At 63.0% G+C, this 56,115-nt stretch carries 58 protein-coding genes (1 of these 58 only partly in view); 39 read left to right on the top strand and 19 right to left on the bottom strand.

Going from position 1 to position 56,115, the window contains the following annotated elements; all coding sequences use genetic code 11:
- The 7 genes from X730_RS0134190 to X730_RS143340 form a co-directional block, all read left to right on the top strand.
- On the top strand, window positions 1–226 hold the 3' portion of the coding sequence (locus X730_RS0134190; protein WP_023684673.1) for a metal-dependent hydrolase. 482 nt of this gene lie to the left of the window's left edge; only the last 226 of its 708 coding nucleotides appear in the window; its start codon lies beyond the left edge, outside the window; it ends in the stop codon at window positions 224–226.
- A 44-nt stretch (window positions 227–270) separates the two neighbouring features.
- Window positions 271–687 carry a hypothetical protein gene (locus X730_RS143315; protein WP_023696540.1) on the top strand — a complete coding sequence of 139 codons (417 nt, stop codon included), beginning with the start codon at window positions 271–273 and terminating at the stop codon, window positions 685–687.
- Between the two features lie 110 nt (window positions 688–797).
- Window positions 798–1,085, top strand: coding sequence for an Asp-tRNA(Asn)/Glu-tRNA(Gln) amidotransferase subunit GatC (gatC, locus tag X730_RS143320; protein ID WP_023670999.1), 288 nt, complete (start codon window positions 798–800; stop codon window positions 1,083–1,085).
- A 7-nt stretch (window positions 1,086–1,092) separates the two neighbouring features.
- Window positions 1,093–1,548, top strand: coding sequence for a GNAT family N-acetyltransferase (locus tag X730_RS143325; protein ID WP_023671000.1), 456 nt, complete (start codon window positions 1,093–1,095; stop codon window positions 1,546–1,548).
- The gene (locus X730_RS143330) at window positions 1,548–3,113 is read left to right on the top strand and encodes an amidase family protein (protein ID WP_023826976.1); all 1,566 of its coding nucleotides are present in this window, start codon (window positions 1,548–1,550) and stop codon (window positions 3,111–3,113) included. The genes X730_RS143325 and X730_RS143330 overlap by 1 nt, the downstream gene beginning before the upstream one ends.
- Before the next feature lie 55 nt (window positions 3,114–3,168).
- On the top strand, window positions 3,169–3,645 hold the full coding sequence (locus X730_RS143335; protein ID WP_245261400.1) for a hypothetical protein: 477 nt from the start codon (window positions 3,169–3,171) through the stop codon (window positions 3,643–3,645).
- Between the two features lie 7 nt (window positions 3,646–3,652).
- Complete coding sequence (locus X730_RS143340; protein WP_023826975.1) at window positions 3,653–4,450, top strand: YdcF family protein; 798 nt, start codon at window positions 3,653–3,655, stop codon at window positions 4,448–4,450.
- Here the strand turns inward: X730_RS143340 and X730_RS143345 are convergent.
- Window positions 4,399–5,142 carry a DUF599 domain-containing protein gene (locus X730_RS143345; RefSeq protein WP_023671004.1) on the bottom strand — a complete coding sequence of 248 codons (744 nt, stop codon included), beginning with the start codon at window positions 5,140–5,142 and terminating at the stop codon, window positions 4,399–4,401. The two genes, X730_RS143340 and X730_RS143345, sit on opposite strands and share 52 nt — an antisense overlap.
- A gap of 272 nt (window positions 5,143–5,414) precedes the next feature.
- On the opposite strand from X730_RS143345, the gene X730_RS143350 reads away from it, so the two are divergent.
- From X730_RS143350 to X730_RS143365, 4 genes are all read left to right on the top strand, one after another.
- A complete protein-coding gene (locus tag X730_RS143350; protein ID WP_023826974.1) occupies window positions 5,415–6,818 on the top strand; it encodes an L-serine ammonia-lyase in 1,404 nt (467 codons plus the stop codon).
- Window positions 6,819–6,896: 78 nt separating this feature from the next.
- On the top strand, window positions 6,897–7,334 hold the full coding sequence (locus X730_RS143355; RefSeq protein WP_023671006.1) for a DUF1489 family protein: 438 nt from the start codon (window positions 6,897–6,899) through the stop codon (window positions 7,332–7,334).
- A gap of 102 nt (window positions 7,335–7,436) precedes the next feature.
- A complete protein-coding gene (locus X730_RS143360; RefSeq protein ID WP_023826973.1) occupies window positions 7,437–8,168 on the top strand; it encodes a hypothetical protein in 732 nt (243 codons plus the stop codon).
- Complete coding sequence (locus X730_RS143365) at window positions 8,168–8,866, top strand: DnaJ domain-containing protein (protein WP_023826972.1); 699 nt, start codon at window positions 8,168–8,170, stop codon at window positions 8,864–8,866. The genes X730_RS143360 and X730_RS143365 overlap by 1 nt, the downstream gene beginning before the upstream one ends.
- 46 nt (window positions 8,867–8,912) lie before the next feature.
- On the opposite strand, the gene X730_RS143370 is transcribed toward X730_RS143365, so the two are convergent.
- Window positions 8,913–10,364, bottom strand: coding sequence for a D-alanyl-D-alanine carboxypeptidase (locus X730_RS143370; RefSeq protein WP_023706224.1), 1,452 nt, complete (start codon window positions 10,362–10,364; stop codon window positions 8,913–8,915).
- A gap of 11 nt (window positions 10,365–10,375) precedes the next feature.
- Between X730_RS143370 and X730_RS1000000167630 the strand changes: the two genes are divergently transcribed.
- From X730_RS1000000167630 to clpA, 4 genes are all read left to right on the top strand, one after another.
- A complete protein-coding gene (locus X730_RS1000000167630; protein ID WP_155922483.1) occupies window positions 10,376–10,651 on the top strand; it encodes a hypothetical protein in 276 nt (91 codons plus the stop codon).
- Window positions 10,648–10,977 (top strand): phasin family protein, encoded by a 330-nt coding sequence (locus X730_RS143375; protein WP_023671011.1) that lies wholly within the window; start codon window positions 10,648–10,650, stop codon window positions 10,975–10,977. Before X730_RS1000000167630 ends, X730_RS143375 begins: the two co-directional genes overlap by 4 nt.
- Before the next feature lie 277 nt (window positions 10,978–11,254).
- A complete protein-coding gene (gene clpS / locus X730_RS143380; protein ID WP_023671012.1) occupies window positions 11,255–11,581 on the top strand; it encodes an ATP-dependent Clp protease adapter ClpS in 327 nt (108 codons plus the stop codon).
- 6 nt (window positions 11,582–11,587) lie between these two features.
- Entirely contained in the window at window positions 11,588–14,077 is a 2,490-nt protein-coding gene (gene clpA, locus X730_RS143385; protein WP_023826971.1) for an ATP-dependent Clp protease ATP-binding subunit ClpA, read from the top strand.
- A 102-nt stretch (window positions 14,078–14,179) separates the two neighbouring features.
- Here clpA and X730_RS1000000165415 read toward each other — a convergent pair whose 3' ends face one another.
- The 5 genes from X730_RS1000000165415 to X730_RS143405 all read right to left on the bottom strand — a co-directional run bounded on the left by X730_RS1000000165415 (window position 14,180) and on the right by X730_RS143405 (window position 17,856).
- Window positions 14,180–14,629 carry a phosphatase PAP2 family protein gene (locus X730_RS1000000165415; RefSeq protein ID WP_023826970.1) on the bottom strand — a complete coding sequence of 150 codons (450 nt, stop codon included), beginning with the start codon at window positions 14,627–14,629 and terminating at the stop codon, window positions 14,180–14,182.
- Window positions 14,630–14,853: 224 nt separating this feature from the next.
- Window positions 14,854–15,282: an HIT family protein gene (locus X730_RS143390; RefSeq protein WP_023671015.1), complete on the bottom strand. Its 429-nt coding sequence runs from the start codon at window positions 15,280–15,282 to the stop codon at window positions 14,854–14,856.
- Between the two features lie 96 nt (window positions 15,283–15,378).
- Entirely contained in the window at window positions 15,379–16,593 is a 1,215-nt protein-coding gene (locus X730_RS143395) for a GNAT family N-acetyltransferase (RefSeq protein ID WP_023826969.1), read from the bottom strand.
- Window positions 16,594–16,648: 55 nt separating this feature from the next.
- Window positions 16,649–17,377, bottom strand: a complete 729-nt coding sequence (locus tag X730_RS143400; RefSeq protein ID WP_023826968.1) for a glycerophosphodiester phosphodiesterase — start codon at window positions 17,375–17,377, stop codon at window positions 16,649–16,651.
- Window positions 17,378–17,391: 14 nt separating this feature from the next.
- Complete coding sequence (locus X730_RS143405) at window positions 17,392–17,856, bottom strand: RidA family protein (RefSeq protein WP_023826967.1); 465 nt, start codon at window positions 17,854–17,856, stop codon at window positions 17,392–17,394.
- A gap of 138 nt (window positions 17,857–17,994) precedes the next feature.
- On the opposite strand from X730_RS143405, the gene X730_RS143410 reads away from it, so the two are divergent.
- The 5 genes from X730_RS143410 to tsf all read left to right on the top strand — a co-directional run bounded on the left by X730_RS143410 (window position 17,995) and on the right by tsf (window position 21,750).
- A complete protein-coding gene (locus tag X730_RS143410; protein WP_023688583.1) occupies window positions 17,995–18,825 on the top strand; it encodes a cell envelope integrity EipB family protein in 831 nt (276 codons plus the stop codon).
- A 43-nt stretch (window positions 18,826–18,868) separates the two neighbouring features.
- Complete coding sequence (locus tag X730_RS143415) at window positions 18,869–19,147, top strand: DUF4031 domain-containing protein (RefSeq protein ID WP_023826966.1); 279 nt, start codon at window positions 18,869–18,871, stop codon at window positions 19,145–19,147.
- On the top strand, window positions 19,144–19,755 hold the full coding sequence (locus X730_RS143420; protein WP_023688582.1) for a LysE family translocator: 612 nt from the start codon (window positions 19,144–19,146) through the stop codon (window positions 19,753–19,755). Before X730_RS143415 ends, X730_RS143420 begins: the two co-directional genes overlap by 4 nt.
- A gap of 177 nt (window positions 19,756–19,932) precedes the next feature.
- A complete protein-coding gene (rpsB, locus tag X730_RS143425) occupies window positions 19,933–20,721 on the top strand; it encodes a 30S ribosomal protein S2 (RefSeq protein WP_023671022.1) in 789 nt (262 codons plus the stop codon).
- Window positions 20,722–20,829: 108 nt separating this feature from the next.
- Entirely contained in the window at window positions 20,830–21,750 is a 921-nt protein-coding gene (gene tsf / locus X730_RS143430) for a translation elongation factor Ts (protein WP_023826965.1), read from the top strand.
- A 33-nt stretch (window positions 21,751–21,783) separates the two neighbouring features.
- Here tsf and X730_RS143435 read toward each other — a convergent pair whose 3' ends face one another.
- Entirely contained in the window at window positions 21,784–22,710 is a 927-nt protein-coding gene (locus X730_RS143435) for a LysR family transcriptional regulator (protein ID WP_023826964.1), read from the bottom strand.
- 98 nt (window positions 22,711–22,808) lie between these two features.
- Between X730_RS143435 and X730_RS143440 the strand changes: the two genes are divergently transcribed.
- From X730_RS143440 to lpxB, 13 genes are all read left to right on the top strand, one after another.
- On the top strand, window positions 22,809–23,336 hold the full coding sequence (locus tag X730_RS143440; RefSeq protein WP_023826963.1) for a nuclear transport factor 2 family protein: 528 nt from the start codon (window positions 22,809–22,811) through the stop codon (window positions 23,334–23,336).
- 34 nt (window positions 23,337–23,370) lie between these two features.
- Complete coding sequence (locus tag X730_RS143445) at window positions 23,371–24,480, top strand: aldo/keto reductase (RefSeq protein WP_023730118.1); 1,110 nt, start codon at window positions 23,371–23,373, stop codon at window positions 24,478–24,480.
- Between the two features lie 150 nt (window positions 24,481–24,630).
- A complete protein-coding gene (gene pyrH / locus X730_RS143450) occupies window positions 24,631–25,353 on the top strand; it encodes a UMP kinase (protein WP_023671026.1) in 723 nt (240 codons plus the stop codon).
- Between the two features lie 101 nt (window positions 25,354–25,454).
- The gene (gene frr / locus X730_RS143455) at window positions 25,455–26,009 is read left to right on the top strand and encodes a ribosome recycling factor (protein ID WP_023671027.1); all 555 of its coding nucleotides are present in this window, start codon (window positions 25,455–25,457) and stop codon (window positions 26,007–26,009) included.
- Window positions 25,990–26,763 carry an isoprenyl transferase gene (locus X730_RS0134185; protein WP_280815924.1) on the top strand — a complete coding sequence of 258 codons (774 nt, stop codon included), beginning with the start codon at window positions 25,990–25,992 and terminating at the stop codon, window positions 26,761–26,763. Before frr ends, X730_RS0134185 begins: the two co-directional genes overlap by 20 nt.
- Before the next feature lie 11 nt (window positions 26,764–26,774).
- Window positions 26,775–27,590, top strand: coding sequence for a phosphatidate cytidylyltransferase (locus X730_RS143460; RefSeq protein WP_023826962.1), 816 nt, complete (start codon window positions 26,775–26,777; stop codon window positions 27,588–27,590).
- Between the two features lie 103 nt (window positions 27,591–27,693).
- Complete coding sequence (rseP, locus tag X730_RS143465; protein WP_023826961.1) at window positions 27,694–28,836, top strand: RIP metalloprotease RseP; 1,143 nt, start codon at window positions 27,694–27,696, stop codon at window positions 28,834–28,836.
- 217 nt (window positions 28,837–29,053) lie between these two features.
- The gene (gene bamA, locus X730_RS143470) at window positions 29,054–31,420 is read left to right on the top strand and encodes an outer membrane protein assembly factor BamA (protein WP_023815767.1); all 2,367 of its coding nucleotides are present in this window, start codon (window positions 29,054–29,056) and stop codon (window positions 31,418–31,420) included.
- A gap of 77 nt (window positions 31,421–31,497) precedes the next feature.
- The gene (lpxD, locus tag X730_RS143475; RefSeq protein WP_023688576.1) at window positions 31,498–32,556 is read left to right on the top strand and encodes a UDP-3-O-(3-hydroxymyristoyl)glucosamine N-acyltransferase; all 1,059 of its coding nucleotides are present in this window, start codon (window positions 31,498–31,500) and stop codon (window positions 32,554–32,556) included.
- A gap of 1 nt (window position 32,557) precedes the next feature.
- Window positions 32,558–33,010, top strand: a complete 453-nt coding sequence (gene fabZ, locus X730_RS143480; protein ID WP_023684696.1) for a 3-hydroxyacyl-ACP dehydratase FabZ — start codon at window positions 32,558–32,560, stop codon at window positions 33,008–33,010.
- Between the two features lie 15 nt (window positions 33,011–33,025).
- The gene (lpxA, locus tag X730_RS143485; RefSeq protein ID WP_023706235.1) at window positions 33,026–33,859 is read left to right on the top strand and encodes an acyl-ACP--UDP-N-acetylglucosamine O-acyltransferase; all 834 of its coding nucleotides are present in this window, start codon (window positions 33,026–33,028) and stop codon (window positions 33,857–33,859) included.
- A complete protein-coding gene (gene lpxI, locus X730_RS143490) occupies window positions 33,846–34,748 on the top strand; it encodes a UDP-2,3-diacylglucosamine diphosphatase LpxI (protein WP_023684698.1) in 903 nt (300 codons plus the stop codon). Before lpxA ends, lpxI begins: the two co-directional genes overlap by 14 nt.
- Window positions 34,738–35,916 carry a lipid-A-disaccharide synthase gene (lpxB, locus tag X730_RS143495; protein WP_023826960.1) on the top strand — a complete coding sequence of 393 codons (1,179 nt, stop codon included), beginning with the start codon at window positions 34,738–34,740 and terminating at the stop codon, window positions 35,914–35,916. The genes lpxI and lpxB overlap by 11 nt, the downstream gene beginning before the upstream one ends.
- A gap of 144 nt (window positions 35,917–36,060) precedes the next feature.
- On the opposite strand, the gene gltA is transcribed toward lpxB, so the two are convergent.
- Both gltA and gltX read right to left on the bottom strand, forming a co-directional pair.
- The gene (gene gltA / locus X730_RS143500) at window positions 36,061–37,392 is read right to left on the bottom strand and encodes a citrate synthase (RefSeq protein ID WP_023671037.1); all 1,332 of its coding nucleotides are present in this window, start codon (window positions 37,390–37,392) and stop codon (window positions 36,061–36,063) included.
- Between the two features lie 181 nt (window positions 37,393–37,573).
- Window positions 37,574–38,998, bottom strand: a complete 1,425-nt coding sequence (gltX, locus tag X730_RS143505) for a glutamate--tRNA ligase (RefSeq protein WP_023715818.1) — start codon at window positions 38,996–38,998, stop codon at window positions 37,574–37,576.
- A 461-nt stretch (window positions 38,999–39,459) separates the two neighbouring features.
- Between gltX and arr the strand changes: the two genes are divergently transcribed.
- Together arr and X730_RS143515 are read left to right on the top strand one after the other, a co-directional pair.
- Window positions 39,460–39,876 carry an NAD(+)--rifampin ADP-ribosyltransferase gene (gene arr, locus X730_RS143510; RefSeq protein WP_023671039.1) on the top strand — a complete coding sequence of 139 codons (417 nt, stop codon included), beginning with the start codon at window positions 39,460–39,462 and terminating at the stop codon, window positions 39,874–39,876.
- 111 nt (window positions 39,877–39,987) lie between these two features.
- Window positions 39,988–42,438: a ComEC/Rec2 family competence protein gene (locus X730_RS143515; protein WP_023826959.1), complete on the top strand. Its 2,451-nt coding sequence runs from the start codon at window positions 39,988–39,990 to the stop codon at window positions 42,436–42,438.
- Here X730_RS143515 and lexA read toward each other — a convergent pair.
- Window positions 42,432–43,214 carry a transcriptional repressor LexA gene (gene lexA / locus X730_RS143520; protein ID WP_023684703.1) on the bottom strand — a complete coding sequence of 261 codons (783 nt, stop codon included), beginning with the start codon at window positions 43,212–43,214 and terminating at the stop codon, window positions 42,432–42,434. The genes X730_RS143515 and lexA overlap by 7 nt on opposite strands.
- 205 nt (window positions 43,215–43,419) lie before the next feature.
- Complete coding sequence (locus X730_RS143525) at window positions 43,420–44,184, bottom strand: GntR family transcriptional regulator (protein ID WP_023688568.1); 765 nt, start codon at window positions 44,182–44,184, stop codon at window positions 43,420–43,422.
- A gap of 167 nt (window positions 44,185–44,351) precedes the next feature.
- On the opposite strand from X730_RS143525, the gene kynU reads away from it, so the two are divergent.
- A complete protein-coding gene (gene kynU, locus X730_RS143530) occupies window positions 44,352–45,599 on the top strand; it encodes a kynureninase (protein WP_023696564.1) in 1,248 nt (415 codons plus the stop codon).
- Window positions 45,600–45,705: 106 nt separating this feature from the next.
- On the opposite strand, the gene kynA is transcribed toward kynU, so the two are convergent.
- Both kynA and X730_RS143540 read right to left on the bottom strand, forming a co-directional pair.
- Complete coding sequence (kynA, locus tag X730_RS143535) at window positions 45,706–46,542, bottom strand: tryptophan 2,3-dioxygenase (RefSeq protein ID WP_031197153.1); 837 nt, start codon at window positions 46,540–46,542, stop codon at window positions 45,706–45,708.
- Window positions 46,539–48,164: an AMP-binding protein gene (locus X730_RS143540; RefSeq protein ID WP_023671045.1), complete on the bottom strand. Its 1,626-nt coding sequence runs from the start codon at window positions 48,162–48,164 to the stop codon at window positions 46,539–46,541. The genes kynA and X730_RS143540 overlap by 4 nt, the downstream gene beginning before the upstream one ends.
- 166 nt (window positions 48,165–48,330) lie before the next feature.
- On the opposite strand from X730_RS143540, the gene X730_RS143545 reads away from it, so the two are divergent.
- Window positions 48,331–49,161: an alpha/beta hydrolase gene (locus X730_RS143545; protein WP_023671046.1), complete on the top strand. Its 831-nt coding sequence runs from the start codon at window positions 48,331–48,333 to the stop codon at window positions 49,159–49,161.
- A 45-nt stretch (window positions 49,162–49,206) separates the two neighbouring features.
- Here X730_RS143545 and glp read toward each other — a convergent pair whose 3' ends face one another.
- The 5 genes from glp to X730_RS143570 are packed head-to-tail and all read right to left on the bottom strand — an operon-like array spanning window position 49,207 to window position 54,651.
- Window positions 49,207–50,412: a gephyrin-like molybdotransferase Glp gene (gene glp / locus X730_RS143550; RefSeq protein ID WP_023671047.1), complete on the bottom strand. Its 1,206-nt coding sequence runs from the start codon at window positions 50,410–50,412 to the stop codon at window positions 49,207–49,209.
- Entirely contained in the window at window positions 50,413–50,895 is a 483-nt protein-coding gene (gene moaC, locus X730_RS143555) for a cyclic pyranopterin monophosphate synthase MoaC (RefSeq protein WP_023671048.1), read from the bottom strand. It lies immediately after the preceding gene.
- A 2-nt stretch (window positions 50,896–50,897) separates the two neighbouring features.
- Window positions 50,898–51,710 carry an indole-3-glycerol phosphate synthase TrpC gene (gene trpC, locus X730_RS143560; protein ID WP_023671049.1) on the bottom strand — a complete coding sequence of 271 codons (813 nt, stop codon included), beginning with the start codon at window positions 51,708–51,710 and terminating at the stop codon, window positions 50,898–50,900.
- A 3-nt stretch (window positions 51,711–51,713) separates the two neighbouring features.
- Window positions 51,714–52,724, bottom strand: coding sequence for an anthranilate phosphoribosyltransferase (trpD, locus tag X730_RS143565; RefSeq protein WP_023712346.1), 1,011 nt, complete (start codon window positions 52,722–52,724; stop codon window positions 51,714–51,716).
- A gap of 31 nt (window positions 52,725–52,755) precedes the next feature.
- Window positions 52,756–54,651 carry a peptidyl-prolyl cis-trans isomerase gene (locus X730_RS143570; protein WP_023712345.1) on the bottom strand — a complete coding sequence of 632 codons (1,896 nt, stop codon included), beginning with the start codon at window positions 54,649–54,651 and terminating at the stop codon, window positions 52,756–52,758.
- Window positions 54,652–54,798: 147 nt separating this feature from the next.
- On the opposite strand from X730_RS143570, the gene tpiA reads away from it, so the two are divergent.
- The gene (gene tpiA, locus X730_RS143575; RefSeq protein WP_023688559.1) at window positions 54,799–55,569 is read left to right on the top strand and encodes a triose-phosphate isomerase; all 771 of its coding nucleotides are present in this window, start codon (window positions 54,799–54,801) and stop codon (window positions 55,567–55,569) included.
- A gap of 196 nt (window positions 55,570–55,765) precedes the next feature.
- A partial coding sequence (gene secG, locus X730_RS0134175) for a preprotein translocase subunit SecG (RefSeq protein ID WP_031197158.1) occupies window positions 55,766–56,115 on the top strand: 350 nt, incomplete at its 3' end.

The following is a 56,115-nucleotide window of genomic DNA, read 5'->3' as shown; positions in this document are numbered from 1 at the left end:
GCATGAGCCGAAGATCGGCCTCGTGCCGGTCGGCGACCGCTTCACCATGGGCGGCGCGGTGGCGGCCCTGGCCTGCCGGCGCTTCTTCCACTTCGACACGGTCGTTCCCTGCCATTTCGGCACCTTCCCGATCATCGACGCGACGGCGGAGAAGTTCGTGGCCGGCCTCGAAGGGTCAGGTGTCGACGTAGCCTTGCCAGCGATCGGCCAAACGATCACACTATAAAGCGATCGTTTGAACGATCCCTTGTCGCAAAGGGGAATCAAACCATGGGCTTGAGAGTGACTCTTTGCGTGTCGATGCTGGTTGCGGCGTCGCCCGCATCCGCCGCCGAGGACTTCATCAAGGGCGTTTACCTCCAGACCCAGGAGCTTTGCGCGCAAGCCAAAAAGGACACGCTGCAGACGCTGATCGACACCGGCAATGTCATCTTGTCGGCGGACGGCCTGCAAAGCGTCGAGTATAATTGCGAGTTCGTCCAGGTCACCAAGGCGACGCGCTCGCCGAGCTGGGCGGTCACTGCCATCTGCCAGGAGCCGGGCTTTCTCTTTCCCGATATACTGTCGATCACGCAGATGAACGCGACCCAAATCGACATCGTCTCGGTGCGCCCGACCGCCGACGAAGGCGAGCAGGCCGGCAATGGCGGCAGCTATTATCTGTGCGAGGGTGTATCGCTGCCCTAGGCTGAAATGCCGCCCTGGCATGAACGGGCTCTATCCCCAAGCACGATCGATGTTGCGCGGCACGCGCCACGCCGCTATAGCGCCATCTGGTTTTCCCAAAGGCTAAAGACATGTCCGTTGATCTGCAAACTGTGAAGCGCGTCGCGCGTCTCGCCCGCATTGCGGTGAGCGAGGAGGATGCCGAGCGCATGACCGGCGAGCTGAACGCCATTCTGGGCTTTGTCGAGCAGCTGAACGAGGTCGATGTCTCCGGCGTCGAACCGATGACATCGGTGACGCCGATGGAGATGAAGAAGCGCCAAGACATCGTCACGGACGGCAACAAGGCCGCCGATATCGTCGCCAATGCGCCGGCCACTGACGAGAATTTCTTCCTCGTGCCGAAGGTCGTGGAGTAGGCGGCCGATGGCAATCGAGATCGCGATCGAAACGCCGCTGCAGGACGATGTCCGCGCTTTGGTCGAGGAGCTCAACGCGGCTCTGCTCGAACTGACGCCGCCGGAGCATTGCTACCATCTGACGGTCGAGCAGATGGCTGGCGACGACACCACCGTGTTCATCGCCCGCGACGACGGGCAAGCCATCGGCTGCGGCGCGCTGAAGCGCCATGATGCCCGCGTCGGTGAGGTCAAGCGTATGTACACGCGGCCTTCGCATCGGGGCAGGAAGATCGGCGCCAAGATCGTCGAACATGTCGAAACGCTGGCGCGCAGCGAAGGGCTGAAGCGCCTGGTGCTTGAAACCGGCGACCGCCATCCCGCCGCCTGGACCGTCTACGAACGCGCCGGCTTCTCGCGCTGCGGGCCGGTGCTGGATTATCCCGATTCCGAGTGGTCGGTGTTTTACGAAAAGAGCCTTTGATGAGCGAACTGACCCATCTGACAATTTCGCAGGCGCGCGCCAAGCTGCGCGCCAAGGAGATTTCGGCCGTCGAAATCACCGAGGCCTATCTCGGTGCCATCGAGCGCGCCAATCCGGTGCTCAATGCCTACATCGTCGTCACCGGCGACAAGGCGCGCGATATGGCCAAAGCTTCCGACGCCAGGCTCGCCAAGGGCCAGGGCGGTGCGCTGGAAGGCATCCCGCTCGGCATCAAGGACCTGTTCGGCACCGAAGGTATCCACACCCAGGCCTGCAGCCATGTGCTGGACGGCTTCAAGCCGCGCTACGAATCGACCGTCACCGCCAATCTGTGGGCAGACGGCGCCGTCATGCTGGGCAAGCTTAACATGGACGAGTTCGCCATGGGCTCGTCCAACGAGACCTCCTATTACGGCCCTGTCGTCAATCCGTGGCGGCGTTCGCGCCTCGACACGGTGGTGATGCCGACCACGCATCAGGGCGATGGCGGTTTCGTTTCGGCCGGCGGCACGAAGACCGCGCGCACGCTGGACAATGCCCAACTGGTGCCGGGGGGCTCGTCGGGCGGCTCGGCTTCGGCCGTCTCGGCTTTCCTGTGCGCCGGCGCCACCGCCACCGACACCGGCGGCTCGATCCGCCAGCCAGCCGCCTTCACCGGCACCGTCGGCATCAAGCCGACCTATGGCCGCTGCTCGCGCTGGGGCATCGTCGCCTTCGCTTCGTCGCTCGATCAGGCCGGCCCGATCGCCCGGGACGTGCGCGATGCCGCGATCATGCTGAAGTCCATGGCCTCGGTCGACGCCAAGGACACCACTTCCGTCGACCGGCCGGTGCCGGATTACGAGGCGGCGATCGGCAAACCGATCAGGGGCATGAAGGTCGGCATTCCCCGGGAATACCGCGTCGACGGCATGCCGGAAGAGATCGAGGCGCTGTGGCAGAAGGGCATTGCCTGTCTCAGGGATGCCGGCGCCGAGATCGTCGACATTTCGCTGCCGCACACCAAATATGCTTTGCCGGCTTATTATATCGTGGCGCCTGCCGAAGCATCGTCCAATCTGGCGCGCTATGACGGCGTCCGCTATGGCCTGCGCGTGCCGGGCCAGGACATTGTCGACATGTACGAAAAGACCCGAGCCGCCGGGTTCGGTCGAGAGGTCAAGCGCCGCATCATGATCGGCACCTATGTGCTGTCGGCCGGCTACTACGATGCCTATTATCTGCAGGCGCAGAAGGTGCGCAATTTGATCAAGCGCGACTTCGAGACGGTCTTTGCCGACGGCGTCGACGTCATCCTGACGCCGGCGACGCCGTCGGCCGCCTTCGGCATCGCCGACGAGGACATGGCCGCCGATCCGGTGAAAATGTACCTCAACGACATTTTCACGGTGACCGTGAACATGGCCGGACTGCCGGGCATTGCCGTGCCTGCCGGCCTCGATGCCAAGGGCCTGCCGCTCGGCCTGCAGCTGATTGGCCGTCCCTTCGACGAGGAAACCCTGTTCCAGACAGCCGCCGTCATCGAGCAGGCGGCGGGAACCTTCCAGCCGGAGAAGTGGTGGTAGCATGCCGCCTCCGTCTCGCATTTCCATCGTCGAGACGGGAAACGAACTGCTGATCATGAACCCGCCACGCACCTCGGATTTCAGGACCGTCTTTGTCCTGATCGGGGCCGCGATCGTCGCCTACACCGGCTACATGGGATTGACGGATACGTCGTCCGCAACGCTCACCAGCGGCACGCTCGGCCTGCTGTCCTTCGTGGCGGTCATTGCCCTCTTCACCTATTTCCTGGGCAAGGATTTCATCTGGCGGGTGTTCGGCAGGGAAACCCTGCGGCTGACCGACACCGCAGCCGTGCGCTCGGTGAGGGGTTCCTTGCGAAATCGGTGGTCACTGCCTTTGAAAGGGCATCTTAGGGTCGAAATCCTCGACCATACCTATCCCACGGACGAAGTGGGACTGTCGGAAGTCATCAGCTTAACCAACGCGAACGGCGTCCTTGTTTTCGGCAGGGAGTTAAGCCGCCTCGAAGCGGAAGCGGTAGCGAGTGCGGTCGAGCACTTCACCGGCCGTCACAATTTGAGCTGGAGATAGGCAGGCAATGTTCTTCTATCTCTCCAAGGTATTCTGGTTCTTCGTCCAACCACTCAACCTGGCGATCTTCCTGCTGCTTGCCGGCTTGCTCGCGGCGCTGATCGGCCGCCGGCGATTGGCGGCGACGGGCAGTGTGTTCGCCTTCCTGATTCTGGCGCTGTCGGCCTGGACGTCGCTTGGCGCCATGATGCTCAATCCGCTCGAAGAGCGCTTCCCAAAGCCGCTGCTGCCGCGGAAGGTCGACGGCATTGTCGTGCTCGGCGGCGGCTTCGAGGGCGCCATCAACTTGGCGCGCGGCGGCTATGAGCTGAATTCCGGCGGCGACCGCATGGTCGAGGCGGCGATCCTTGCCCGGCGCTTTCCCGAGGCGAAAGTGGTTATCTCGGGCGGCACCGGTGAACTGTTCATCGATGGCGAGGGGGATGCGGCCACCGCGCCGCGGCTGCTCGGTGCGCTTGGCATCGACGCCGATCGCCTGATGCTCGAGAGCAAATCCCGCAACACCTATGAGAATGCCGTCTTCACCAAGGAACTGGTAACGCCGAAATCGGGCGAAACCTGGCTGCTAGTGACCTCCGCCTTCCACATGCCGCGCGCCAAGGCGCTGTTCGACAAGGCCGGCTTTCACACGGTCCCGTGGCCGGTCGACTATCGCACCTCGGGCAAGGAAGGCTTTGGCCTGTTTCGCGACAACGCACCCGATTCGCTGCAGACCACGACCATGGCGATCCGCGAGTGGATCGGGCTCGCCGCCTATTGGCTGTCGGGCCGGATCGACCAGCTTTTCCCCGGCCCGGGCGGCTGACCGATCACGGCTTGCCTTGCGGCGGAAAAGAACTGACGCCGCACCAGCACTGCCAGTAGCAGCAGCGTCGACAGCACGAACACGATCGGGTCGACGAACCAGCCGAGATAGCCGATCGAGAAGAACACCGCGCGCAGGCCTGAATTGAAATGCTTGCCGGCCAGCATGTTCATGCGCGCCGCGCGCCACACCGCCGTTTCGCTGACCGGGTTGCGTGACGCCTCGCCATAGGGGATCGGCACCGCGCCGATCAGGATCGTGCAGTAGTTGAAGAGACGGTAGGCCCAGCCGAACTTGAAGAAGGCGAAGGCCAGGATCAGGACCAGGCCAAAGACCTTGATCTGAAAGGCGGAGCGCGATGAGGTCGCGTTCAACGGCAGGTCGTTCAGCACGGCAAGGACCTGATCCGAGGCGCCAAGCAGCGCGAAACAGCCACCGAGCGCAATCAGCGAACTGGAGGCGAAAAAGGCGGTGCCTTGCTGCAGGCCGCTCATGATGGCGGTGTCGACGATGCGGATTTCGCGCTCGGCCATGGTGCGCATCCAGGCCTCGCGCTGCACGTTCATGGCCATCGTCAACGACACCCGGCTGACCAGCCTGCCGTCGGACGCCAGCGTATGCAGCAACCATGCGAGCAGGAAAAAAGCCAGCGCCGCCAGATCAGCCGTCGACAGATGGAAGGAATCGCCCATGCCCCCTTTTACCACAGGCAAAGCGGTCAGTTCGATGCTCCAAAGCATGTCGCCCAGAAGTGAGCTGCGGTTCTGGGACAACCACATGCATTAAAACAAGAACTTAAAGCGCGTCGCATGAATCCGTTTCAGCGCGACGCGCTTTCAGCCGGGGATGTCGCTGCCGGAGCAAACAAGGTCGGCAGGTGCAGCGCCGCAATCCGCAAAACAGCACAAACATCATGGAAAGTCCTATATGTAGGTCTTGATCCCATTCCCGGAGACGGCGCAGAGTGTTTCTTTCGGTTTTCGACTTGTTCAAGATCGGCATCGGACCGTCGAGTTCGCACACGATGGGACCGATGACGGCGGCGCGGCGGTTTCTCGACGAGATCGCCGGCGATGACTGGCCGCGCCCGGCCGGCGTCAAGGTCGATCGCATTGGCGCCAGCCTGCACGGCTCGCTCGCCTATACCGGTATCGGCCATGGCTCGGATCGCGCCGTTGTCCTCGGACTTGCTGGCCTGACACCGCAGACGGTCGATCCCGATCAGGCCGAGGGAATCGCCACGCGCATCGCCGCCGAGAAGCGGATATCGCCACACGGCCATCCCTCCTATCGCTTCGACCCGGCGACGGATCTGGTGCTCGACCGCAAGACGCCGCTCACCGGCCACGCCAACGGCATGGCCTTCTACGCTTACGATGCCGGCGACCGGCTGCTGCTCAAGCGCATCTACTATTCCATCGGCGGCGGCTTCGTGGTGTCCGAGGAAGAGCTGCAGCGGATGAAGGTCAAGGGCTCGGTGACCACAGAAGGCAAGAAGGTGCCCTATCCCTTCAAGAACGCCGTCGAGATGCTGAACATGGCAGGCAAAAGCGGCCTGTCTATCGCCGACATGAAGCGCATCAATGAAGAGACGCATATGTCGCGCGAGGAGCTCGACAGCGGCCTTGATGCGATCTGGGGCGCCATGAAGGGCTGCATCGACCGCGGCCTGTCGCAGGACGGCATCATGCCGGGCGGGCTGAAAGTGCGCCGTCGTGCCCGCATGCTGCACGACAAGCTGCAGGAGCAATGGCAGCAGAACAAGCCCAACCCTTTGCTGGCCAATGACTGGCTGTCGATCTACGCCATGGCGGTGAACGAAGAGAACGCGGCCGGTGGACGCGTCGTCACCGCGCCGACCAATGGTGCGGCCGGCACATTGCCGGCGGTGCTGCGTTACTGGCTGCATTTCCACCCCGAGGCCGACCAGCCGAGCATCCGTGACTTCCTGCTCACGGCGGCCGCCGTCGGCGGCATCATCAAGACCAATGCCTCGATCTCCGGCGCCGAAGTCGGCTGCCAGGGCGAGGTCGGCTCGGCCTCGGCGATGGCTGCCGCGGGTCTCTGCGCCGTCATGGGCGGCACGCCCGAGCAGGTCGAGAACGCCGCCGAAATCGCGCTCGAACATCATCTCGGCATGACTTGCGATCCAGTCGGCGGTCTGGTCCAGGTGCCTTGCATCGAGCGCAACGCGCTCGGCGCCGTCAAGGCGGTCACCGCCGCCTCTCTGGTGATCAAAGGCGACGGCGTCCACTTCGTGCCGCTCGACGCCGCGATCGAAACAATGCGCCAGACGGGCCTCGACATGAACGAGAAGTACAAGGAAACCAGCCTTGGTGGGCTCGCCGTCAATGTCGTGGAATGCTGACCGTGCAACGCCACTGGCACTGTGGAGAAGTCGGGCAGGGCCGTTGACGCAATCGCGCGCCGGACTAAACCTTAAGCGATGGCACTCAATCTCCTAAAACTGTGCGTCGGTTGCGACAGCGTCGAGGACCTCGAAGAATGGATCGCCTTCCGCCTCGATGAGCGCCGCCGCGCCGGCGAACCCGCCGAGCACTGGCACACCACCCGCATGGTGCCGACGCGCGGCGCCGAGGTCACCGATGGCGGTTCGCTTTATTGGGTGATCAAGGGCAGCGTGCAATGCCGCCAGTTGATCACTGATATCAGGCCCTTTACCGACGACGAAGGCATCGGCCGTTGCCGCCTGATGCTCGACCTCGACGTCGTGCGCACCGACTGGCAGCCGCGCCGCGCCTTCCAGGGCTGGCGTTATCTCAAACCGTCGGATGCGCCCGCCGATATCGGCAAGGGCAAGGCCGGAATGGTCGAGATGCCGCCGAAACTGAAGCGCGAGCTCGCCGATCTGGGCTTGTTGTAAGGCCACGGCGCGGCCGCTTCTCCCAGAGCGTCGAGCGCTGGCCCTCCATCTTGTCCAAGGCTGGACTTGCAAGGGGCCCGACAACGCCACATCTTGATTCTTATGAGCGACAAGAAGCAGCGCGTGCCCGCAAGGGCCGATCCTGCGCCGGTCAAGCCTCAATCCAATGCCGGCGAGATCGACGCCTTTATGCGTCAGGCCCGGACGCTTGCCGCGTCCGCGACCGGCTCCGGGCGGCTGATCCTTGCGCTCGATGCCACGATGAGCCGCCAGCCGACCTGGGATCTCGCCACCAAGCTGCAGGGCGAAATGTTCGACGCCGTCGGCAAGGCCGGCACCCTCAGCGTCCAATTGGCCTATTTTCGCGGGCTGGGCGAGTGCCGTTCAACGGCTTTTGTCGCCGACACCAACGCCCTGAAGCAGCTGATGACGCGGATCGACTGCCGTGCCGGCCACACCCAGATCGGCAAGGTGCTGGCGCATGCGCTGAAGGAAACGGCGGCGGCCAAGGTCAACGCTCTGGTCTATATCGGCGATGCCATGGAAGAGGATATCGACGACCTGGCGCAGAAGGCCGGCAGCCTCGGTCTGCACGGCGCTCCCGTCTTCGTCTTCCAGGAAGGCCATGATCCCGGCGCAGAAAAGGCGTTCAAGGAGATTGCGCGGCTGTCCAAAGGGGCTTGGTTCCGATTTGATCGGCGGGCCGCCGCGACCTTGGCCGGGCTGCTTTCGGCGGTCGCCGTCTATGCGACGGGTGGATTGAAGGCGCTCGAGGCAAGGGACAGGCCGGGAGACCGGCTGCTGATCGAGCATCTCAGGGGCGGCGGGAATTGATGGGCGCTATCATTGCACTTGTTGCACTGTTTCTGGTGCTGCTCGGGGCGGCGACGATCTTTGTCCGCGCCGATGCGCAAAAACTGGCAAGCGGCATGCGCACGCTCGGGCCGGTGCTTCTGGCGCTGGTCGGGCTCGCCGTGCTGGTGGTCGGGCGCGAAGGCATTGCCGGCCTCATTCTGGCCGCGGCCCTTGCCTGGTACGGTTCGATGCGAATGAAGCGGCCGTCGGTCGGGCCGGCGCCCGGCAAGCGCTCGACGGTGCGGACCGCCGCACTGGAAATGGAGCTTGATCACGATACGGGCGGACTTGAAGGCCTGGTTCTGGCCGGCCGCCATGAAGGCAAGATGCTGGGCGCGATGGGCCTGGCCGAGCTGCAGCAGCTTTACGGCGAACTCCCCGGCGACCCGGAGAGCCGCCAGCTCCTAGAGACGTATCTTGACGGCCGTTTTCCCGTCTGGCGCAAAGACGCTGAGGCGAACGGTGGCGAAGGGCTGGGTGTTGCGCCAGGTGCGGGCGCCATGACTAAGGAGGAGGCCTACAAGATCCTTGGTCTTGAAGCGGGGGCCGCCGCGGCGGATGTCCGCAAGGCGCACCGCCGCCTGATGCAGCGCCTGCACCCCGACATCGGCGGCACGTCTTTCCTGGCGGCGCGGATCAACGAAGCCAAGGACGTCTTGCTCTCCAATCACAACTAGTCTCCTTCGACGCAGTAAATTTCCGGGAGATGGTTCCGACGCCGCCCTACTGTTGGACGGCGTAGCAGGCGATTTTCTTTTTCTTCAGGGCATTGCAGGCATTCCAGGCCGCGTCCTTCGAGCGGAAGCCGCCGAACCGGGCGCGGTAATAGGTCTCGCCATCCTTTTCGAAGGCGACGGTGAAACCGGAAGCAGCCCCAAGAACTTTGGGCGCCAGCTTGGCGGTCTTGTCGAGGAAAGCCTGGGCTTCGGACTGCTTGGGCGACGACGCCACCTGCACCGCCCAACCAGCCGGCACCGAGGCCGTGTTGACCGGGTCGACCGCCTGTGGGGATACAGGCGTGGGTTCGGCATAGGCAGCCACAATCTGCGCAGTTTCGACCTTCGGCGCCGTCACGATGACGGTCTTGACCTTCCTGGTCTTGACGACGGGGGCGGGCTCTTCGACCGCGGCCACCGTCTGTTCGTCGGCAGACTGGCCTTCAGCAGACTGCTCGTCAGCGGATGTCGGATCGTCATTGGACGCTACGGCATCGTCTTCAACGATCGGCTTGCCATCCGGCGTCGGCGCGTCATGCTTGGGCAGGAAGACCTTGGCCAGCGCCTTGACCGGATTGTCGCCGCCGGCCTTGGCGACCAGGGCGCCGCCGCCGCGGGTCGATGCGCGCGGCATGTAGGCGTTGATCAGGCCGGCCATCTGGTTGTCGCGGCTGCGCCCCGAAGTGCCGCCCATGACGACGGCGACGAGGCGGCGGTTGCCATCCGAAACCGACGAGACGAGGTTGAAGCCGGAGGCGCGGGTATAGCCGGTCTTGATGCCGTCGACGCCCTTGATGCGGCCGAGCAGACGGTTGTGGCCATTGATGCGCTGGCGGCCGTAAAGGAAGGAGCGCTGCGAGAAATAGCCGTAATACTGCGGATAATGTTCCCTGAGCGCTATGCCGAGCATCGCCATGTCGTGGGCGGTTGTGAACTGGCCGGGATCGGGCAGGCCGTTGGCATTGCGAAACACGGTGCCGTCCATGCCGAGCGCGCGCGCCTTGGCGGTCATCATGCGGGCGAAATTGCTTTCGCTGCCGCCGAGCAGTTCGCCGAGCGCGGTCGCCGAATCATTGGCCGACTTGGTCACCATCGACAGGATGGCGGTCTCGACCGAAACCGCTCCGCCCGCCTTGACGCCGAGCTTGGTCGGCGGTTCGGCCGCCGCTTTGGCCGAGAACGGCACGGGCGTGTTCCTGCTGATCCGGCCCTTCGCCATGGCCTCGAAGGTCAGATAGAGCGTCATCATCTTGGTCAGCGACGCCGGGTAGCGCCGGCCGTTGGCATCGGACGAATAAAGCACCTTGCCGGTCTTGGCGTCGACGACGATCGCCGAAGACCTGGCGGCCATCGAGGACGCGGCATCCGCAACGACAAATGACATCGCCAAAGCGAGGATCATGATCGTTTTGAGGGAAGATGCGGATTTTGAACCGAAGACCGACAACGCCTGACGCACTGATAGTTCCTTTGAAACTCATTGCCCTGGAGGTGGCAAAGGGATCCGACCTCACTTGTCGTCAAACTATCGCGGCCAGCGTTACCAATCCGTTTATGGTAACCGGCGCGTTCACCATTTTCCTCGGGCTTGAGCCTTTCTTTATTCGAATTTTAGCTGTTGCCGGCGCAGCGCGGCCTGATGCCGCTGAAATCTTGACTTTTGTGCAGCGCACAATATATTCTCGTGCATTGCACAACCGCGCTCAGGCAAGGGCGCTTCAAAACGCCAAGGGAAACGTCAAATGACCCAGACCTACGAGGACTTCTCGAAATACGGCAAGGAGTTTGCCGATACCGGATTGAAGAGCTTCACCTCGCTCTCCAAGGGCGCGCAGGCGATCGCCACTGAAGCTGGCGAATACACCAAGAAGAGCTTCGAAGCCGGCAGCGCCGCGGTCGAAAAGCTGTTCTCCGCCAAGTCGCTGGAAAAGGCGGTCGAGATCCAGTCCGACTTCGCCAAGCAGAGCTATGAGAGCTTCGTTGCCGAGGCGACCAAGTTCGGCGATCTCTATGCCGATCTCGCCAAGGAGGCTTACAAGCCCTTCGAATCGATTGTCGCCAAGGCGAAGTAATTTCGCTCGAGAATACCAGGCACGGCCTTTCGGGCTTGCAAAACAGACCCGGTCGCGGATGCGCGGCCGGGTTTTTTCATGCCGGTTTCAATTCCGGGGCTTTGGCGGTTCACGATTTTGAAAATCGCCTCGGTTTGCCCACCTAGCCATATTGTCAGCTAACAAGAAGGGCTTAAAATCGTCCATCGAACACCTACATATCGAACTCGCCATGGGGATTCGAAAGAGGCAGGATTACGTGACTTCAGGTTTGACTGCCACGACAAGCGTGGTGCGGATGCAAAGTGACGGCGACGGCAATGAGGCCGGTCGCGGCACAGCCGTCATTACGCGCACGAAGACCAAGACCAAGAAGCCCAGCCTTTACAGGGTCCTCATCCTCAACGACGACTATACGCCCATGGAGTTCGTGGTTCACGTCCTGGAGCGTTTTTTTCAAAAGGACCGCGAAGCCGCCACACGCATCATGCTTCATGTTCACAATCATGGGGTGGGCGAGTGCGGGGTCTATACATTCGAGGTGGCCGAGACCAAAGTGTCTCAGGTCATGGATTTCGCCCGACAGAATCAGCATCCGCTGCAATGCGTGATGGAGAAGAAGTGAGGTAACATGCCGGCTTTCTCCCAAGGCCTGGAAAAGGCGCTTCACCAGGCGCTGACGCTCGCCAATGAGCGGCACCATGAATATGCAACCCTAGAACATCTGCTGCTCGCCCTCATCGACGACACCGAGGCGGCCGCCGTTATGCGCGCCTGCAACGTCGATCTCGACGAGCTGAAGCACACCGTTCTGACCTATATCGACACCGAACTCGACAATCTGGTCACCGGTTACGATGAGGATTCCAAGCCGACCGCCGGCTTCCAGCGCGTCATCCAGCGCGCCGTGATCCATGTGCAGTCATCCGGCCGCGAGGAAGTGTCCGGCGCCAACGTGCTCGTCGCCATCTTTGCCGAGCGCGAGAGCCATGCCGCTTATTTCCTGCAGGAACAGCAGATGACCCGCTACGACGCGGTCAACTACATCTCGCACGGCATCGCCAAGCGCCCCGGCGCATCGGAGACGCGCTCGCCGCGCGGCGCCGATGACGAGCAGGGCGGCCAGAACGGCGCCGAGCCGCAGGAGGAAGGCGGCAAGAAGAAGCAGCAGCAGGATGCGCTGACGGCTTATTGCGTCAACCTCAACAACAAGGCCAAGGCCGGCAAGATCGATCCGCTGATCGGCCGCGAGAGCGAAATCAACCGCACCATCCAGGTGCTGTGCCGCCGCTCTAAGAACAACCCGCTCTATGTCGGCGATCCCGGCGTCGGGAAAACGGCGATTGCCGAAGGTCTGGCCAAGCGCATCGTCGAAGGCGACGTGCCCGAAGTGCTGCAGGACGCCACCATCTTCGCGCTCGACATGGGCACGCTTCTGGCCGGCACCCGCTACCGTGGCGATTTCGAAGAGCGGCTGAAGCAGGTTGTCAAGGAGCTAGAGGATTATCCCGGCGCCGTGCTGTTCATCGACGAGATCCACACGGTGATCGGGGCCGGCGCCACGTCAGGCGGCGCGATGGATGCGTCGAACCTGTTGAAGCCGGCGCTGTCTTCGGGTGCCATCCGCTGCATCGGCTCGACCACTTACAAGGAATTCCGCCAGTTCTTCGAGAAGGACCGCGCTCTGGTGCGGCGCTTCCAGAAGATCGACGTCAACGAGCCGACCATCGAGGACGCCATCGAGATCATGAAGGGCCTCAAGCCCTATTATGAGGAATTCCACAAGGTGAAGTTCACCAACGAGGCGATCAAGGCTTCGGTGGAACTGTCGGCCCGCTACATCAACGACCGCAAGCTGCCGGACAAGGCGATCGATGTGATCGACGAGACCGGCGCCTCGCAGATGCTGGTGCCGGAAGCCAAGCGCAAGAAGACGATCGGCATCAAGGAGATCGAAGCCACTATCGCCACGATGGCCCGCATCCCGCCGAAGACGGTTTCGGCCGACGACGAGAAGGTGCTGCAAGGCCTCGACATCGAGCTGAAGCGCGTCGTCTATGGCCAAGACACCGCCATCACCGCGCTGACCTCGGCAATCAAGCTGGCGCGTGCCGGCCTGCGCGAACCGGAAAAGCCGATCGGCTCCTACCTGTTCTCAGGCCCGACCGGCGTCGGCAAGACCGAAGTCGCCAAGCAGTTGGCTGCCTCGCTCGGCGTCGAGCTGATCCGCTTCGACATGTCGGAATATATGGAACGCCACACCGTTTCGCGGCTGATCGGCGCGCCTCCCGGCTATGTCGGTTTCGACCAAGGCGGCTTGTTGACCGACGGCGTCGACCAGCATCCGCACTGCGTGCTCTTGCTGGATGAAGTCGAGAAGGCGCATCCGGACCTGTTCAACATCCTGTTGCAGGTCATGGACCACGGCAAGCTGACCGACCACAACGGCAAGCAGATCGACTTCCGCAACGTCATCCTGATCATGACCACCAATGCGGGCGCATCCGATGCGCAGCGCGCGGCGATCGGTTTCGGATCGACCAAGCGCGAAGGCGACGATGTCGAGGCCATCAACCGGTTGTTCACGCCGGAGTTCCGCAACCGTCTCGATGCGATCATCCCGTTCGGCTCTCTGCCAGTCCCGGTCATCCACCAGGTGGTGCAGAAGTTCGTCATGCAGCTCGAGGCCCAGCTTTCCGAGCGGGGCGTCACCTTCGACCTGTCGGCGGACGCGATCGCCTGGCTGGCCGACAAGGGCTATGATGAGCGCATGGGTGCGCGGCCGCTCGGCCGGGTCATCCAGGAGCACATCAAGAAGCCGTTGGCCGACGAGGTGCTGTTCGGCAAGCTCAAGAAGGGCGGCACGGTGCGCGTCACTGTCGAGAAGAAGGAAACCGGCGAAACCGGCCTGAAGCTCGAATCGCTGGCCGACGAAGCCCCGGTGCAGCCGAAGCAGGAGCCGGAAGAGGCGCCGAAAGCCCGCAAGGCGGTGGCCAAGAAGCCCGTCGCCAAGAAGGCGGCGGCGCAGAAGCCTCAGCCCAAGGGCAAGGACGAGCCTGAGCCCAAGGGCAAGGATGGCGGCAAGCGCAGCCTGGTGCCGCAACTACCGCGCAAGAGCTAAAAAGTTCGCCTATGAAAAAAGGGCCCGGTGACGGGCCCTTTTTTCATTGGCTGGCCGGTTTGCCGACACAGGCCCCTGCTTTTCAGGTCAGATGCTGTTAGGTCAGGCGGCGACGCCCTCGGGTGCAAACTTGCCCAGGAAGTACCCGCACGCCTTCCAGATGGCGATCGAAATCAGAACGCTCGCATAGCCATCCACGGCACAATGCCAGCCAAGGACGACCGAGCCGACCATGATGATTGCGGCGAATGCCCACATCAAAAGGCCGGCCAACCGTGAGCGGCGTGTTGCATAAAGCGCGAAAAGCACCGCCATCGCCACATGCATGGACGGGAAGGCGGATATGCCGAGACTGCCTGGCGTCGCCCCGATATAGCCGCTCCACACAATGTCCTGCGCAAGGTGAAAAAAGCTGCCGAGTGCGAAGGCGCAGCCACCGATCCAGAAAGCGAAAAGAAGGTATTGGGCATAGTCTTCCAGCACGCCGAAATCCGGCATGTTTCCGGTGCGCAGGCCGACCGCGGCTGCCAAAAGCAGGGCAGCGATGGCCATCGCGTGCAGCAGGCGGTGTCGCCGGTACGCGTCCGCCAAGGTGCGCAGAAAGGCCCGCCCGGCAGCTGCTTTTACCAACGGCTCTGATGTCGCAACCGAATGTTCCACGATTTTTAAAACCCAAACGCATCCCGGTACGGCACTTTATCACGGGGTGGTTTGATATTTTCCTAACCGACGTGGTGGATTGTGGCTGAGCGCATCGCCCTGAGGCGCGCGCCACCTCAACCGTTCAGCGCTGCTCGGATCCTGGCCGCGTTCTCAGTCAGCACTTCGGGCTTCTCCATCTGCCCCGTATGCGGCTTGAGCGCGATGCCTTCGAACCGCGGGATGACATGGACATGCAGGTGGTAGACGGTCTGGCCTGAGGCCGGTTCGTTGAACTGCAGGATCGTGACCCCGTCAGCGCCGAAAGCCTTTTTGACCGCCAGCGACACCTTTTGGACCGTGGTGAACAGCCGGCCGAGCGTCGCCGGATCTGCATCGAGCAGATTGCGCGACGGTGCTTTGGGCACCACCAGCGTGTGACCGGGGCCTTGCGGCATCACATCCATGAAGGCGACCACGGCATCATCCTCGTAGACGCGGTGCGACGGGATTTCGCCGCGCAGGATCTTCGCGAAGATATTGCTGGGGTCGTAGGCCTCGGTCATGGCGGCGCTCCGGGAGTATGCTCCCGGTGTAGCGAAGCTGTCCCGGACCGGCAAGATGGTCCGGCGATATCGACAGGCGAGGGCAGGGGCGGATCGCTATTCCTCAAGATCCTTGCGGAACGGCGTATGCTCTTCCAGGATTTCGCCCATCCGCTCGACCTCGCGGCGTTCCCGCCGGAGATAGTCGGCCACAGCATTGCGCAGGCCGGGATGTGCGATGTAGTGCGCCGAATGCATGGTCACGGGACGATAGCCGCGCGCCAGCTTGTGCTCACCCTGCGCGCCGGCCTCGACCACCTTCAGCTTACGCTCGATGGCGAAGTCGATGGCCTGATGGTAGCAAACTTCGAAATGCAGGAACGGGTGGTCCTCGATGCAGCCCCAATTGCGGCCGTAGAGCGCATCGGAGCCGATGAAGTTGATGGCGCCGGCGACATAGCGGCCATTGCGCTTGGCCATTACCAACAGGATATCCTGGGACATGCGCTCGCCGATCAGCGAGAAGAACTTGCGGTTGAGATAGGGCCGGCCCCATTTGCGGCTGCCGGTGTCCATATAGAAGGCGAAGAAATCGTCCCAGGCCCTTTCGGTCAGGTCCTTGCCGGTCAGCCGGTCGATCGAGATATCGTTGGCGAGCGCCTCGCGCCGCTCCTTCTTCATCGCCTTGCGCTTGCGCGATGCCAGCGTAGCGAGGAAATCGTCATAGGTCGAAAAGCCTTCGTTGCAGAAGTGGAACTGCTGGTCGGTGCGGTGCAGGAAGCCGGCTGCTTCCAGCGTTGCAACGTCGCTTTCATTGGCGAAGGTGACATGCGCGGACGACACGCCGAGCTTTTCCGTCACCGCCTTCAGGCCCGCTGCGAGACCGGCCTTCACAATGGCGCTGTCCTCGCCTTTGCTGACCAGCAGGCGAGGGCCGGTGACCGGAGAGAACGGCACGGCGCATTGCAGTTTCGGATAGTAGTTGCCGCCGGCGCGTTCGAACGCATCGGACCAGCCGTGGTCGAAGACATATTCGCCCTGGCTGTGCGATTTGAGATAGCAGGGCACGGCGCCCAGCAATCTGCCTTGGGCATTTTCCAGTCTGAGATGATGACCTTGCCAGCCGGTACGCCGCACGGCGCAGCCGGAATCTTCAAGCGCGCTCAGAAAAGCATATGAAACGAGAGGGTTATAGCCATTTTCTGTGTCCCTGCGGGTTGTGCCGGTAAAGCCGTTCCACTCGTCGCAGGTGAAGGCATTGATGCCGGCGGCAACGCGGATGGAAAACTCCGCATTCGCCGTTTGCCCGTCACCTTCATCACCCTGATCCATGGGGCTTATTTAAGCTCTGTCGGGGCCGCTACAAGTCACGTTTCAGGCACTTCCATCAGGCGACATTGACCAGATCGGGTTCGAACCCTTCGAACGTCATCTGGTCGGCGTATTTGAAGGTGAGATCCACCGCCGGCTGGTCATGCACCGTCCAGGTGATGACAGGCATTTTAAGCCTTTCGCGCACGAAGCTGACGAACGGGTTCGGCAGATCGCCCGCGGCATATGAGGTGAAGGCGAGGTCATGTGCCAGCATGGCAAAATGCGCCTCGATCAACTGATTGTCCCTGCCGTAGGCGGTCAGCCCACCCGGAATGCCAGGCGCATCCCTGGGGAAGTCGCGGACCAGCCAATGGTCGAACGACATGATCGCCGCCTTGCCCTTGTAGCGCTCCAGCATCTTGCCGACGCTTGCCACCAAGCCCTCGTCGTAACCGGGCACACCCTTCAGTTCGACAACCATCGGCACACGGCCATCGACCAGGCCGAGCGCTTCCTGCAACGTCGGTATATGGTCCCTGGTGCCGCCGATCCTGAGCGCCGCCAGTTCCGCTGCCGTGCGCTGCCAGACGAAGCCTTCCTGGCCGGTCAACCGCCTGAGATCGCCGTCATGAATGATGACGGGGACGCGGTCGGACGACAGATGCACGTCGCATTCGATCGCATAGCCGCGCTCGGCGGCAGCCGCGAAGGCCGACAGCGTGTTTTCCCAGCGCGTCTTGTTCATGTCGTGAAAGCCGCGATGCGCCACCGGGCGGGCGGTCAGCCAGGAAAGGTCGGTCATTGTCTTGGTCCTGCTCATGCGACCTCGAAGACGCCTTCGATTTCCACTGCGGCATTAAGCGGCAGACAGGCGGTGCCGACGGCGGAGCGGGCATGCTTGCCGCGCTCGCCAAGGGCGGCGACCAGGAAATCGGAGGCGCCATTGGCGACCAGATGCTGCTCGACGAAATCCGGCACTGATGCAACAAAGACGGTGATCTTGACCAAACGCTGGATTTTTTCGAGATCGCCAAGTGCTGCTTTTGCTTGGGCCAAGACATTGATTGCGCAGTACTTTGCGCCTTCCTTGCCGGTTGCGGTGTCGAGGTCGCGGCCGAGCAGGCCGCTTGCCTGCAGCTTGCCGTCCTTGAGCGGCAACTGCCCGGCGGTGAACAAAAGATTGCCGGACCTGCAATAGGGCACATAGTTCGCGGCGGGCGCTGCGGCGGCAGGTATCGTCACGCCGAGATCGCTTAGCCGCTTTTCGATTGTTTCACTCATGGTATTTCCCTATTGCTTGGAGACGCCGCGCTGGCCGGGCCGAAATTGCTATTTTTGCCTCGCTTCCGCCACGACTTTTTTTAAGCTGGACCATCTTTACCTGCGGCCTGCCATCAGCTGCGACGATCGGAGCCCCTAATGCGCGCAACGCGCCTTGCCTTCCACGCCGTTCTCTTTCCGGTGCTGTTCTCGATGGCTCCAGCCTTTGCCGTGCCGGCGCTGCAGGCGCATCGCGCCGTCTACGATCTTACCCTCGACAAGGCGTCGGACCGCTCGGGCATCACCGGGATTTCCGGCCGCATGGTCTATGAGTTCAACGGCTCGCCCTGCGAGGGCTATACGGTAAAATTCCGTTTCGTCACCCAGATCGCCACCGGCGACAACACCAGGCTCACCGACCAGCAGACGACCACGTTCGAGGACGCCGAAGGCAAGACCTTCTCGTTCGTGACCAAATCCTTCGTCGACCAGAACCTAGACAAGGAGGTCAAAGGCACCGCCACAAAAGAGACCAAGGGCCTCAAGGTCGATATCGACAAGCCCGAGAAGAACAGCCTCGAACTCGCCGCCACCCAGTTCCCGACCCAGCATCTGGTCGAACTGATCGGCAAGGCCGAGAAGGGCGAGAATTTCTACGAAACCAGCCTGTTCGACGGTTCGGAGGATGCCAACAAGGTGATGACCACCACCGTCATCGTCGGCAAGAAGGCCGAGGGCGACAAGGCCGACCCCGAAGCGCCGGCGCTGGCCAAGCTTGCCGGCGACAAATACTGGCCGGTCGACATCGCCTATTTCGACGAGACCGACAAATCGGGCGAAGAGGTGCCGGAATACCGCATCAGCTTCAAGCTGCACGAGAACGGCATCACCCGCGACCTCACAATGGACTATGGCGAGTTCTCGATGACCGGAAAGCTGGTCAACCTGTCGCTGTTCGATCAGACCAAGCCTTGCCCGGTCTCGAAATAGCAACAATGCAGCGCTGGCACGGCAGGCTTGATGGCAGTTCCCGATGGCGGTCTATGTCGATGCGGCGATCTGGAAATGGGCCGGCCATCGCTGGTGCCACCTGATGGCCGACGATACGGACGAACTGCATCGTTTCGCCGCCGAGCTTGGTGTCAAGCGTTCGTCCTACCAGGGGCCGCCCAGGACATCGGCGCCGCACTATGACATAACCGGCTTCGAGCGCGACCGGGCGGTGCGGCTCGGCGCCATCGAATGCAGCCGCGAGGAGATCGTTGCGATCTTCAGGCGCGTACGAATACCCAACGGAAAGGGCCGATCGTGACGCTAACGGCATTCTTGGCTTATTGCCTTGCCATCACACTTGCCGCCGCCACGCCGGGTCCGGCGATGTTCACGGTGATCACCAACGGCGTGGCACGCGGCTTCCTGCGTGCGTTCGTCGCCGGAATGGGCATTGCCGCCGGTGATGCCGTGCTGGTCACCTTGGCACTGCTCGGGCTGGTGGCGCTGGCCCAGACCTTCGAATGGGTGTTTCTCCTGTTGAAATACGCCGGTGCGGCCTACCTGATTTTCCTCGGCATCAAGATGTGGCGGGCCGCGGCCGCGCAATCGGCCGCGCAAGGAATCCCCCAAACCGGATTGTCGCGTTCGTTCCTGCTTGGCGCCTCCGTGGCGCTCGGCAACCCGAAGGCGATCCTGTTCCACGCCTCGATCATGCCGCTGATCCTCAACCTCGACACCATGACGTTTGCCGACGGCCTGCTGGTGGTGGCAGTCGTCGTCGGCGCCAATATTCTCACCATGGGCATCTACGCCGCGCTGGCGGGCAGGGCATCCGGCTGGTTCAGGACGCCCGAACGCATGCGGCTGATTAACCGGTTCGCCGGCAGCGCCATGATCGGCACCGGAGCGCTGATTGCCGCACGCTGAGCGATAAAGCACCTCACCGCTTGCGTTTGCAGCACTTCCCCTCTATATGCGCGCTCATTCCACACACGGACTTTGGTGTCTGCCCGGGAGAAATCCGGCTGAAACCTCCGGTGGCGTTCGAGGACAAAGTCCAAAAATGCCTGTGTCCGTGGAGGCTAACCGGAAAAGGAACTAAGAATGGCACTGCCTGATTTCAGCATGCGCCAGCTTTTGGAAGCTGGCATTCACTTCGGCCACCAGACCCACCGCTGGAACCCGAAGATGGCGCCTTACATCTACGGCGCCCGCAACAACATCCACATCATCGACCTGTCGCAGACGGTGCCTTTGCTGCACCAGGCTCTGAAGCAGGTTTCCGACACCGTTGCCAAGGGCGGCCGCGTGCTGTTCGTCGGCACCAAGCGCCAGGCGTCCGACATCGTCGCCGACGCCGCACAGCGTTCGGCCCAATACTATGTCAACTCGCGTTGGCTCGGCGGCATGCTGACCAACTGGAAGACGATCTCGAATTCGATCCAGCGCCTGCGCAAACTCGACGAGATGCTGGCCGGTGAGGCCCAGGGCCTGACCAAGAAGGAACGCCTGAACCTCGACCGCGAGCGCGAGAAGCTCGACAAGGCGCTCGGCGGCATCAAGGACATGGGTTCGACGCCGGACCTGATGTTCGTCATCGACACCAACAAGGAAGCGATCGCCATCCTCGAGGCCAAGCGCCTCGGCATCCCGGTCGTCGCCATCATCGATTCGAACTGCGATCCGGACAAGATCGATTTCCCGATCCCCGGTAATGACGACGCGGCGCGCGCCATCCAGCTCTATTGCGACCTGATCGCCAAGGCTGCCATCGACGGCATCGCCCGCCAGCAGGGCGCGCTCGGCGTCGACATCGGCGCCTCGGTCGAAGCTCCGGTCGAACCGGCGCTTGATCCGGCTCCGGCCCCGGCTGCTGACGCTCCGGAAGCTTGACAATCGAAGGCCGGTTGCGGCCTTCATCATTCTCATATTTGGCACGCTAGACGGACGCATCACCGAGTACCGGTGGTGCGTCGGTGCATTTAAAACAAAGAGGCGACAATGAGCATTTCGGCTGCACAGGTCAAAGAACTCCGCGACTTGACCGGCGCGGGCATGATGGACTGCAAGGCGGCGTTGACCGAGACCAACGGCAACATCGAAGAGGCCGTCGACTGGCTGCGCAAGAAGGGCATTTCCAAGGCCGACAAGAAGGCTGGCCGTACTGCCGCCGAAGGCCTGATCGGCGTCGACTCCGGCGTCCGCGAGGCCGCCATCATCGAGGTTAACTCCGAGACCGATTTCGTGGCCCGCAACGAGCAGTTCCAGGAGATCGTTCGCAATGTCGCCAAGGTCGCGCTTGCTTATGGCACGACGGAGGCTGTCTCTGCCGCAAAGTATCCGGGTTCGGACAAGTCGGTCACTGACACCATCAAGGACGCCGTTGGCACCATTGGCGAGAACATGAGCTTCCGCCGTTCGGCCAAGCTCACCGTCCCGCACGGTGCTGTCGCAACCTACGTCCACAATGCGGTTGCCGATGGTCTTGGCAAGCTCGGCGTTCTGGTCGCGATCGAGACGACGGGCAATGAGCATGCCGCCAACGCCTTTGGCCGCCAGGTCGCCATGCATGTCGCCGCCACCAACCCGCTGGCGTTGACCGCCGAGCAGATCGATCCGGCAGCGGTCGAGCGCGAGAAGGCGATCTTCGCCGACCAGGCGCGCCAGTCCGGCAAGCCGGAAGCGATCATCGAAAAGATGGTCGAAGGCCGCCTGCGCAAGTTCTACGAGGAAGTCGTGCTCCTCAAGCACGCCTTCGTGCTCAATCCCGACATCACTGTCGAGCAGGCGCTGAAGGATGCCGAGAAGGACATCGGCGCTCCGGCCAAGATCTCCGCCTATCTGCGCTTTGCGCTGGGCGAAGGCATCGAAAAGGAAGAGACCGATTTCGCGGCGGAAGTCGCGGCGGCGGTGAAGAAGTAGTTTTAAAAATAGCCCCGAAAAGGGCTTCTCAGCTCAGGCAACTCGGCCGGGTGTCCGCAAGGATGCTCGGCCGATTTCTTGTGCGGTGTCGATGAAGGCCCTGAGCTTTGGCGCCGTCGACGCCCTGCGCGGGAAGTAAAGGAAGAGGCCGGGCTCCTCGATCGCCGTTTGCGGCAGGATCTGAACGAGGCGGCCGGCGGCCAATTCCGCGCGGACCAGCGGCTCGAACACATAGGTCAGCCCGACGCCGGCAAGCGCAAGGTCGATCGCGGCCAGCGAATCGGTGACGATGACCGTACCCTTCGTCTCGGCCACGACATCCTTGCCGTCCTCGGTCAGGTCCCAGCGATAGAGTGCGCCGGAGCGCACAAGCCGGTAGCCGATGCAATTGTGCTCGGAAAGATCCGCCACACCGCGCGGACGGCCATGCCGGCCGACATAGGCGGGAGAGGCAACGATCACGGCGTTGAATGGCGGCGTCAGCCGGACCGTGACCATGTCCTGTGCGATCATCTCGCCCAGCCGGATGCCGGCATCGAAACCCTCGCCGACAATGTCCACCAGCCCCTGGTCGGTGAGCAATTCGATGGTCACATCAGGATAGCGTTCAGCCATCGCGGCGACCACGGGAGTGACGGCAAGTGGAACGGCGATGTTGGGAACGTTCAACCTGAGCAAGCCGGAGGGCCGGCCCTTGATGGCTCGGATACGATCCATACGGTCGGCAATGTCCTGAAGGGCAGGGGCCGCCGTCTCCACCAGCGCCTTGCCGGCTTCCGTCAGCGAGACGCTGCGCGTCGTGCGCGCAAACAACGGCTGGCCGATCCGCTCCTCCACGAGGCGCACCGCATGGCTGACGGCGGATGGGGACATGCCCAGTTCGGCCGCGGCAAGCGCAAAGCCGCCGCGTCGGGCAACGGCGACGATGACAGGCAGATGGCTGAGCAGGTCCCGGTCCATTCATGCATGATATCGCATAGTCCTTGCGAACACTTCAATCTTCTCGATGCCGACAGGCTGACCCATATTGCCGTCACCAATGCACAAGGAGAAGAGAGATGAATGCCTTGAAACACGCTACCTTCGCCGCAGCCCTTGCTCTGGCGCCGGCTGATGCCGGCGGCGCCGAGCCGTCCGGTTGGCGCGCGCTCGCCGACGAACGCGCCGTCATCCGCATCGCCGATGCCATCGACCGTGCCGTCGATGCGCAGGACTGGAAGCTTGCCCGCTCCTATTTCGCCGACCGTGTCACCGTCGACTTCAGCAGCCTGTCAGGACAGCCTGCCGCCACCATCCCCTCCGACGATCTGATCGGTACCTGGGCCGGCAACCTCAGGGGCAGCAAGACCAGCCTGCATCTGCGCACCAATCACCAGGTGATCTTTGAGGCGGACGCGGCGACCGTCTCTTCGAACGGCTATGCCTGGAACCGGATGGAAGGCAATGGCGACCCGCTGTGGGAAGTCTGGGGCACCTACGAGCACCATCTGGTTCGCTCCGGGACCGGCTGGAAAGTCGACGGCTTCGTTTTCCGCGCCACGCATGAGCGCGGCAATCCCTGGGTCAAGATGACGCCTGGCCAGTGAGCCGGCGTCAAGAAATCAGGATAGGAAAAACACCATGACCATGAGCTATTACACACTGGGCAACAGCGGCCTGCGCGTCAGCCGGTTGGCACTGGGCACCATGACCTTTGGCACCGAATGGGGCTGGGGCGCGGACAGGGAAACCGCGCGCGCCATGGCCGACGCCTATGTCGAGGCCGGCGGCAATTTCTTCGACACCGCCGACCTCTACACCGGCGGCACAGCCGAAACCTGGCTCGGCGAATTCATCGCCGAGCGAGGCTTGCGCGACAGAGCGGTGATCGCCACGAAATTCACCTTCAACGCGGAGCCCGGCAATCCGAACGCCGGCGGCAATGGCCGCAAGAACATCTTGCGCGCCGTGGACGCTTCCCTGAAGCGGTTGGGCACTGATTATATCGACCTCTACCTCCTCCATGTCTGGGACGGGCTGACGCCGGCCGAGGAGGTCATGCGCACGATGGATGATCTCGTGCGTGCGGGCAAAATTCGCCATGTCGGCCTGTCCGATGTGCCGGCCTGGTATGCTGCCCGCGCGCAGACGATCGCCGAGTGGCGCGGCTACGAGCCGGTGTCGGCCCTGCAGCTTGAATATTCGCTGGCGGAGCGTTCGATCGAAAATGAGTTCGTGCCCTTCGGCACCCGCCATGGCGCAGGAATCATGGTGTGGAGCCCGCTGGCCAGCGGGCTACTCAGCGGCAAGTACCGGCCGACGCAGGAAGGCCATGCCGGCCGGCTCGACGGCTTTCGCAACACCACTCATCCGGGGTTCCAGAAGTTCACCGAGCGCAACTGGGCGATCGTGGCGGAGCTCGAAAAAGTTGCCGCCGAACTCGGACGCAGCATGGCGCAGGTCGCGCTCAACTGGGTGGCAACGCAACCGGGCATCGCCACCGTGATTCTTGGCGCCACCAAGCTGGCGCAGTTGCAGGACAATCTGGCGGCGTTGGATTTCACTTTACCCGCCGAGCTTCGCGCGCGGCTGGATACGGTCAGCAAGACACCGCCGCCATTCCCGTACGCCTATTTCGGTTCCGACATACAAGCCCGGGTTACCGGCGGCGCCGTGACCGGCGACAAGCCGTTGGGTTATGCGCCGCCGCTGCTGGTCGACGGCGACGCCGTCAGCATCACCAGCAACTGACGGGCCGCGACGGGAAGGCGGAATTGGGCGAGGGGCGCCGCGTGACATCGCGGCGCCCTTCGTGTATCGGAACTCGGCATCGCGCCAGCGGCGGCGCCCGCGCGAGGGCGGCCTGCCCAGGCTGCCACACGCAACAATGACGAGGTCCAGATGACGGCAAAGCCCCTCTATCGACGTGTCCTGCTGAAAGCGTCGGGCGAAGCGTTGATGGGCGAGCAGCATTTCGGCATCGATGTCTCGGTGGTCGACCGAATCGCCGCCGACATCGCCGAAGCCCGCGCACTTGGCATCGAGGTCGGCGTCGTCATTGGCGGCGGCAATATCTTTCGCGGCGTGGCGGTGGCATCCAAGGGCGGCGACCGTGTCACCGGCGACCACATGGGCATGCTGGCCACCGTCATCAACTCGCTGGCGCTGCGCACCTCGCTGAACAAGATCGGCGTCGACGCCGTCGTGCTGTCGGCCATAGCCATGCCCGAACTTTGCGAGAGTTTTTCCCAGCGCCAGGCCACCGCCTATATGAACCAGGGCAAGGTCGTCATTTTCGCCGGCGGCACCGGCAATCCGTTCTTCACCACCGATTCGGCCGCGGCCTTGCGCGCCGCCGAGATCGGCGCCGACGCGCTGTTCAAGGGCACCCAGGTCGACGGCGTCTATTCGGCCGATCCCAAGAAGGATCCGAATGCGACCCGCTTCGAGCGCATCAGCCATGCCGAAGTCATCAACAAGGGCCTTTCGATCATGGATACCGCCGCAATTGCACTTGCGCGCGAAAACAACATCCCGATAATCGTCTATTCGATCCACGAAAAAGGTGGTTTCGGCGATATTCTGCGGGGCGGCGGCCGTTGCACGATCGTCGCCGACGAGTGACCCGGAGTATACTCTCCTAAAAAGGGGATCAGTTTTCGAAAGCGGGTCCGAATATAGGCCCTAAGCACTGAACCCGGATCAAACGGGTCGAGGAGACTAAGATGAGTGGTGAGTTCGACGACCTCAAGCGGCGCATGGATGGCGCGATCGCCGCCTTCAAGCACGATCTGGCTTCGCTGCGCACCGGCCGTGCCTCCAGCAATCTGCTCGACGCCATCCAGGTCCAGGCCTACGGCACCACCATGCCCATCAACCAGGTGGCGAACGTGTCGGTGCCGGAGCCGCGCATGATCTCGGTTTCGGTCTGGGACAAGTCGATGGTCGGCGCGGTCGATCGTGCCATTAGAGAATCCAATCTGGGCTTCAATCCGATCGTCGACGGCACCAACCTCAGGATTCCGCTGCCCGAGCTCAACGAGCAGCGCCGCAAGGAACTGGTCAAGATCTCGCATGGCTACGCCGAGAACGCCCGCGTCGCGGTGCGCCATGTCCGTCGCGACGGCATGGACTTCTTGAAGAAGGCGGAAAAGGACGGCGACATCAGCGAGGACGATCAGCGGAAGCGCTCCGATCAGGTCCAGAAGCTGACCGACGAGACGATCAGCACCATCGATCACCTGCTTTCCGATAAGGAAGCTGAAATCATGCAGGTCTAGGGTCGGCCCACACCGGCCCGAAAGCGAGACAATGGCAACGCCCGCGCATGTCGCTATCATCATGGATGGAAACGGACGCTGGGCCAAGGCGCGCGGCATGCCGCGGCTTGCCGGCCATCGCGCCGGCGTCGAAGCGCTGCGCAAGACGGTGAGCGCCGCGCCCGGTCTCGGCATTTCCTTCCTGACCGTCTACGCCTTTTCGTCGGAAAACTGGTCGCGGCCCAAGGCCGAAGTCAGCGATCTGATGGGGCTTTTGAAACTGTTCATCCGCCGCGATCTGGCCGAACTGCACCAGAACGGCGTGCGCGTCAGGATCATCGGTGACAGGGCGGGGCTGCAGCCGGACATCAGGGGCCTGCTGGAAGAGGCCGAATCGCTGACTGCGCGCAATGAATCGCTGACCTTGGTCATCGCCTTCAACTATGGCGGGCGCGACGAGATCGTGCGCACGTCACGCAAGCTCGCAGCCGCAGTGGCGCGCGGCGAGATCGACGCAGAGGCGATCACGGCAGACACTTTTGCCGGCGCCCTCGACACCGCAGGCATTCCCGATCCGGAGCTGGTCATCCGCACCAGTGGCGAGCTTCGGCTGTCGAACTTCCTTCTGTGGCAGGCAGCCTACAGCGAACTGGTTTTTCTGCCTTGCTACTGGCCTGACTTCAGCCGCGAACACCTGGCCGACGCATTGCGCGATTTTGCTGGCCGCGAGCGCCGTTTTGGCGGGCTTGCCGCTCAAGATGTCGCTGCCTCGTGATCGGCGGCGGGATGAACAATCTTCAGCTTCGCATCGTCTCGGCGCTGGTGCTGGCCGCAATAGCGCTTGGCCTGACCTGGTTGGGAGGGCTGTGGTTCCGCCTGCTTTGCGCCGGGATATCGGCGGTCATCTTCTATGAATGGGCGCGCATGTCGCGCCCCTTGGCCGGTGCGACCCTCGGCTTCATTCCCGAAGCGCTGCTTCTGGTTTTCGTCGTCGCCCTGGTTGCAGGCGTGCCGGCATCGTGGCTTCTGTCTCTTGTCCTGGCCATGGTTGTGGTCGCTGCTGTCGGCGCCCGTATGCGTGGAGCGGCGCAATGGGATGCAGCCGGTCTTGCCTACGCGGCTTTGTCCGGCTTATCGCTGGCGCTGCTGCGCGGCGGCGACCATCCCGGCCTGGTCGCAATCCTGTTTCTGTTCGCCGTGGTCTGGGCGACCGACATCTTCGCCTATTTCGTCGGCCGCTCCGTCGGTGGGCCCAAGCTCGCGCCATCTATATCCCCCGGCAAGACGCAGAGCGGCGCGCTTGGCGGCGCTGTCGGCGGCGTGGCCGCCGGCGTGCTTCTGGCTGCCGCCGCCGGGGCCGGCAATCTTGGCGTCCTCGCCTTGATTGCGCTGGTGCTGTCGATTGTTGCCCAGGCTGGCGATCTCTTCGAATCCTGGGTCAAGCGCCGCCACGGCCGCAAGGATTCAAGCGCGTTGATACCCGGGCATGGCGGTGTCATGGACAGGGTGGACGGGCTTGTCGCGGCGGCTTTTGCCCTATACGTGATCGGCTGGATTTCGGCGGGCGCCGATCATCCGGCGCAGGGGCTGTTTCCGGCTTGAGTGATATTTCACGGCGAAGAAATGGCGCACGCCACGGATTCGCCTGGATTGATGTCACAGTCGCGGCGACACCTTTTGCCGCGGGTGAATTTGAGGGCATGAGTTGAACGAAATTCTTCACGCGTTTTTCAGCACGGAAGGCTTTGTCCTCGGCACGCTGGTGCCGTTTCTGTTCGTGCTGACCGTGGTCGTCTTCATTCACGAAATGGGCCATTACCTGGTCGGCCGCTGGTGCGGCATTGGCGTGAAGGCCTTTTCGATCGGCTTCGGCCCCGAACTTCTCGGCTTCAACGACAGCCACGGCACGCGCTGGAAGCTCTGCGCCATACCGCTCGGCGGTTATGTCAAATTCGTCGGCGACATGAGCGCCACGTCGAGCCAGCCGAGTTCGGAAGATCTGGAAACGCTGACTGACGCTGAACGCAAGGTCGCCTTCCACACGCAACCCATCTGGAAACGCGCCGCCACGGTGGTGGCCGGACCGCTGTTCAACTTCCTTTTGACCATTGCCGTCTTTGCCGTGCTGTTTTCCCTCTATGGCCGCCCTGTGTTTGAGCCGATGGTGGCGGCGGTCACCGCCGGCAGTCCAGCCGCAACGGCCGGCATTTTGCCAGGCGACCGATTCGTCGCCGTCGACGGCAGCAAGGTTGAGACCTTCGCCGACGTCCAGCGCCTAGTTTCGGGCCGCGGCGGCGACGCCATCACCTTCACCATGTTGCGCGACGGCAAGGAGGTCACGGTCGTCGCGACGCCGGAGCCGATGGAGCAGCTGGACGCACTGGGCAACAAGGTCAAGGTGGCCGTCATCGGCGTCGTCAACAACAAGGATGTCGGCCAGCCCAGGCTGATCACCTACAGCCCTGTCGGAGCAGTCGGCGCCGCGGTCGAGGAGACGGGGCACGTCATTCAGCGCACCGGCCAGTTCCTGCAGCGATTCGTTGTCGGCCGCGAAGACAAATGCCAGCTGGGCGGCCCGATCAAGATCGCCAAGATGTCGGGGCAGGCGGCAAAGCTGGGCTTCCTATGGCTGGTGCAACTCGTCGCCGGCCTGTCGGTCGGGATCGGAATTCTGAACCTTTTGCCGATTCCCCCCCTCGACGGCGGCCATCTCCTGTTCTACGCACTCGAAGCCGTTTTCCGGCGTCCGGTATCGGAGCGGATGATGGAAATGGGATACCGGGCCGGCCTCTTTCTGGTGCTGGGATTTATGGGCTTCGTCTTCTGGAACGATCTGTTTGGGTGCTGAAATCATGAAGAAATTTGGCTTCAGCACCGGCAATGTTGAGACGCCGTTTACCATGCACGGGGGTATGCGTGACGCGAAAGCCACGCATCAGGGTTAAGTAATTACAAATTAACCAGAAGCCTTGCGTGTAGGGAAAATCCGGTTAATACGGTAGGAGAAATTACCGCACGTCCGGTTTTCTCGCCGTGGGGACTTCGAGAAAAGGTACAAAAGCCCGATGAAGGCAGCATCCAAATTTTTGAGCGCCGCGTCCGCGGTGGCTATGTCCGCCGCTCTGGTTGTACCAGGTGCGCTCGCCGTGCAGTTCGTTGCCACATCTGCGGCGCAGGCAGCCGTTGTCTCGAGAGTCGAGGTCAGCGGCAACCAGCGTGTCGACGCCGACACCATCCGCAACTACATCACGATCAAGCCGGGCAAGGCGTTTTCCAGCGCCGATATCGACGATGCGGTCAAGGCGCTGTTCGGCACCGGGCTGTTCTCGGACGTGCAGATCAATCAGGTCGGTTCGACGCTGGTAGTCAAGGTTGCCGAATATCAGGTCGTCAACCAGGTTCTGTTCCAGGGCAACAAGAAGCTCAAGGACAACGCGCTGGCAGTCGCCGTGCAGTTGAAGCCGCGCGGGACGTTTTCGCAGGCAACGCTGGACTCCGATGTCGAGGCGGTGAAGGCTGCCTACAGGCGAATTGGCCGCGATGACGCCACTGTCACGACGCAGATCATGGATCTCGGCGACAACCGGGTGAACGTGGTCTTCAACATCAACGAAGGCGGCCGCACCAAGATCGCCGCCGTCAATTTCGTCGGCAACAGCGCCTATTCGAGCCGCCGCCTGTCTGACGTCATCGCCACCAAGCGCTCGAGCTTCCTGTCCTTCGTGCTGCGTGACGACGTCTATGACGAGGACAAGCTGCGCGCCGACCAGGAATCGCTGCGCCGCTTCTATTACAATCACGGCTATGCCGACTTCCAGGTGGTCTCAGCTGTCGGCGAGCTCGACGATACGACCAACCAGTACACGGTTACCATTACCGTCCAGGAAGGCGACCGCTATACGTTCGGCGACGTCAGCGTCGAGAGCACCATTCCCGAAGTCGACTCGAAGGCGCTGGAATCGGTGGTTCAGACCCACAAGGGCGACGTCTACAACGCCAAGGATGTCGAGGACACCATCATCGCGCTGACCGAAAAGGTCGCGGGTTCGGGCTATGCCTTCGCCCAGGTGACGCCGCGCGGCGATCGCAACTTCGAGAACCACACCATTTCGGTCGTCTATACGATCGACCAGGGCACCAAGGCCTATATCGAGCGCATCGAAATCCGCGGCAACGACCGCACACGCGACTATGTCATTCGTCGTGAGTTCGATGTCAGCGAAGGCGACGCCTTCAACCAGGTACTCATCCAGCGCGCGAAGAAGCGGCTGGAAAAGCTAGATTACTTTGAGAAAGTCGACGTTTCGACTGTCCCGGGTTCTGAGCCAGACCAGGTCGTGCTCGTGGTCGACGTGGTCGAGAAATCGACCGGCGAGTTCTCGGTTGGCGCAGGTTATTCGACAGGTGGCGACACTGCCGGTCCGTCCGTCGAAGGTTCGGTCGCGGAGCGCAACTTCCTCGGTCGCGGCCAATACATCAAGGTTTCGGCGGGTGGCGGCAAGAATTCGCGGGACTACAGCCTGTCCTTCACCGAACCCTATTTCCTGGGGCGCCGTATCGCCGCCGGCTTCGACATCTTCCAGCAGACTCGCAACTACGACCACTATGACAGCGAGACGCTGGGTGCGACGGTCCGCTTCGGCCTGCCGATCACCGACAACATCTCGACGCAGCTGGCGTACAATATCGCCCAGGAGAAGTACAAGCTCGATGACGGTTGCTTGACTGCCGGCGTTTATGACCCGGCAAAATGTGACGTCTCCAATGCGATCCTGGAGGGGATTGAGGATAGCCCGTGGATCAAGTCTTCGGTCAGCTTGGGACTGGTCTACAACACCATCGACGATATGAAGAGCCCGCATGAAGGCATCTACGCCACCACGACTGTGGAAGTGGCGGGCCTTGGTGGCGATGCCAAGTTCGTCAAGGTTACCGGTCGTGGCACTGTCTACCAGACGCTGTCAGAACAGCTGGATCTGGTCGGCCTGATTTCGGGCGGTGCTGGTCATATTGCGAGCTACGGCAATGACGGCTTGCGAATCTTCGATCAGTTCCAGAGCAGCGACCGCATGATCCGCGGCTTCGAGTATGGTGGCATTGGCCCTGTGGACCTCAACACAGGTGACCACCTCGGCGGAACCACCTATTTCAATGCGTCGGCGGAAGCTCAGTTCCCGATACCGGTCATTCCGGAAAGCTTTGGTGTGCGCGGCGCCGTGTTTGCCGATGCCGCAACGCTGTATGGCAGCAAGATTAACACTCCTTTGGTCAATCAGGGGTCAGTCGACTTGGAACTGCGCGCTTCGGTTGGTGTCGGCTTGTTGTGGTCATCGCCTTTTGGCCCGATCCGCATTGACTACGCGATGCCCGTCAAGAAGGAAAAGACCGACGACGTGCAGGAATTCAACTTCGGCATGTCGAGCCGCTTCTGATGCGCGGGTAACGATGCTTCCGGGCCGTTGGGGTCCGGAAGAGAATTGATCCGACCTAGCTGGATATTGCTTCTGGAATGACCGATCCGGTGTTCTTCGCGCCATCACGCCGGTATACGGCCGGCGAAGTCGCGAATCTGACCGGCGCATCGCTAGTCGATTCCGATCTTGCCCACATATCGATCGACGCTTTGGCGCCAGCCAATGAAGGCGGCGAGGGTGCGCTCGTCTTCGTCGACGGCAAGCGCAATTTCGCGCTGATGCAGTCGCTGAAGGCGGCGGCCGTGTTTTGTCCCGCCGAGTTCGCCGGCAAAGCGCCGGCCGGCATTGCGGTTCTGGTGCATCCGCGCCCGCAGCAGGCCTTCGCCATGATCGGCCGACTGCTGTTCCCGACGGCGGCTACGCCGGGGCCGATGACCAGCGAAACCGGGGTCTCGCCGCAAGCTCATGTCGATGCCTCGGCGCATATCGAGGCCGGGGCGATCATCGAGGCCGGAGCGGTCATCGGCCCCCGCGCTTCCATCGGCAGCGGAACGGTCATTGCCCCCCACGCCGTTATCGGCCCCTCCTGCCAGATCGGCCGTGACGGCTACATTGGGCCGGGTGTCAGTGTTCAGTATGCGCTGATCGGCAACCGCGTCATCATTCATGGCGGCGCCAGGATAGGCCAGGACGGCTTCGGCTTTGTCGGCGGCGCCAAAGGCCCTGAGCGTGTGCCGCAGGTCGGCCGCGTCATCATCCAGGACGATGTCGAAATCGGCTCGAACACGACCGTCGATCGCGGCGCCATGTCGGATACGGTCATCGGTCAGGGCACCAAGATCGACAATCTGGTGCAGATCGCCCATAACGTTCGCATCGGCCGCAATTGCATTATTGCCGGGCTCTCTGGTATTTCCGGCTCCGTCACCGTCGGCGACGGTGTCACCATGGGCGGCGGCGTTGGCCTTGCCGATCATTTGACCATCGGATCAGGGGCCAAGCTTGCTGCAAGAAGCGGGTTCATGAGCAACGTGCCGGCGGGCGAGATCTGGGGAGGCTATCCGGCGCAGCCGATGGCGGAAGCCATGCGCGAGATCGCCATGCTGAGGAAGCTCGCCAGGACGCGCAAGCAGGGCGAAGGGGGAAGTAGCTGAGATGGTGCCGGCGACGCTCGAAGCGGTCGATATATTGGGGTTGATGAAGCTTTTACCGCATCGCTATCCCTTCCTGATGATCGATCGCATCATCGAAATCGACGGCAATGATTCTGCCATCGGCATCAAGAACGTGACCATCAATGAGCCGCATTTCCAGGGCCATTTCCCGGATCAGCCGGTGATGCCGGGCGTGCTCATCGTCGAGGCTATGGCGCAGACGGCCGGCGCGATCTGCATCCGTAACCTCAACACGGAAAAGCCGTCGCTGGTCTATTTCCTGACCATCGATAACGCGAAATTCCGCAAACCGGTCGTCCCGGGCGACCAGTTGAAGATCCACGTCAAGAAAATCAAGATGCGCGGCAACCTGCTCAAATTCGCCTGCGAGGCCATGGTGGAGGGCACAAAGGCCGCCGAAGCCGAGATCTCGGCAATGATGGTTACCGGCTGACGGTTCGAAATGCTCATGAAAATACAGACTTCAATCCACCCCTCGGCCGTCATCGAGGCCGGCGCGCAGATCGGCGAAGGCGCCGCAATAGGACCTTTCTGCTATGTCGGCGCTGACGCCGTGATCGGTGACCGCGTCGAACTGGTCAGCCATGTCTCGGTGCTGGGCGCGACAACCATTGGCGCCGCGACCAAGGTCTATCCAATGGCGACACTGGGCGGACCGCCGCAGAACACCAAGCACAAGGGCGGCCGCACCACTTTGGTCATCGGCCAGAACTGCACGATCCGCGAAGGCGTGACCATGCATCTCGGCACCGATTCCAGCCGCGGCGAGACGACCGTCGGCGACAACGGCAATTTCCTTGCCTATGCCCACATTGCCCATGATTGCGTCGTCGGTAAAAACGCCACCTTCGCCAATGGCGCGACCCTGGGCGGCCATTGCGAGGTTGGTGACAGCGTTTATATCGGCGGCCTCAGCGCCGTTCATCAGTTCGTGCGTGTTGGTGACAACGCCTTTCTCGGCGGCTGCTCGGCTTTTGTCGGCGATGTCATTCCCTACGCCATTGCGGTGGGCAATCGCGCCAGCCTGCGTGGACTCAACATCATCGGCCTGAAGCGCGCCGGGTTGCCGCGCGCCGAAATCTACCTGCTGCGCAAGGCTTACAAGACCATCTTCGACCGCTCCCGCACTGTCGGCGAGAACATCGAATTCGCCAAGGCCGAGTTTGCGTCGTCGCCGACGGCCATGAAAATCATCGATTTCATCACCAGTCGCGGCAAGCGGCATTTTGCCGTCCCGTCGCTTAAGGGTGGCGACGGCGACGATGCCGATGACGAAGGCTGAGGCCACTTCAACGGGCCTCGATCTTGCGCCGGACGCCAGGGTCGGCATCATTGCCGGCGGCGGTAGCTTGCCGGTCGAAGTTGCCGCCGGCCTGGCGGAGGCCGGACATCCGCCCGTCATCATCCTGGTCGAAGGTCAGGCCGACCGTCAGTCCGACCTCACAATCTATGAGCATGAAAGCCTTGCGCTGGAAGACATCGGCTCGCTGGTTGCGTTGCTGAGGCGCCGGCGAATCACCCATCTTGTGCTTGCCGGCGAGATCAGGCGCAGGCCGCGGTTGGTCGACATGCGTCCGAACCTTGGGCTACTGGCACTTATACCCTCGCTCGCCATGGCGCTTGCCCGCGGCGATGACGGGCTGTTGAAGATATTGACCCGCGGCCTGGAGGCACGGGGCGTCAAGGTCGTCGGTGCGCATGAAGTCGTGCCCCGGCTCGTCGCGGCCGAAGGGCCGCTGACCAAAGCAGCGCCGCGAAAGTCCGACTGGCGCGATATCGAGGCGGCACACGCGGCGGCAAAGGCCATCGGCGCGCTCGACATTGGTCAGGCGGCAATTGCCATCGGTGGCCGCACTGTTGCCCTGGAAGGCGTCGAGGGCACCCACGGACTGCTCGAGCGGACGCAGCAGTTGCGCGGCCATGGCAGGCTGGCCGGCAAGACGCGCGGTGTCCTGGTCAAATGCGCCAAGCCTGGCCAGGAATTGCGTGCCGATCTGCCATCTATTGGCCCCCGGACCGTCGAGGCGGCGCATGCCGCGGGGCTGGCCGGCATTGCCGTCGAAGCCGGCCGTTCGCTCATCCTCGAAGGCCCCGCCGTTGTCGCGCGCGCCAATGCGCTCGGCCTGTTCGTGTTCGGCCTGCCGGCTGCGGAGTCTGTCCATGGCAGCTGAGAAGCCGCTGAAGATTGCCATCGTCGCCGGCGAAGAATCCGGCGACCTGCTGGGCGCCGACATCGTGCAGGCGCTGAAGCGCATGACCGGGCGCGAGGTGCAACTCGTCGGCACTGGCGGGCGGCATCTGCAGGCGCTCGGACTGGCGCCGCTGTTCGACGGCGCCGAGATCGCGCTGATGGGGCTCAGCGCCATCCTGCGTGACTTGCCGCGCCTGATGCGGCGGATCAGCCAGACGGCAAGTGCTGTCGCCGCCGAAAAACCCGACTGTCTGATCACCATCGACAGCCCCGATTTCTCGCTGCGCGTCGCCAAAAAGATCCGCGCCGCCGATCCGTCGATCCCGATCGTCCATTATGTCTGCCCGAGCGTCTGGGCGTGGCGGCCGGGTAGGGCGGCCGCGATGAAGCCGTATGTCGACCACATACTGTGCATCCTGCCTTTCGAGGTAAAGGAGCTCAGCCGTCTCGGCGGCCCGCCCGGCACTTACGTCGGACATCGCCTCACGCATGATCCAGGCGTGCAGGGCGCGGCCAGGGCGCAAGCCCAGCCACGCGATCTCTCGGCCGATCACGTCAAGACGCTGCTCGTCCTGCCAGGGTCGCGGCGCGGCGAGGTGAGCCGGCTTCTCGGTCCGTTCGGCGAGACGGTGTCGGCGCTGCGCGCGCGTGGCCACCGGCTGCGGTTGTTGCTGCCGACGGTGCCGCATGTCGCCGAACTGGTCAAAACATCGGTGGCGCGCTGGGATCAGGAGCCGGAAGTCATCCTCGATCCCGAGCGCAAGTGGCAGGCCTTCGGCAAGGCCGATGCGGCGCTGATCGCGTCTGGAACGGTGTCACTGGAACTGGCGATGTCGGGTGTCCCGATGATCTCTTGCTACAAGTTCGATCCGATCATGCTGATGGCGCAGAGCCTGATCACGGTGTGGAGCGCTGCTTTGCCCAACCTTATTGCCGACCGGCCGGTCGTGCCGGAAAGCTACAACCAGTATGTGCGGCCGCACTATCTGGCGCGGCAGCTCGAGGCACTGTTTTCAGACACCGCCTACCGCGCCTGGCAAAAGGACGGCTTTGGCGAGGTTGCCAGACGCATGGCCACCGACAGGCCCTCCGGCGACATCGCCGCCGATGTCGTTCTTCGCCACATCGGGAGAGCGAATAGGCCTTAGCGAGTGAATAGTGAATGAATAGTGAATAGCGAATAGTGAATAGTGAATAGTGATTAACGCGCTCTCGCTATAATCAAGCTGCTACTTACTACCTGCTACTTACTACCTGCTATTCACTACTTACCATTCACCATTCACTCTCTTTCACCTTTTCGCAATCGGCACGTAGTCGCGTTCCGGGGCACCGGTATAGAGCTGGCGCGGACGGCCGATCTTCTGGTGGGGATCCTCGATCATTTCCTTCCACTGCGCGATCCAGCCGACGGTGCGGGCGACCGCGAACAGTACGGTGAACATGGTGGTGGGGAAGCCCAGCGCCTTCAGCGTGATGCCGGAATAGAAATCGACGTTCGGATAGAGCTTCTTCTCGATGAAGTAGGAATCGGTCAGCGCGATCTTTTCCAGCTCCATGGCGATGTCGAGCAGCGGATCGTCCTTGATGCCGAGTTCGCCCAGCACCTCATGCGCCGTCTTCTGCATGATCTTCGCGCGAGGATCGTAGTTCTTATAGACGCGATGGCCGAAGCCCATCAGCCGGAACGGATCGTTCTTGTCCTTGGCGCGGGCGATGAATTCCGGGATGTGGTCGACGTGGCCGATCTCGCCCAGCATGTTGAGCGCCGCTTCGTTGGCGCCGCCATGCGCCGGGCCCCACAGGCAGGCGATGCCGGCGGCGATACAGGCGAACGGATTGGCGCCCGACGAGCCGGCAAGCCGCACCGTCGAGGTCGAGGCGTTCTGTTCGTGGTCGGCATGCAGGATGAAGATGCGCTCCATGGCGCGCGCCAGCACCGGATTGATCTTGTATTCCTCGCACGGCACCGCAAAGCACATGTGCAGGAAGTTGGCGGCGAAGTTCAGCTCGTTCTTCGGGTAAATGAAGGGCTGGCCGATATGGTATTTGTAGGCCATGGCCGCAATCGTCGGCATCTTGGCGATCAGCCGCATCGAGGCGACCATGCGCTGGTATGGGTCCGAAATGTCGGTGGAGTCGTGATAGAAGGCCGACAGCGCGCCGACCACACCGCACATCACAGCCATCGGATGCGCGTCGCGGCGAAAGCCGGTGAAGAAGCGCGACATCTGCTCGTGCACCATGGTGTGGCGCGTTACCCGGTAGTCGAAATCGTCCTTCTGCGCCTTGGTCGGCAGTTCGCCGTAGAGCAGGAGGTAGCAGACTTCGAGGAAGTCGCCATGCTCGGCCAGCTGGTCGATGGGGTAGCCGCGGTGAAGCAGGATGCCGGCATCGCCGTCGATGAAGGTTATCGCCGACTCGCAGCTCGCCGTCGAGGTGAAGCCGGGATCGTAGGTGAAGGCGCCGGTGGTGTTGTAGAGCGCACCGATGTCGATGACGTCGGGCCCGACCGAGCCGCTTCGCACCTTGAATTCATGCGTCTTGCCGGCCAGTTCGAGCGTGGCAGTCGACGGGTGCGTCGTCTTGCTGCCGGTTTCCAGTCTTGTCGCAGCTTCGCTCATTCTCAAACTCCTTCATGTTCCTCATGCCGGCAAGGCAATTCCTGCAAACGACACGTCGAAATCACCGGAATGCGCGAACTCGCCACCGCATTTTGGGAGGTGCGTGCCAGATTGGGCCAAGGCCTAATGTTGCACTGCGAAACCCGCCTTTCAATGCCAATCTTCTTGGGCCAGTTCGCTCCTAATCGATTTGATCCGCAATCCGCGCCAGGCTTTCCTCGCGGCCAAGCACGGCGAGCACGTCGAACACGCCGGGCGAGGTGCTGCGGCCGGTAAGGGCCGCCCGGAGCGGTTGGGCCACGGCGCCGAGCTTGTGGCCGCCTGCCGTCGCGAACTCGCGCACCGCGGCTTCAGCCGCGGCAGCCGACCAATCGCCCGAAACAGTCTGCAAAGCGGCATGTGCGCCGCGCAGGATCGCGCGCGCGTCGGCATTGAGCAGTGCTGCCGCCTTCTCGTCGATCGGCAGCGGCCGCTCGACGAACAGGAAGGCCGCGCCATCGGCCAGTTCCACCAGCGTCTTGGCGCGCTCTTTCAGGCCCGGCAAGGCGGCCAGCAGCTGCGCCTTCCTGGCATCGTCGAGACGGGCGGCGATAGCCGGTCCGCCTTCGAGGTATGGCAGAGTGGCGACGAAAATGTCGAACAGCTCGGTATCGGCCATCTTGCGCATATGCGCGCCGTTGATCGACTCGAGCTTGGCGAAGTCGAAGCGCGCCGCACCCTTGTTGACATCGCCGATGTCGAACCACGAAATCATGTCCTTGATCGACATGATCTCGTCGTCGCCATGGCTCCAGCCGAGCCGTGCCAGATAATTGAGCAGCGCCTCGGGCAGATAGCCCATGGCGCGATAAGCCTCGACGCCGAGTGCGCCGTGCCGCTTCGACAGCTTGGCGCCGTCGGCGCCGTGGATCAGCGGGATATGCGACATCGACGGGACGTCCCAGCCCATCGCGTTGTAGATCACCGTCTGGCGCGCGGCGTTGGTCAGATGGTCGTCGCCACGGATGATGTGGGTGACGCCCATGTCATGGTCGTCGACGACGACGGCATGCATGTAGGTCGGATTGCCGTCCGAGCGCAGTATGATGAAATCGTCGAGGTCCTTGTTGGGGAAGCGCACCTCGCCCTGCACACGGTCGTGCACCACGGTTTCGCCCTCGGTCGGCGCCTTGATGCGGATGGCGCCCTTGACGCCGGGAGGCGCCTCCGAGGGGGCACGATCGCGCCACTGGCCGTTGTAGCGAGGCGGCAGGCCCTTGGCGCGTGCGGCCTCGCGCATCGCCTCGAGCTCGGCAGGCGTCTCGTAGCTGTAATAGGCCTTGCCCAGGCGCACCAGCTCCTCGGCCACCTCACGGTGGCGCGGCGCGCGCTCGAACTGCGATATGGCCTCACCGTCCCAGGAAAGGCCGAGCCAGGTCAGCCCATCCAGAATGGCCTGTGTCGCCGCCTCGTTGAAGCGTTCGCGGTCGGTGTCCTCGATGCGCAGCACCATCGTGCCGCCGGTGTGCTTGGCGTACAGCCAGTTGAACAGCGCCGTGCGCGCGCCGCCGATATGCAGATAGCCGGTGGGCGAGGGGGCAAAACGGGTGACGACCGTGTCGGACATGGAACTCTCGGGAAGCTTGGAAAGCGGGGCGTGATCGCGCGGACTTTCGCGCTTTGCGCGTTCATGTAGCATAGGAGGTCTGGGGCGCAAGGGGCAGACCCGATGGCTGGACGAGGCCGGGGCACGTCGGCAATTATCGGTTGCGTCAACGGGCGCCGGAGCCTTGTAGCACAAAATCTGTTCGCACCTCCGCGCAACCTCATTTGGCAGCAGCGTCAATGTCTGGGTTTCATTCGGCTGCAGCGTCCGTCACAGTGCCTGGAACATCGCTGCGACGGTGGTAGCCCCCTCTGACGAGCGGACATTTCTTCACGAATGCGGCACTGCCCGACTACAACGCCGCCGTGACAGCGTTGGCTTGGTCACGCATATTGACCTTCTGCAATCATTATCGTGAACACAGCAACTGTGTGCGGTCCCGTCTCGCCACGAAGGAGGAATGATTGAAAGAAGGGCTCCCGATGACCAGCAACGCCGACCATACGGAGGGTGATCCGTTCTACCATGGTACCCGGGCGGATTTGAAACCCGGGGATCTGCTGAGCGTCGGCCACCCTTCCAATTTCAGAGGTAAACCACTGTCATGGATCTATTTCACCCAGACACTGGAAGCCGCCATCTGGGGAGCAGAGCTTGCAACGGGTGACGGTCGTCAAAGGATTTACATCGTAAAGCCGACAGGGTTTTTTATGGATGACCCTAACCTGACCGATAAAAAATTTCCCGGCAATCCGACGAAATCCTACCGCTCCCGTGATCCGTTGCTCATCCTGGGGGAGCTCGCTGAATGGCAGGGTCATACACCGGAACAATTGAAGGCAATGCACGATGGGCTTGCTCGCCTGAGGGCGGAGGGCCGGGATATGATTGAGGATTGAGCGTCCTTGCCAGGTGATGGTCGATTCCGGCGCGGTGGACGTGATCACGCGGACTTTCGCGCTTTGCGCGTTCATGTAGCATAGGGGTCTGGGGCGCAAGGGGCAGACCCGATGGCTGGACGTGGCCGGGGCACGAAGGAAGGCGAAGGCGCCGAGGCAAGCGTCAGCGAACGCTCGCTGTTTGCCGATAGTCCCTATGCCGAGCCGCTGCCCCTCGCGCTGCCTGAGCCGCATCCCGGCGTCGCGCCTGCGCTGCCCGGTCACGCGTTGCCGGCGCAAGTCACAGCGCCCGGATCTATCGCCCGTCTGCGCAGACGGCTTCGCCTTCCGTCATGGCCCGCGCTCCGCCGCAGCCTTGCCGTGGCCGCCAACACGGAGCTCGACCGGGGCGTCGCCTTCCTGCTGGTGCCGGTTTTCCTGGCGGCCGGCGTCATCATTTATTTCTCGCTGGCCGGCGAGCCCGGCTTTGCGCAGCCAATCGCCATTGTGGTGCTGGCGACATGTTGCGCCCTCGCCACGCGATCGCGGCCGAGGACGCATCTGTTCTGCATGGCCGCGATGCTGTGCGCGCTCGGCGTCGTCGCCGCCAAAGTCGAGACTTGGCGCGCCGGAACGCAGATGCTCGGCTCCGAGATTCAGACACGGCTGACCGGCCGCGTCGTCAGTCTCGAACAGATGGAAAGCGGCCGCATCAGGCTGACGCTCGATGTGGTTTCGACCGCTTACCCCGAGCTGCGCTACGCCCCGGAGCGGGTCAGGCTCTCGGCGCGGACCGTTCCCGCCGATATGACCGCCGGCTCCCTGATCACCGGCTATGCCAGGCTGTTGCCGCCGACCGGTCCGGTGCGGCCGGAGAGCTACGATTTCTCCTTCGACAGCTATTTCACCGGTATCGGCGGCAGCGGCTTCTTTCTCGGCAATCCGAAAACCATTGCTACGCAGGGACCGCCGCCGCTGACCGCACGGCTCTCCTCGGCAATCGAGAACGCGCGCGAAAACATTGCCGACCATATCAGGGGCAAGATCGGCGGCGCCGAAGGCGAGATTGCCGCGGCGCTGATTGTCGGCGTGCGCGCCGGCATCCCGGACGAGGTCAACGAAGCGATGCGGCGCACCGGCATCTACCACATCATCTCCATCTCCGGCCTGCACATGGCGCTGGTTGCCGGCACCATCATGGCGTTGCTGCGTGGCGCCTTTGCGCTGTTTCCCGTTTTCTCTTCGCGCCGGCCGGTGAAGAAATATGCGGCCGCGGCAGCGCTTGTCTCGATCGCCGCCTATCTCGTTATTTCAGGCGTCGTGGTTGCCGCCGAGCGCAGCTTCATCATGCTGGCGGTCATGCTTGTCGCCGTGCTGTTTGATCGCGCCGCACTCACCATGCGCAATCTGGCGATCTCCGCCATTGCCGTCATCCTGGTGTCGCCGCACGAGGTGGTCGGTCCCAGCTTCCAGATGTCGTTTGCCGCCACCGCCGCCCTTGTCGGCGCCTATGCCGGCTGGGCCGATTACCGCGCCGACAAGGTGAGAACGCCGCCGGCAAAGCGCTCCTTCGTCGGCTTCCTGTCGCGAAAATTCGCGCTGGCCATGGGCGGCCTCGCAATGACCTCGATCATCGCCGGCAGTGCAACCTTGCTGTTCGCCATCTGGCATTTTCAGCGTGTGTCGCCGCTCAGCCTGATCGCCAATCTGGCCGTGATGCCGATTGTTTCGTTGATCGTCATGCCCTTTGCCGTGCTCAGCGCACTGGCGATGCCGTTCGGCGCCGACGGGCCGTTCCTCTATGTGATGGGCAAAGGTCTGATGGCGATGATCGCTATATCGGCCTGGATTTCCGAGCGCTCCCCGGTCGACGCCGTCGGGCTGATCTCCATCCGCTCGGTGCTGTTAGTGGCGGTCGCCCTCGTCATCGCCACCATGGCCACCACCTGGCTCAGGTTGGCGGCCGTGCCTTTCGCGCTGGCCGGCCTGTTGACGGTGCCGCAGGTGCTTACGCCCGACGTGCTCATATCCGAGCATCTGGTGGCCATGCCGATCGGTGGCGGCGAACTCGCCCTCAACCGCGAACGCTCCAACGAATTCACCACGGACAATTGGAAACGGGCGCTGCGGGCCAAAACCATTATCCCACCTGAGATTTTCGAGGCAACAGATACGCGGTTCGATCTCGATCCGCTCGATCTGCCGCCCGGCTCGCCCTTCTATTGCACCGGCGATCTCTGTATCGCCCGGCACCCTTCCGGAGCCATTGTAGCGCTTGCGAAAGACCGCAAGACGGCGCGGCCGGCCTGTGCCTTCGCGAGCCTGATCGTCATCGATGACGCCACCGCCTACAATCCGTGCCGCGACCCGCTGGTGCTGGTCGTGACGAAGAAACAGCTGGCCCGCGACGGCAGCGCCGCCGTCTTCTTCGATCCGCAATCGGCAGCTGCAGCGCCAACCATCCGCTTCGCCGTCGACAAGCCGTATCGCCCCTGGCACGAGCAACGCCGCTTCTCCCGCGAAGCGCGCGGCCTGCCGCCTTACAACCAGCGTGAAAAGTACAAACCCAAGCCGGCTCAGTAGCGCCGGATCAATCCGACAAGCTTGCCCTGCACCTTCACCCTGTCCGGTCCAAAAATGCGGGTCTCGTAGGCCGGGTTGGCGGCTTCCAGGGCGATCGAGGCGCCCTTGCGGCGGAAGCGTTTCAGGGTCGCTTCCTCATCGTCGACCAACGCCACCACGATCTCGCCGGGGCTGGCTGTGTCGGCATTGCGGATGATGACCGTGTCGCCATCGAAAATGCCGGCCTCGATCATCGAATCGCCCTTGACCTCGAGCGCGTAGTGTTCGCCGCCCATGATCATATCGGGCGGCACCGAGATCGAATGGGTCTGATGCTGGATGGCGTCGATCGGCACGCCGGCGGCGATGCGTCCCATAACCGGGATTGAAATCGCGGAAACGGCATCGTCATTGCCGGCCGACATCGAACGCGACGGCGAGCCCGGCTTGATCTGGCGGCCGAGACCGCCTTGGCCCAACGCGCCTTGTCCTTGGCCGCCTTGCCCTTGGCCGGTTTGACCAAGACTGCCCTGAATGACGCTCGGCGAAAACTTCCTCGCCGCATTGAGGCCTGGTGCGATCGAGTCGGGCAGCCGCAGCACTTCCAGCGCGCGCGCCCGGTTCGGCAGCCGGCGAATGAAACCGCGCTCCTCAAGCGCCGTGATCAGGCGGTGGATGCCGGACTTGGAGGCGAGGTCGAGCGCTTCCTTCATCTCGTCGAAGGACGGCGGGATTCCGCTCTCCTTCAGGCGTTCATGGATGAACATCAGAAGCTCATGTTGTTTGCGCGTCAGCATCGCGGCCCCCAAGGGTTCTGAAACCAGAATCAGAAAAAACAAACCCAGAACAAACACTATCTGTTCCAGTTGTGTTCCGCAACCTTTTAAAGTTTAATGAATGTGTTGACGTTTTGTTCAGCGTAACGTTCGGCGCTGCGAGCGCCGCTCGTAGTCGTTGGCCGGCAACGGGGTGAAACGAAGACAAAGTGCCCTGCGTCGTCGGCTACGATCGCCGCTTCCTTTTCGGACGGGGCTGCGCAGCATCCGCGCCGGGTTCACTCTGGGCATAGACCTGCAGCGTGTAGCCGATGTGAGCGGTCATCAGAGTTTTCGCACGTTCGACGTCGCGATCGAGGGCCGCTTCCATCAGGGCGGTATGGTGTTCGATCGCCACGGCGTCGCGCAGGGCCGCCACGGCCTTCCGGTGGCCATCCGTGCGGCCGGCGGCGGCGCGCAGCGTCGGGGCCAGACCCAGAAAGCGGTGATGGCGATGCAATTGGTCGGAAATCGTCGCATTGAAGCGCAGCAGCCAGCTGGATGTCGCGGCACTGAGCAGCGCCGCATGGAAGGCATCGTGTTTTTCGTACCACGCGTCGACCGCATCATCCGATGGATCGTCGAGAACAGACCCGCACCGTGAGAGACGATAGTGGGCGGCAACGACCGCGTCTTCCCACTCACGGTCGCCCTCCTCGATCGATTCCACCAGCAGGGGCAGTTCGACCACCAGCCGCGCACGCGCCAAATCCTCGAGCTCCGCCCGAGAGACGGGAGCGACCGCAAACCCGCGGTTGCTGATGGCGGTCACAAGCCGTTCCGCCTCCAGCCGCGACAGCGCCTCGCGCAACGGCGTCCAGCCGATGCCGTAGGTGTTGCGCAGCGTGCTCAGCTTCAACGGCGCGGCAGGCGCCAGCCGGGTCGCAAGAATATCGCGCCTGAGCAGGCGATAGGCCGCTTCCGTCTTCGAGGTCTGCTCGTCATCCAGCATCGTGATCCATCAGACATAAACGCTCGGCGGATCATTATATATCAAAGCCTTTCAATGGGTGAATTATATATAATGTTTGACAGTTCAAGGGCGACCACTCAAGATCGCCGGCATGTTTGGGCGGCAGGCTCCGCCGCGCGCGTTTGTCCATGGAGGGGCGCCGGATCATGAGCACGACACCCGATCTCGCTACAATCGAAGCAATGGATGCCGCCGATCCGCTGCGCTCCATGCGCGAACGCTTTGTCTTGCCGCAAGGCGTGATTTATCTCGACGGCAATTCCCTGGGCGCCGCGTCAGCGGTCGTCTTCAGCGAACTGCAGCAGGCCGCCACGCAGGAATGGGCGCACGATCTCATTCGCGCCTGGAACACCGCCGGCTGGTTCAACATGCCGGTGGAACTCGGAGATCAGCTCGGGCGACTGATCGGCGCGGCTGATGGGCAGACGGTGGTCTGCGACACAACCTCGATCAACATCTACAAGCTGCTGCACGCAGCGCTCGGCATGCGGCCGGATCGGTCGGTCATCGTTGCCGAGGGCGACAGTTTCCCGACCGACCTCTACATGGCCGAAGGCGTCGCCTCGACCCGGCCGGGAACGCGGCTGCGGCTGGAGGGCGTCGACGCGGCCGCAATCGAGGAGCTGATCGACGACAGCGTTGCCGTCATCCTGGTCAACCACGTCAACTACAAATCCGGCCAGTTGCGCGACATGGCGGCGCTGACGCGCAAGGCACATGACGCCGGCGCGCTGATCATCTGGGATCTCTGCCACACGGCCGGCGCCTTGCCGGTCGAACTTGACCGTGCCAATGCCGATTTCGCCGTCGGCTGCACCTACAAATACCTCAATGGCGGCCCGGGCTCGCCAGCCTTCATCTACGCGGCCGAGCGCCACCATGACGATGCCCACCAGCCGCTCAGCGGCTGGTGGGGCCATGCGCGGCCCTTTGCCTTCGAGCAGGGCTTTGCCGTCGGCAGCGGCATTCGCCGCTTCCTGTGCGGAACGCAGCCGGTGCTGTCGATGCGGGCGCTCAAGGGCGCGCTCGATATCTGGAACGACGTCGATATGGCGGCGGTGCGCAGAAAAAGCATCGCGCTGACCGACCTGTTTATCCAGCTCGTCGAAGCCAGATGCGGCGCCTACGGGCTTGAACTGGAAAGTCCTCGCGACGGCAGCCAGCGCGGCAGCCAGGTGTCGTTCCTCCATCCGCATGGCTATCAGGTGATGCGCGCGCTGATCGAGCGCGGCGTGATCGGCGATTTCCGGGCGCCGTCGACCATCCGTTTCGGCTTCACGCCGCTCTATGTCGGATATGGCGATGTCTGGCAGGCGGTCGAAGTCCTGGAGGATATTCTGCGCACCGGCGCCTGGCAGGACGCCCGCTTCGCGGTGAAGACCGCGGTCACCTGAGGAACTAGAGCAATTTCAGGAAAAGTGTGAAGCGGTTTTCCGTCCGCAATTGCGTCAAATCAAAGAGCTAGAGCATTTCGCCGTTTACGTTAAACGGTGAAATGCTCTAGAGCCGGGTGCGGACCGTCCAGAGCTCCGGAAACAGCACAACCTCCAGCATTTTCTTCAGATAGGAGGCGCCTGAGGTGCCGCCCGTGCCGCGCTTCAAGCCGATGATGCGCTCGACCGTGGTGACGTGGTTGAAGCGCCAGCGGCGGAAGTAATCCTCGAAGTCGACCAGCTTCTCGGCCAGTTCGTAGAGCATCCAGTAGCGCTGCGGGTCGCGGTAGACGGTTTGCCAGGCAGCCAGCACGTCTTCGTTCTCGACGCGCGTCTCGCGCCAGTCCGTGCGCCCGGCATCGGCGCCGATGTCGAAGCCATTGCGCGCCAAAAGCAGAAGCGCCTCGTCGTACAGCGACGGCGTGGCCAGGATCGCTTCCAGCCTGTCCGTAAGATCGGGCCGGTGCTTGTGCGGCCCGAGCATGGCTAGGTTGCGGTTGCCGGCCATGAACTCGATAGCGCGGTACTGCCACGACTGGAAGCCCGAGGATTGGCCGAGCGCGTCGCGAAACTCGGTGTATTCGCTTGGCGTCATCATGCGCAGCACGTCCCAGGCATTGTTGAGCTGCTCGAAGATGCGCGCGACGCGAGACAGCATCTTGAAGCTCGGTTCGAGGCGGTCGGCGCGGATAGAGCGGATCGCGGCGCCGATCTCGTGCAAAGCGAGCTTCATCCACAATTCCGATGTCTGATGCTGGATGATGAACAGCATCTCGTCATGGGCCGAAGACAGCGGCGCCTGCGCATCGAGCACCTTGTCCAGCTGCAGATAGTCGCTGTAGGACATCCGCTCCTTGAACGACATCTGCGCGCCATCGGACGCCGGATCGTGCGGCTTAATCAATTGCTCTTCTCCGCGCGCAACCGGAAGCGCTGGATCTTGCCGGTCTGGGTTTTGGGCAAGGCGTCGATGAACTTCACCGAACGCGGATATTTGTAGGGCGCGATCGTTGCCTTGACGTGGTCCTGCAGGCGTTTGACGGTCAATGCGTCCGGCGAAACACCTTGCACAAGCACGATATGCGCCTCGACGATCTGGCCGCGTTCACCGTCCTCGGCGCCGGTCACCGCGCATTCGGCGACGTCGGGATGCGAGAGCAGCGCCGCTTCGACCTCGGGGCCGGCGATGTTGTAGCCGGCGCTGACGATCATGTCGTCGGAACGCGCGGCGAAGTGGAAGAAGCCATCCTCGTCCTGCGTGAACGTATCGCCGGTGAGATTCCAGCCATCGCGGACATAGTCCTTTTGCCTGGCATCGGCCATGTAGCGGCAGCCGGTCGGGCCGCGCACCGCCAGCCGGCCAGTAGAGCCGCGCGGCAGCTCCCGCATCTCGTCATCGACGATGCGTGCCTGATAGCCGCCGACGGGTTTGCCGGTGGAGGCCGGCTTCATGTCGTCGAAGCGGTTGGAGATGAAGATATGCAGCATCTCGGTGGCGCCGATCCCATCGAGGATCGGCTTGCCGGTCTTCTCAGTCCATTCCTCGAAGACAGGCGCCGGCAGCGTCTCGCCCGCCGAAACCGCGACGCGCAGCGAGGACAGGTCAGCGCCTTGATCCATGGCCTTGAGCATGGCCCGATAGGCGGTTGGAGCGGTGAAGGAAATGGTCGCTTTGTAGGTCTCGATGATGTGGATCATGTTGGGTGGCGTCGCCTGTTCCAGCAGCGTCGCCGCGGCGCCGAAACGCAGCGGGAAGATGGCGAGCCCGCCAAGACCGAAGGTAAAGGCAAGGGGCGGGGAGCCGACGAAGATGTCGTCGGGCGTCACCTCCAGGATTTCGCGGGCATAGGCGTCGGCGACGATCAGCAGGTCGCGGTGGAAATGCATCGTCGCCTTCGGCACGCCGGTGGTGCCGGAGGTGAAGCCGAGCAGGGCGACATCGTCGCGGCCGGTGTTGACGGCAGTGAAGGTGACCGGCTTGTCGAGGGCGGCGCGGTCGAGTTCCGCGTCATGGTTGGCCGTGCCGTCGAAGCCAATGACCTGCTTGAGATACGCACTGCCCTTGGCGCAGGCGGTCATCTCGTCCATCAGCCTTGTATCGCAAAGCGCAACCGTGATTTCCGCCTTGTCGACGATCTTGGCGAGTTCGCCGGCGCGCAGCATCGGCATGGTGTTGACGACCACCGCGCCAACCTTGGTGGCGGCCAGCCAACAGGCGACCATGGCCGGGTTGTTGGCCGAGCGGATCAGCACCCGGTTGCCCGGCTTGACGCCATAATTCTCGACCAGGGCATGGGCGAGCCTGTTGGTCCAGTCGGACAGTTCCTTGTAGGTGCGGCGGCGGCCATTGCCGATCAGCGCGGTGTGGTCGCCGAACCCTTTTTCGACCAGCCTGTCGGTCAATTCGACGCCGGCATTTATGTGGTCGGGATAGTCGAAGCCGTCGAGCAAAAACTCCGGCCATTGCTCCGGCGGCGGCAGGTTGTCGCGCGTGAATGTGTCGATATGCGCTGATGGCCCAAGCATTTTCGGCTGCCCCTGTCTGCCTCGCGCCCATGGCTGAACAAGGCGCAGGATCGCACCAGTCGAAATTTGTTTCAAGCCTAAAATGTTTTTAGGTCGCAGCATTGACGCCGCCCTGTTCGGCGGCCATTCCTGTCGACTGAACTGAAGCCATCCGGGAGGGATGCAGATGCTCCAACATCGTGTTGCCGATTGGGACAATGCCTACGCCAACGGCGACAACATTGCCGGCAGCAATCGCTGGCCGGCCGCGTGGGACACACCGGCACAGGCTTTTCGCGACACAATGTCGGCGTCCGGTCGGGCCAAGCTCGACATCGCCTATGGCGACAGCCCGCGCAACAGGCTCGATCTGTTCCTTCCCGATGTCATGCCCAAAGGGCTCGTCGTCTTCATCCATGGCGGTTACTGGAAGGCGTTCGACAACAAGCCATGGTCGCATCTGGCCAACGGCGCGGTTGCCAATGGCTTTGCCGTGGCAATGCCGACTTACACGCTTTGTCCCGACATACGCATTTCCGGCATCGTCAGGGAAATCGCGGCGGCGATCGGCAAGGCGGCGACGATGGTCGGCGGGCCGGTGATCCTGACCGGGCATTCCGCCGGCGGCCATCTCGCCTCCAGGATGGTGACGACAACGACACCCCTGGCCGCCGATGTGGCGGGCCGCGTGCGCAATGTCGTCTCGATCTCCGGCGTCCATGACCTGCGGCCAATCATGCGGACGGGGATGAACGCGACACTGGCCATCGATGAAGCGGAAGCACTGGCCGAAAGCCCGGTTCTGCTGCGCCCCATGCAGGGCGCGCGCATCACCTGCTGGGCCGGCGGCGGCGAGCGGGCGGAGTTCCTGCGCCAGAATGCGCTGCTTGCCAACATCTGGATCGGCCTCGGCGCCACGACCAGCACAGTGGTCGAGCCGGACCGGCATCATTTCAGCATCGTCGACGGGCTTGCCGATCCGACACATCCGCTGACGCGGACATTGCTGGCGGAGTAACAACCAGTCTTATCTCTTGGAATTAACGGCTTGGATCCGCGACCTTCAGCGCAACATCAGAACGCTGCAAGCAGCGCCTGCTTCTGCCGCCGGAGCGAAGGGCTCGCGCACGATCAGGCCGTTGGCGTCGGCCAGCATTCTCAGCATCGAGGAATCCTGGATGCCGAATGGTGTCGCCACCAATGCGCCGGCTTCTTCCCGGACCACGGCGCGCACATAGTCTTGCCTTAGATCATTGGCCGGCATCGCGGCGCCAAGCTGAGCCTGGCGGATGTCCTGCCGGTGGGGACGGCCGCCGAGCTGCGCCAATAGCGGCTTCAGGAACAATTGCGAGCAGACCAGGCTCGCCACCGGATTGCCGGGCAGGCCGATGCACCTGATATCGCCCAGCCGCCCGAACATCAGCGGCTTGCCCGGGCGCATGGCGAGCTTCCAGAAGTCGAGGTTCATGCCTTCGCCGGTCAGCACGTCATGAACGAGATCATGGTCGCCGACCGAGGCGCCGCCGAGCGTGACGATGACGTCGGCTTTCGCATCGACCGCCTTTTTCACCAGCGCCGCGATCGCTTCCTTGCGATCGGCCGCTATACCGAGATCGAGCGCGCGAGCGCCGACCGACTGCGCCACAGCAGCGACGCCATAGGCGTTGGACGAGATGATCTGGGCGGGGCCAGGTTCGCTGCCCGGTGGCAGCAATTCGTCGCCGGTGGCGATGATGGCGACCAGCGGCCGTTGCACCACGTTCAACCGGGGATGATTGGCCGACGCCGCCAGCGACAATGCAGCCGGATCGAGCACGCGGCCTTTCTCCAGCAGCACGTCGCCTTGGGCAAAATCCAGTCCAAGGCGGCGGATGTTGCGGTTCTTCGCCGTCGGTTCGGTGACCTCGATCCGGCCACCGCCGAGATCGCGAACATTTTCCTGGATGACGATCGTGTCTGCGCCTTCAGGCAGCGGCGCGCCGGTGAAGACGCGCACGGCCTCGGATTTACCCACTGTGCCGTCAAAGCCTCGCCCTGCGGGCGCCATTCCGATCACCGAAAGCCGCGCCGGGGCCGACGCCACATCCTGCGCCCGTGCGGCATAGCCGTCCATGGCAGATGCATTGAAAGGCGGCTGGGTACGCAGCGCCACGACCGGCTCCGCCAGCACCCGGCCGGCCGCATCCGCCAGCGCGACCCTTTCACCGGGCAACGCCACAGCGCCGTCGAGTAGGCGTTGAAGCGCCTCGGCGACCGGAACCAGCGCCATTTACGAACCCGCCTTGTAGTCGCCGGACTTGCCGCCGGTCTTTTCCACCAGCTGTATACCGGAAATCACCATGGCGCGGTCGACCGCCTTGGCCATGTCGTAAATGGTCAGGCACGCGACAGATGCCGCGGTCAGCGCCTCCATCTCGACCCCGGTCTTGCCGGTGACGCGGGCGAGCGCGGTGACCCTAAGGCCGGGCAGCGTGGTGTCCGGTTCGATGTCGACCGACACCTTGGTCAAAAGCAGCGGATGGCAGAGCGGAATCAGCTCATGCGTCTTCTTGGCCGCCATGATGCCGGCAATGCGCGCGGTACCCAGCACATCGCCCTTCTTGGCGTCGCCGTCGAGGATCATCTTCAGGGTTTCGGCCCGCATCGAGACAAAGCCCTCGGCGACCGCCGTGCGCGTCGTCTCCGCCTTCTCGCCGACATCGACCATGTTGGCCTCGCCCTTGGCGCCGAGATGGGTGAGGGCGGCTGCCATCCTCAGATGGCCTCTGCTTTCGCCTTGCCTGTCAAAAGCAGCCGCGTTGCCGCAGCGACATCCTCTTGCCGCATCAGGCTCTCGCCGACGAGGAAGGTGCTGATGCCGGTCTTTTGCATCCTGAAGCAATCGTCGTGGGTGAAAATTCCGCTCTCGCTGACCAGCAATCGGCCGCCCGGCACCATCGATGCCAGCCGTTCCGAGGTCTCGAGGCTGGTCTCGAATGTTCTGAGATTGCGGTTGTTGATGCCGATCAGCTGCGACGAGAGTTTTACCGCGCGCTGCGTCTCGGCCTCGTCATGCACCTCGATCAGCGCGTCCATGCCGAGTTCGAACGCGGTCGCTTCCAATTCGCTCGCCAAGGCATCATCGACGCTGGCCATGATGATCAGGATGGCATCGGCGCCCCATGCGCGAGCCTCGTAGACTTGATAAGGGTCGAACAGGAAATCCTTGCGCAGCGCGGGCAGGGACACTGCCTTCCGTGCACTGATGAGAAATTCCGGCGCGCCCTGGAAGGATGGCGCATCGGTCAGCACCGAAAGACAGGCGGCACCGCCTTTCTCATAGGCCTGCGCCAGTGCGGGCGGGTCGAAATCGGCGCGGATCAAGCCTTTGGATGGGCTTGCCTTTTTGATCTCGGCGATCAGGCCGAAGCTGCCCGATCTGCGCTTCGCCTCAAGCGCCCTCAGAAAGCCACGCGGTGCGTCGGCATCCTTGGCTCGCGCCTTGATCTCGGCCAACGGTATACGCGCCTTCGCCGCCGCGATCTCGTCGCGCTTGTAGGCCTCGATCTTGCGCAGAATGTCAGCCACGGCTCATCCGTTCGAAATCTCGACCAGCCTGTCGAGCACGCCCAGCGCCCGGCCGCTGTCAATGGCCTGTGTGGCCGCGGCCATGCCGTCGGCAAGCGTCGTCGCCTTGCCGGCCACCACCATGCCGGCGCCGGCGTTCATCAGCACCGTATCGCGATAGGCCCCGGCAGCACCTCTCAGCATGTCGCGCAACGCCGTGGCATTGTAGGCGGCGTCGCCGCCGCGCAACTCGTCCTTGGTGTGGCGCTGCAGGCCGACGGCTTCCGGGGTGAGCGTGAAATGGCGGATCTCGCCGCCGGCCAATTCCGCCACCTGCGTTTCGCCGGTGGTGGTGATTTCGTCATAGCCATCCCCATGGACCACCCAGGCATGCTCGGTGCCCAACGCCTTCAATGTCTCGGCCACCGGCACGATCCATTCCGGCAGGAACACGCCGACCATCTGCCTGCTGACGCCGGCCGGATTGGACAGCGGTCCGAGCAGGTTGAAGATGGTGCGCGTGCCGAGCTCGACGCGGGTCGGGCCGACATGCTTCATCGCCGGGTGGTGCGCCGGCGCGAACATGAAGCCGACGCCGGCCTCCTGGATGCAGCGGCCGATCACCTCTGGCGGGATATCGATCTTGACGCCGAGCGCGACCAGCACATCGGCGGCGCCCGTCAGCGACGACAGGCCGCGATTGCCGTGCTTGGCGACCGGCACGCCGCAGCCGGCAATGACGAAGGCCGAAGCGGTCGAGATGTTGACTGAATGCGAATTGTCGCCGCCCGTGCCGACAATGTCGATGGCGCCCTCAGGAGCTTCGACGCGCAGCATCTTGGCACGCATGGTGGCGACGGCGCCGGAAATCTCGCTCACGGTCTCCCCGCGCACGCGCAACGCCATCAGGAAGCCGCCGATCTGGCCCGGCGTCGCGTCGCCAGACATGATGATGTCGAAAGCTTCGCGCGCTTCCTCGAAGGTAAGCCCGGTTCCCGTGGCGACCTTGGCGATATGGGTCTTCAGGGCGCTCATTGGGCCAAGACGTTCATTGGGCTAAGGCCATTCATTGGGCGAGGGCTTGGGCAACGGCGGCCTGGTCGACGCTGACGGCGTACTGCGTCTGCAACTGCGCCACCAGCTGGTCGAGCAGATCGTCGGACATGCCTTGCGTGAAGGATTTTTGCGCATCGTCGGGTACCGAGCTGGCGTCGGCTCCGGCCGGCTCGAACACTTCGGCGACCTTGAACAGGATCTGGCCGTCGCCGGTGGGCGAGGGGATCAGCCCGGTGCCGCCTTCGCCGACGCCGAACATCGCAGCAGCACCCTCCTTGCCGAAATCGACATCGTCGGCCTCGCGCTTCACGCCGCGCTTGGTCTGCTTTTCAAGCTTCAGTTCGCCGGCGATGACGTCGAGTGTGGTGCCAGCCTTGAGGCGCTTGTCGAGTTCGTCTGCTTTCGCGGTCAGCCGCTTGGTCGTTTCCTCTGTCGTCCAGTCCGCCACCACGCGCTGGCGGACTTCGTCCAGCGTGCGGTCGCGAGCCGGCGTGATCGATGTCAGTTCATAGAACACGAAGCCGTTGTTAGGCGTGGTCAGGGCTTGATTCTCGGTGTTGGGCTCGGCCTCGAACACCGCCTTGATGAGGTCCGGCGATGCCGGCAGGTCCTTGATGATGGTCCCGTCCGGCCTGAGGCCGGTGCGGTCGATGGCCTCGACGGTGACGTCCTTGAGCTTCAGTTTGGCGGCGGCTTCGGCCAGCGTGCTGCCGGCGGCGCGGGTGTCTTCGTAATTGTCGTGCACGTCGAGCAGGATGCGGCTTGCTTCGCCAAGCGCCAGATCCTTGCGGATCTGGTCTGACACTTCCGCCAGCGGCTTCACCGTTTCCGGTTTGATCTCGGTGACGCGCAAAAGCACCGGACCGAACGCGCCCTGGACGACCGGGCTGACTTCGTTGACGGCTAGCGCGAATGCGGCATCGGCGACCGCCTTGTCGGTGATCTTGTCCTTGGAGAGCGTGCCGAGCAGCGTGTCGGCCGGGGTCTTGCCCTGCGCGGTGACGATCTTGTCGAAAGTGGCGCCCGTCTTCAGCGAATCGGATGCCGCCTTGGCGGCGTCCGCGGAAGGAAACACCAGCTGTTCGATGGTGCGCATTTCCGGCGTGGTGTAGCGGCCCTTGTTCTTGTTGTAGTCGTCGCTGACCTGCTGGTCGGTCACGGCGCTGACATCCATGATGTCTTCGGGCTCGAGCCGGACATAGGAGAATTTGCGGTATTCTGGCGCCGCGTAGGTTTTCTTGTTGGACTCGAAATAAGCCTGAAGCACGCTGTCGGAGGGGGCCTCGATCGGTTCGACCAACGCCTTTGGCAAGATCAGATAGTCGATGGTGCGGTCTTCGCCCCGATAGAGCGCAACTGCCTTGAAGAAGGTGTCCGGAGCCTTGAGGCCGTCCGAAACCGCTTCGACGATCTGCTGGCGCACCGCCACCTGAGCCCGGTTCTTCAGATAATCCTCCGGCCGCATTCCCAGTTCGCGCAGCCGGGATTCGAACAGCCGGCGGTCGAACTGGCCATTCGGGCCCTGGAAGGCGGGTTCCTGCCGCGTCAGTTCGGCCAACCTGTCCTTGGAGAAGCCAAGCCCGAGCTTGCGCGCCTGTTCGTCAAGGACGGCGCCGGACACCAACTGAGCCAGCACCTGGTTGTCGATGCCATAGGCCTTGGCCTGGTCGCGGCTGATGCGCTGGCCGATCTGCTGCTGCAGCATGGCGATCTGGCGATCATAGGCGAGGCGGTACTCGGTGATCGACACGGTGGTGCTGCCGGCGGTGATCACCGCATGATGGCCAGCCAGGAAGCCGCCCGTCATCCGCGTGGTGACGCCCCAGGCAAGGAAACTCAACACCAGCAGCGACAGCAGGGCTTTCGCGACCCAGGTCCCTGCCGCGCTTCTCAATATACCAAGCATTGTTACTTCCGATTTTTGCGCAGTTTTGCGTGCGCCCGAGTCTGAAACAAGCGCAATAGCGCCCTTCCGGCTCACTGTCGATTGCTTTGTGGCCTGATTTTGATAGGGAGGGCGAGACCCCAATGTCGCCCGGAGAACCAGATCCCCATGACGCCAGGAATTCGACCGCTCGTTGCCGGCAACTGGAAAATGAACGGCACCAGCGCTTCGCTGAACGAGCTCAGGATGATCGGCAACGGCTTCATGAGCGGGCTCGACGCAGAGACCGAAGCATTGGTCTGCGTGCCGGCGACCTTGCTGTCGCGCGCCGTCGAAATCCTGTCGCGCACGCCGGTGCGGGCCGGTGGCGAGGACTGCCACATCAAGGAAAGCGGCGCCTTCACCGGCTGCGTCTCAGCCGAGATGCTGAAGGATGCGGGCGCCAGCCACGTCATTGTCGGCCATTCCGAGTGCCGCGAACAGCGCAGCGAGGACGATGCCATCGTCCTCGCCAAGGCCTCGGCGGCGTGGCGGGCAGGGCTCGTCGCCATCATCTGCATCGGCGAGACCAAGGCCGAGCGCGAAGCGGGCACAGCACTCGACGTATTATCGCGGCAGGTCGCCGGCTCGGTGCCACCGAGCGCAACGCCCGCCAACACCGTTATCGCCTACGAGCCGGTATGGGCTATCGGCACCGGCCTGACGCCGACCGCCGAAGACGTGGCGGAGGCGCACGCGCATATCCGCCAAAAACTGGCGGAAGCGCTCGGCGCAGCCGTGGCCGGCAAGATGCGCATCCTCTATGGCGGCTCGGTCAAGGCGTCCAACGCTGTCGAACTGCTAGGCGTCAAAAACGTCGATGGCGCGCTGGTTGGCGGCGCCAGCCTGAAGGCGTCCGACTTTCTCGCCATCGCCGAGGCATACCAGAATATCTCGTAGGCCCCGGAATTTCGTTGCCGACCAGTTCGGTCATAGACTTATGAAGGCAGCAGTTCGGCGGAAATCGTTGCAAAGGGCGCATTGCTTCCCATATTCCGGCCACGGGCTTGGAAATGCCGTTAAAGCATTGTATGGAGCCGCCTCCAAATCACCGGCCCTGATCGCCAGGGAGCGGCAGGGCTTGCCAGGATAAAATATGGAAACCGTACTGATCGTCATCCACCTCATGGTCGTGCTCGCCCTTGTCGGCGTGGTGCTGCTGCAACGCTCCGAAGGCGGTGGTCTCGGCATTGGCGGCGGTTCCGGTTTCATGACCGCGCGTGGCGCCGCCAATGCGCTGACGCGGGCGACGGCGATCCTGGCCGCGGCCTTCTTCGTGACGTCGCTGACACTCTCGATCGTTGCCCGCTATGGCGAAAAACCGATCGACATTCTCGACCGCGTGCCGGCCGACAGCGGCAACGGCGTGCTCAATCAGTTGCCCGGCACGACGGCGCCGACGCCGCCTTCGGGCAACACCGCACCGGCCGCGCCCGCGGCCAACGG

Source organism: Mesorhizobium sp. L103C131B0 (genome assembly GCF_000502275.1).
In the GTDB taxonomy this organism is placed as follows: Bacteria; Pseudomonadota; Alphaproteobacteria; order Rhizobiales; family Rhizobiaceae; genus Mesorhizobium.
The sequence above is the reverse complement of the archived record's forward strand: the minus strand, read 5'-3'. Positions and strand labels throughout refer to the sequence as shown.

Bases quoted from the DNA above. Each gene is read 5' to 3' on its own strand.
- X730_RS143390 (WP_023671015.1), bottom strand. From the start codon at position 15,282: ATGACCGAGGCCTACGACCCCAGCAATATCTTCGCGAAGATCCTGCGC.
- X730_RS143445 (WP_023730118.1), top strand. From the start codon at position 23,371: ATGACCATGAGCTATTACACACTGGGCAACAGCGGCCTGCGCGTCAGC.
- lpxD (WP_023688576.1), top strand. From the start codon at position 31,498: ATGACCGATCCGGTGTTCTTCGCGCCATCACGCCGGTATACGGCCGGC.
- lexA (WP_023684703.1), bottom strand. From the start codon at position 43,214: ATGCTGACGCGCAAACAACATGAGCTTCTGATGTTCATCCATGAACGC.
- X730_RS143405 (WP_023826967.1), bottom strand. From the start codon at position 17,856: ATGAGTGAAACAATCGAAAAGCGGCTAAGCGATCTCGGCGTGACGATA.
- X730_RS1000000165415 (WP_023826970.1), bottom strand. From the start codon at position 14,629: ATGGCCATCGCTGCCCTGCTTTTGGCAGCCGCGGTCGGCCTGCGCACC.
- X730_RS143325 (WP_023671000.1), top strand. From the start codon at position 1,093: ATGGCAATCGAGATCGCGATCGAAACGCCGCTGCAGGACGATGTCCGC.
- gltA (WP_023671037.1), bottom strand. From the start codon at position 37,392: ATGAGCGAAGCTGCGACAAGACTGGAAACCGGCAGCAAGACGACGCAC.
- X730_RS143330 (WP_023826976.1), top strand. From the start codon at position 1,548: ATGAGCGAACTGACCCATCTGACAATTTCGCAGGCGCGCGCCAAGCTG.
- pyrH (WP_023671026.1), top strand. From the start codon at position 24,631: ATGACGGCAAAGCCCCTCTATCGACGTGTCCTGCTGAAAGCGTCGGGC.
- X730_RS143335 (WP_245261400.1), top strand. From the start codon at position 3,169: ATGAACCCGCCACGCACCTCGGATTTCAGGACCGTCTTTGTCCTGATC.
- X730_RS143525 (WP_023688568.1), bottom strand. From the start codon at position 44,184: ATGCTGGATGACGAGCAGACCTCGAAGACGGAAGCGGCCTATCGCCTG.
- X730_RS143375 (WP_023671011.1), top strand. From the start codon at position 10,648: ATGACCCAGACCTACGAGGACTTCTCGAAATACGGCAAGGAGTTTGCC.
- X730_RS143355 (WP_023671006.1), top strand. From the start codon at position 6,897: ATGGCACTCAATCTCCTAAAACTGTGCGTCGGTTGCGACAGCGTCGAG.
- gatC (WP_023670999.1), top strand. From the start codon at position 798: ATGTCCGTTGATCTGCAAACTGTGAAGCGCGTCGCGCGTCTCGCCCGC.
- X730_RS143545 (WP_023671046.1), top strand. From the start codon at position 48,331: ATGCTCCAACATCGTGTTGCCGATTGGGACAATGCCTACGCCAACGGC.
- trpD (WP_023712346.1), bottom strand. From the start codon at position 52,724: ATGAGCGCCCTGAAGACCCATATCGCCAAGGTCGCCACGGGAACCGGG.
- X730_RS143435 (WP_023826964.1), bottom strand. From the start codon at position 22,710: ATGGACCGGGACCTGCTCAGCCATCTGCCTGTCATCGTCGCCGTTGCC.
- moaC (WP_023671048.1), bottom strand. From the start codon at position 50,895: ATGGCAGCCGCCCTCACCCATCTCGGCGCCAAGGGCGAGGCCAACATG.
- bamA (WP_023815767.1), top strand. From the start codon at position 29,054: ATGAAGGCAGCATCCAAATTTTTGAGCGCCGCGTCCGCGGTGGCTATG.
- X730_RS143400 (WP_023826968.1), bottom strand. From the start codon at position 17,377: ATGACCGACCTTTCCTGGCTGACCGCCCGCCCGGTGGCGCATCGCGGC.
- X730_RS143360 (WP_023826973.1), top strand. From the start codon at position 7,437: ATGAGCGACAAGAAGCAGCGCGTGCCCGCAAGGGCCGATCCTGCGCCG.
- clpS (WP_023671012.1), top strand. From the start codon at position 11,255: ATGCAAAGTGACGGCGACGGCAATGAGGCCGGTCGCGGCACAGCCGTC.
- X730_RS143395 (WP_023826969.1), bottom strand. From the start codon at position 16,593: ATGGATCAGGGTGATGAAGGTGACGGGCAAACGGCGAATGCGGAGTTT.
- lpxB (WP_023826960.1), top strand. From the start codon at position 34,738: ATGGCAGCTGAGAAGCCGCTGAAGATTGCCATCGTCGCCGGCGAAGAA.
- X730_RS143460 (WP_023826962.1), top strand. From the start codon at position 26,775: ATGAACAATCTTCAGCTTCGCATCGTCTCGGCGCTGGTGCTGGCCGCA.
- X730_RS143440 (WP_023826963.1), top strand. From the start codon at position 22,809: ATGAATGCCTTGAAACACGCTACCTTCGCCGCAGCCCTTGCTCTGGCG.
- X730_RS143345 (WP_023671004.1), bottom strand. From the start codon at position 5,142: ATGGGCGATTCCTTCCATCTGTCGACGGCTGATCTGGCGGCGCTGGCT.
- rpsB (WP_023671022.1), top strand. From the start codon at position 19,933: ATGGCACTGCCTGATTTCAGCATGCGCCAGCTTTTGGAAGCTGGCATT.
- X730_RS143540 (WP_023671045.1), bottom strand. From the start codon at position 48,164: ATGCTTGGGCCATCAGCGCATATCGACACATTCACGCGCGACAACCTG.
- X730_RS143570 (WP_023712345.1), bottom strand. From the start codon at position 54,651: ATGCTTGGTATATTGAGAAGCGCGGCAGGGACCTGGGTCGCGAAAGCC.
- X730_RS143410 (WP_023688583.1), top strand. From the start codon at position 17,995: ATGCGCGCAACGCGCCTTGCCTTCCACGCCGTTCTCTTTCCGGTGCTG.
- glp (WP_023671047.1), bottom strand. From the start codon at position 50,412: ATGGCGCTGGTTCCGGTCGCCGAGGCGCTTCAACGCCTACTCGACGGC.
- lpxI (WP_023684698.1), top strand. From the start codon at position 33,846: ATGACGAAGGCTGAGGCCACTTCAACGGGCCTCGATCTTGCGCCGGAC.
- arr (WP_023671039.1), top strand. From the start codon at position 39,460: ATGACCAGCAACGCCGACCATACGGAGGGTGATCCGTTCTACCATGGT.
- X730_RS143415 (WP_023826966.1), top strand. From the start codon at position 18,869: ATGGCGGTCTATGTCGATGCGGCGATCTGGAAATGGGCCGGCCATCGC.
- tpiA (WP_023688559.1), top strand. From the start codon at position 54,799: ATGACGCCAGGAATTCGACCGCTCGTTGCCGGCAACTGGAAAATGAAC.
- tsf (WP_023826965.1), top strand. From the start codon at position 20,830: ATGAGCATTTCGGCTGCACAGGTCAAAGAACTCCGCGACTTGACCGGC.
- X730_RS143340 (WP_023826975.1), top strand. From the start codon at position 3,653: ATGTTCTTCTATCTCTCCAAGGTATTCTGGTTCTTCGTCCAACCACTC.
- gltX (WP_023715818.1), bottom strand. From the start codon at position 38,998: ATGTCCGACACGGTCGTCACCCGTTTTGCCCCCTCGCCCACCGGCTAT.
- X730_RS143515 (WP_023826959.1), top strand. From the start codon at position 39,988: ATGGCTGGACGTGGCCGGGGCACGAAGGAAGGCGAAGGCGCCGAGGCA.
- lpxA (WP_023706235.1), top strand. From the start codon at position 33,026: ATGAAAATACAGACTTCAATCCACCCCTCGGCCGTCATCGAGGCCGGC.
- X730_RS143315 (WP_023696540.1), top strand. From the start codon at position 271: ATGGGCTTGAGAGTGACTCTTTGCGTGTCGATGCTGGTTGCGGCGTCG.
- kynU (WP_023696564.1), top strand. From the start codon at position 44,352: ATGAGCACGACACCCGATCTCGCTACAATCGAAGCAATGGATGCCGCC.
- frr (WP_023671027.1), top strand. From the start codon at position 25,455: ATGAGTGGTGAGTTCGACGACCTCAAGCGGCGCATGGATGGCGCGATC.
- clpA (WP_023826971.1), top strand. From the start codon at position 11,588: ATGCCGGCTTTCTCCCAAGGCCTGGAAAAGGCGCTTCACCAGGCGCTG.
- X730_RS143365 (WP_023826972.1), top strand. From the start codon at position 8,168: ATGGGCGCTATCATTGCACTTGTTGCACTGTTTCTGGTGCTGCTCGGG.
- fabZ (WP_023684696.1), top strand. From the start codon at position 32,558: ATGGTGCCGGCGACGCTCGAAGCGGTCGATATATTGGGGTTGATGAAG.